The sequence below is a fragment of the Campylobacter sp. RM19073 genome (assembly GCF_024723495.1).
GTDB classification, from domain to species: domain Bacteria; phylum Campylobacterota; class Campylobacteria; order Campylobacterales; family Campylobacteraceae; genus Campylobacter; species Campylobacter porcelli.
This window is the reverse complement of sequence record NZ_JANQCT010000001.1, coordinates 1-57,362: the sequence shown is the minus strand read 5'-3', so window position 1 is coordinate 57,362 and position 57,362 is coordinate 1. Positions and strand designations below refer to the sequence as shown.

Genomic DNA, 57,362 nt, shown 5'->3' with positions numbered 1-57,362 from the left:
GCGATATGGAACTGGCCAAATTTGATAAGCTTTATAAATCTCAAAAGCCACTTACCAAAATACCAGCCCCACCAAATGGACTATATCTAAAAAAGATATTTTTTAGATAAATTTATATATTTGGATTGCCATTATATTTTATATCTTTAGGATCCATTTCGTCTATTTTACGGACAATCTCGCCTATATCATTTGAATTGGCTTTAGAGATGTCGCTATCTAAATCTTGATAGCTATATATCATTGCTACACTGCTTACCCCATCTATACTCTCTAAAGCTCTAAACGCAGCTAACTCACTATCTAAATTATCACTCTCTATCAAAGCTACTATCTTATCGCCCTCTTTAACAGCTATTTCGCAATTTGAAATTTTAGCCACCTTACTAACTACTTTATCGCAAATTTCAGCACTCATCAAATTTATAACCACACTTGAGATATTATTCATTCCACACTCCAAAAATATATCTTATTATCATAGCTTGAGCCTATTAAATACTCACTACTAAATATTAGATTATTTAGTGAAGCACCATTATACTCAATATCCTTTACTATCTTACCGCTTTTATCTATAATTTTTATCATATTTTCTGTGCTAAATGCGGCATTATTGCTATTTACACCTACGCAATATACTAAAAATTTAGCATCATAATAAAACTCTTTTGAGCCATTATTAAAATATGCTTTTTTATCTGCTGAGCCACTTATTAATAGCTTTTCATTTAATCCTACGCTATAAATCGTATCTTTTTGAGCGTTTATCTGCTTTATAAGTTTTTTAAGCTTAGTATCAAAATAAAAAATCACACCACCTTCAATCCCAGTAGCTAAAATTCCACTTTTTCTATCATAAGCTGCGTCCCCTGTGCTAGATGTGCTAAGCTTGGTATTAAAAACAACCTTACCATCTTTAAAATCATAATACTCCACTTCGCTACTTAAAGTTACAAATATTATATGATTACTATCTAGCAAAAATATCTTTTTTACCCCATCAGTTGGCATTTTAAAGCTTTTTAAATTTCCATTTTGTATAATCCCAAGGGATTTAGCACCATTATCACTCTCATATAAAATCGCTATAATATCGCCCAATTTATCAATACTAAAAATCTTTGGAGCGACATCATTATCAAAATAATTTGAGAATTTTGGTAGATCTATTATCTTATTTAACTCTTTGCTTTTTATATCATAATTATATAATTCGCCATTATCAAGTCCTATTAACAAGCTATTATTATCAAGCTTTATACTTACAGAATTTGCAGGTAACTTCAGCTCAAAATCAGCCCACAAAAATGCAATACTCATAAATAAAACTACAAAAAATCTCATAAATTTCCCTTTACAATAACAGAGTTATTTACACACACGCTTACGCACTCACTACACCCTACACACTTATCATTAATAGTAGGTCTAAACATACCTAGATACTCAATTGCCCTAAATTTACAAATATCCAAGCAGTTGTAGCATATAACCTCATTCCACGCTAGACAAGTAGCACTATTTATCTGCACATTAGCATTAACCACCGCAGGATTACTTAAATTTAAAACACTCTTACCAGCAGACTCACACGCCACAGCACACTCTTTACAAAAATCACAACCAAGCTTATCAGGGATAAATTTAATCCTACCACCATCAAACTCAAGAAGTTCTCTATGGCAACTACTAACACAAGGATAGTGGCAATCTACGCAGTCAAATTCACCACTAAAGTATGGTGGCGGGATTATTCTAGGCTCTCTTTGCCTAAATTTAGCAAAGAGATTTTGCCTATCTATCATTTAATACCTTGATTTAAAACATCAACAAGATTAGATGTTCTATTGCTCTCTGTGTTTCTAAAATCAGCCTTAAAGTTATTTTTCACTAGCGGTTCAGCATTTGCTTGAGGGACATGGCATTGGACGCAGTTAAATCTCTCTGTATTTATCTCTTTTGTCTTTTTGCCAGTTGATAGATACATATAGTGGCTTTGTGGAGCTGGGATAGTCCCCATCTCTTTAGCTACCTCTATAGTATGACAAGTCAAACACGCATTTGATTCTAAAGTAATAGGCAATAAACCATCTAAGCTATGTGGAATAAGCGGTGGAGCATTCTCATAGCTTCTTTCAAATACCTCATTACTACCTGGCAAATCACCCTTCCAAGTAATCAATGGATTTTTTACATTTGCTTCATCTTTAAGCTCTACATTTCTAAGACCAATTTGTGTATCTTCTACTGCTGAGTTTTGTGCGGTGCTTAGATTACAAGCTGCTAAAACTAGTGCCGCAGTCGCACTAAGTAAAATATTTTGCAAACCCTTTTTCATTCTTCTCTCCTAAATTTTAATATGCTAAAATTAAGCGCATCATCATTGCAAGCCTCAACACAACGCCCACAACTTATACACTCGCTTCTTATATTTTTACTCTCTTTGCCTATTATGTCTAAAACTTGTATCTCAGGACAAACGGCTTTACACTTATTACAATGGGTGCAATTTTTGCTATTATGATATATGCGTATTAAGCTATATCTACTAATCAACGCCCAAAAAGCCCCCAAAGGACATATATGGCCACATATCAAACGCTTAGCGACAAAAGCCTCAATACAGATAATTATAATAGCTATACTAATTGCTGAACCACTAAGATATACAACACCTCTAGTAAATGCCCCAATATAGCTTACACTCTCAAAAGCCGCTATACTAAAAGCGAAGCTAAACACCAAGCTAAGCGCAAATAGATAATATCTTGAATTTGAACTTATATTAACTAGATTTTTGCCTATTTTTAGCTTAGTTCTTATATAAGCACCAAGATCTGTTAAGATATTAATAGGACAAACCCAAGAGCAAAACGCCCTAGGTGCTATAAGAGCGTAGAAAATAACCACAATCAAAGCTCCAACCACACTAGCACTACCTATACTAAATCCAGCCAAAAATAGCTGAAGCAATGCATATGGATCGCTAAGACCTATTACACCAAATAGCTCTGAGCTACTTAAATTTCCCTTTAGGATATTAACGCCATATATATTACCAGCTATAAATAATCCTAAAATGGCTAATTGAACTACTCTTCTAGCAATTGTGAATTTCATAGCTCATCTCCGTTTAGATATTTCATGCCCTTTTTGCTATCTAGATGCATTTTAGTATCTGCATCTTTTAGCTTTGCATCATCACCTTCTACCCAGCCTTTTACATAGTTATCGCCAACTTTACCAATAACCATATCTCTTGGAAGCACGGTTATAGCGGCTTTATCTGTTATACAAGCTATTTCACACTTACCACATCCAGTGCAGTAATCGCTATCTACTATTGGTAGTAAAAAAGCGTGTTTGCCTGTCCTTTCATTGCGTTTATAATCTATCAATAAAGCCTTATCTATTAACGGACACGCACGATAACACGCATCACACTGAATTCCAAAATACGCTACACAGTTTTTCTCATCGACAACTGCTACACCCATTTTAGCCATATTAATATCTAAAGCTCCATCTTTTGTAACTAGCTTTGGATCTAGCGCCTCAGTTGGGCACTCAACCACACAAGGAATATCCTCACACATAAAGCAAGGTATATCTCTTGGAGTAAAAAATGGAGTTCCAATTCCAACTCCGCTATCTTTAAATTCAGCTAATTTTAGCGTATCAAAAGGACACGCCTCAACGCACAGCCCGCATCTAATGCAACGAGTTAAAAACTCATCTTCATCTAAAGCTGCAGGCGGACGCAGTTTAAGCACAGGCTTAGCATTTGCATACTCTTTATACACAAAAGAGCTTGCAGCCAAAAGTCCAACTAAACTAAAACCCGTCTTTATAGCATCTCGCCTTTGCATTTTTACGCCTTATAAACTTTTACAGCACATTTTTTAAAGTCTGTCTGTTTAGACAATGGACAAGTAGCATCTAGGCAAACTTTATTAATATACACATTCTCATCAAACCATGGCACATATACCAGTCCTACTGGTGGTTTATTTCTACCACGGAAATCCACTCTAGCTTTTACTTTACCACGGCGACTCTCTACCCATACAACATCGTTTTGAGCTACGCCAATTTTTTTACCATCTTCTTCATTCATATAGCAAAGTGCCTCTGGAACAGCACGGTATAACTCAGGAACACGCATAGTCATAGTGCCACTATGCCAGTGCTCTAGCACTCTACCAGTACATAGCCATAGTGGATACTCTTTGCTTGGAGTTTCTGGTGCGTCCATAAATGGTCTAAAGAATATTTTTGCTCTATTTTTTATAGAACTTTTTTCAGGGTTAGTAACCTTAGTCAAATCCCCACTTGGTAGAGCAGCACCTGCGTTGCCATAGAATGCAAAGTCACTATTTGGAGCTGCTTTTTTAGCATATACATCATATTTGGTATTAAATCTCCATTGTGTCTCTTTGCCATCTACAACTGGCCATCTTAGCCCTCTTACTTTGTGATATGTATCAAAATCTGCCAGGTCGTGACCATGACCTACACCAAATTTACGATACTCTTCCCAAAGATATTTTTGAACAAAGAAGCCATAGCCTTTAAATACTTCACCATCGCTACCAACTACATTTCTGCTATCGCCAAATACTTCAGTGTTATCAAAGCCATCTATAATAGCATCATTAGCACTAAATGATTTAGCCTTAGCATTAGCAAATAATACATCATATAAAGTTGATTCTGGAGTATAGCCAAATTTAGTAGCCTCATCTAAAACGCTTGGTAGAGTTAGCTTATCATCTACTTTTTTCTCACCCCAAACCTCTTTTAGTTTAAAGCGTTTGCTAAATTCCATCATCTGCCATGTATCGCTCATAGCCTCGCCTACTGGAAGGACTTGTTGTCTCCAGTGTTGAGTTCTACGCTCAGCATTACCATAAGCTCCCCATTTTTCATAAATCATAGCTGTTGGCAAGATAAGATCAGCTACTTTAGCACTAATGCCAGGGTATGGGTCGCTTACTACTATGAAGTTATCCATATCACGCGCTGCTTTAATCCAGTGATTAGCATTTGCTGTATTATGCCATGGGTTATTTACTTGTACCCATATAAATTTAATCTTGCCATCTTCAAGATCACGCATAATTTTCATATATGGAGCGCCTGGTTTTGGATTTAGAGTTTTAGCTGGAAGTTTCCAAATTTTCTCTGTAATCTCTCTATGTTTAGGGTTTGCAACCACCATATCTGCTGGTAAGCGATGTGAGAATGTTCCAACCTCTCTAGCTGTACCACAAGCACTTGGCTGACCTGTTAGCGAGAATGCTCCACTACCTGGTTTAGCCTGTTTGCCTAGTAAGAAATGCACCATATAGCTTTGCTCATTTACCCATGTACCACGAGTATGTTGATTCATACCCATCGTCCAAAAGCTCACTACTTTGCGTTTTTTATCTATATAGTAGTTTGCTAGAGTTTGAAGTTTTGTTTTAAATTCTTCTAAATCTTCATTATCATCGCCCTTAGCTAATTTTGCGACAAAATCAAGCGTATAAGGAGCTAAGGCTTTTTTAAACTCATCAAATGAAATTTGCCAGTGAGCATCTGGAGCGGCTGTGTGTTTATGCTCCATTGTATCTCCAGCTTTCATTCCTAGATATGCCAGTGTTACGCCTTCAGCTTCGGTTAATACTTTTGATTTCTCTTTTGCAGCAGTATCTAGCTCACTTGGTAGATATTTAGGATGATTAATATTTGCTCTCATACCATAACCGATATCAGCTGGACCAGTTGTAAATACGCAGTGCTCTTTTACAAATTTTTCATCAATTGCTTCTGGATGATTATATACAATCTCTCTAGCAATATAGTTCCATATAGCTAAGTCTGTTTGAGGTCTAAAGACAATCTCCATATCAGCAATATTTGATGTTCTATTTGAGAATGTAGATAGATTAATAATTTTTACATTATTTGGATTTTGAAGTTTTCTATCACTTACTCTAGCCCATAAAACTGGGTGCATCTCTGCCATATTAGCACCCCAGCAAACCACTGTATCAGTTAGCTCTATATCATCATAGCATCCAGCTGGCTCATCTATACCAAAAGTTTGCATAAAGCCCACAACCGCACTAGCCATACAATGTCTAGCATTTGGGTCAATATTATTTGAGCGGAAACCACCTTTGATTAGCTTAACAGCCGAATAACCCTCTTGAATAGTATATTGACCTGAGCCAAATACACCAATACCAGTTGGTCCAAGCTCGTTATAAGCTTTTTTAAATTGTTTTTCCATCTCATCAAATGCACGCTTCCAGCTAACTTCGACAAATTTACCCTTTTTGTCAAATTCGCCTTTAGAATTAACCCTTAAAAGTGGCTTAGTAATCCTATCTTCACCATACATAATCTTAGCATTAAAATAGCCTTTAATGCAGTTTAGACCACGATTTACTGGAGCTAGCGGATCACCTTTTACAGCAACTATCTTGCCATCTTTAGTAGCAACAACAATACCACAACCAGTACCGCAAAATCTACACACTGATTTATCCCAACGCCAATTTTGATCTTTATTAGCAGCACCTAATGAGCTAGGCGCACTAAGACCAGCAGCCGAACAAGCAGCCGCAATGGCTGAGCTCTTAATAAAATCTCGTCTATCCATATCTAACCTTTCTGAAATAATGTAGAATTGGCGTTATTATATACATTTATTCATATTTTGCGACTTAAATTTATTTTATTTATATTATTATTTATATTATAGATTTTAGGGAAATTTAGAGTTTAATACTCTTAATATCTTTTTAATAGAATTTAAAATAATATGATAAAATCACTATTTAATCTATATAAATTTAAATTTAATAATTTTTATCCTAAAATATATTTGATATTTATTATCATATATATTGATTAAAATTAAAAAATTATATTTATTAAAATAAATAGTTTTTATATAGATATAAACAAAAATTGATTAATTTATAATATTTATAAAATGATTTTTTAAATTTAGTTTAATATTTCTTATTTATATAAGAATTATCCCAAATTCATTTCAAATTTAGGATAAATAGAGTTATACATTAAATCTAAAGTGGATTACATCGCCATCATTTACGATATAATCCTTACCTTCTAATCTCATCTTACCAGCTTCTTTAGCCTTAGCTTCGCCACCACAAGCGATATAATCATCATAGCTAATTATCTCAGCTCTGATAAATCCACGCTCAAAATCATTATGAATTACACTAGCTGCCTTTGGAGCTTTCCACCCTTTAGAGATTGTCCAAGCCCTTACTTCTACAACTCCAGCTGTAAAATAACTAATAAGCCCAAGCTTCGCAAATGCCGTTCGTATAATACTCTCTAGCCCACTCTCATTTACTCCTAAGCTCTCTAGCATCTCTTTGGCTTCATCATCATCAAGCCCTATTAGCTCCTCTTCTATCTTCGCACAAAGCTTGATAACTTCAGCTCCACGCTCTTTGGCATACTCTTTTACACTTTTTACATACTCATTATCGATTGAGATCTCATCTTCATTCACATTAGCACCATATATTACCTCTTTGGCTGAAAGAAGTCTAAGCTCTTTATTTAAAGCGGTAAAAACATCGCTATGAAACTCACTAAAAGTAGCCGCACTCTTACCGCTATCAAGATGAGTAGCTAAAGCTTTAGCGCACTCTAGACTCTCTTTAGCCCCTTTTACATTTGCCTTAGCTTCTTTGGTTAATCTATCTATCTTTTTAGCAAGTTGCTCTATATCAGCTAAAATAAGCTCTGTTTCTATAATCTCAATATCTCTAATTGGATCTACGCTATTTTCTACATGGGTAACATTAGAATCATCAAAGCACCTTACAATGTGTAAAATCACCTCAGTCTCTCTAATATTTGAAAGAAATTTATTCCCAAGACCTTCACCCTTACTAGCACCCTTTACAAGACCTGCTATATCGACAAATTCAATCACAGAGTGCTGAATTTTATTTGGTTTGACAATCTTAGCTAACTCATCAAGTCTAGGATCTGGGACTGGGACTATAGCTTTATTTGGCTCAATCGTGCAAAATGGATAGTTAGCGGCCTCAGCATTACTAGCCTTTGTAAGTGCGTTAAATGTAGTAGATTTACCTACATTTGGCAAACCTACAATACCTACTGATAAGCCCATTATTTCTCACCTTTTTGATAATTTCTAGCTAGTTTTTGTAAGTAGTATAAACACGCTCTAACTCCAGCGCCACTTGCCCCAGATGGATTGTAACCCCAAGCCTTATTCACATAAGCAGGTCCGGCAATATCAAGATGAAGCCACCTATGTTTATACTCATCTTTTATAAATTTATCTAAAAATATACCAGCCGTAATAGCCCCACCATATCTACTTGAAGAGGTGTTTGAAATATCAGCTATATCGCTTTTAATCAGCTCTTTTAGCTCTTCATTAAATTCCAAAATAGTCAAATACTCGCCACTTCTACTAGCATAATTTTTAAACTCACTTTGTAATTCATAGCTATTGCCCATAACTCCACTTGTATATTCTCCAAGACCTACAACACAAGCACCAGTAAGTGTCGCCATATCGATAAGAAGCTCTGGGTCAAGCTCACTTTGCGCCCAATCCAAGCAATCAGCTAAAACTAATCTACCCTCCGCATCTGTATTTTTAACCTCAACACTTACCCCACTTCTAGTAATTAGCACATCATCAGGCTTATAGGCATTTCCACCAATCATATTCTCAGTAGCCCCCAAAACTGCGTGAATTTCAAATGGCAACTCCATCTTAGCCGCACCCATTATAATACCCATCGCAGCCGCTGCGCCACTTTTATCGCTCTTCATAGTTAGCATATAATCAGCTGGTTTTAAGCTTAATCCACCACTATCATATGTAAGGCCTTTACCGACAAATACAACTCTTTTAATACTTTGTTGCTTTGGCGTATATTTTAGATGGATTAGGCGTGGCGGGTGGATAGAGGCTCTATTAACAGCTAAAAAGGCGTTCATATTTTGGCTTTTTAAGTAGTTTTCATCATGTATAACGCACTCTATATTAGCGTAGCTTAGGCTTAGATTTTTAGCATCTTCAGCCATCTTTTGCGGTGTGTAAATCTCTGGAATTTCATTTACAATATCTCTTGAGTAATTGACAGCTTCAGCTATGATATGAGCATGATCAATGCCAATTTGTGCTTCATCTATAGCGATTTTTTTGCTATTGTAATCCTCAGTTGAGATTAGAATTTTCTCTATTTTGCTATCTTTTTTTTCGCTTTTATAACGATCAAATTTATAATTAGCTAGTAAAAACCCTTCAGCAATAGCCTCAAAGCTCATCTTAACGCACTCACCACTATAACTAGCAATTTTTACGCTTTTAATATTTAACTCTTTAATAGCGTTAAATGCCTTAGCGCTTGCTAGCCTAAGAGAGTTTAAATCAAGATTTTTAACACCTACATAAATTCGTCTTTTATTAGGCAAATTTAAAACGCCATCACCCTTATAAGAGTAAAAATCAAACTCACCCAAATCACCTACAAATCTATGGCTTAAATTCTTATCAACAACAAAAATCACCTCATAATCAGCCTGAATATCGGCTAATTTTTTATCTACTAATTCAACAAACATTTCGTCTATTTTTCCTTTCATTTAATATTCTTTTTTCCATATATTTTAAACCAAAAAACAAAATGGCCAAAAACCCACCTATAATCGGCACGGCAAAATACCAATGAGACTCTGCCCACTCTATACCAGCCCATATAAGCTGACCAAAATGCCACGCCAAAAGTATGGTAATGGCCGCCCAAACCCAAGCACTAATTAAATTTATAAAAGCAAATTTTTTAGCACTATATCTAGTAATTCCTATACTCATTGGTATAATAGTGCGAAATCCATACATATATCTTTGAATAAAGATTATCGGCCAGCCAAATTTCTGAAGTAGTAGATGAGCCACTGCAAATTTACGCCTTTGTTTGACTAATTTTCTTTGGATATATTTTTTATTATAACGACCAATATAGAAGTAGATTTGATCCCCTACAAAGCCTCCTAGCCCAGCTACAAATATGATAAGAGCTAAATTCACATGCCCCTCATGAGCAAATATACCACCCAAAATAAGAGCCAACTCCCCTTCAGCAATACACCATAAAAATATTATAAGATATGCAAAATTTTTATACTCATATAGTAGATTTTTTAAAAACTCTTCCATACTCTAATCCTCTAATGCTACATAAATTGGCGCATAACCCTTAAGCTCTTTTAATCCACCAATCCCAATATCAATCACAAAAGCCATCTCAACTAAATTTGCCCCAAGCTTTAATATCAGCTCACAAGCTGCCTTAGCCGTGCCGCCGGTGGCGATTACATCATCTACTAATAACACATTTGCCCCTGGCTTAAAAGCATCAATATGCATCTCAAGCTTACTAGATCCATACTCTAGCAAATACTCTTGCGAAATAGTGGTATATGGGAGCTTACCTGATTTTCTAGCAGGGACAAATCCAACCCCAAGTCTATCAGCCAAAGCAGCACCAAAGATAAATCCACGGCTATCAATCCCTACAACATAATCCAAATTTCTATCTTTATATCTTTGATAGAGATGCTCCATCAAAAGATTAAACGCCTTTGAGTCCCTTAAAAGCGTAGTAATATCGCTAAATAACACTCCAGGCTTTGGAAAATCAGCGATCTTTCTAATGGTTGATTTTAAATACTCTTTTTGCTCTTGTGATAAACTATCCATACTTTTCCTTATTAAATTAATCTATAGTAGCGCTTCAATCTTGCCTTCAAGCTCTTTTATTCTAGCCCTTAATTTATCATTTTCAATTCTATATTGTGAATTTCTAGTCCTAAGACCAGTAACATCGCCTTTAATTTTATTTAATTCATCGGTTAATATATCTATATTTCCAAGACTTCTTTGGAGTTGAACTTGGAGTTTGCGAATGATTATCTCAGTATCATCTAAATTATTTTTGACAAAATCACGCATAGAACGCTCTTTTTTAAGCAAAGTTTTATAGTAAAATACCATAACAATCAAATATACACTACAACAGATAAAAAATGTATAAAAAATCCAATCTAAAAACATTGACACGCTCCTAGCTTTTCAACTCGTCTTTGATGCCTACCACCAATAAATTCAGTAGCAAAAAACACCTCCACCATATCTTTAATAACATCACTACCAACCACCCTAGCACCAAAGCATAATACATTTGCATCATTATGCTCTCTTGATAGCCTTGCTGTTGTGGCATTATGGCTTAATGCACATCGTATATGAGAAAAGCGATTTGCAGCTATGGAGATACCAATTCCACTACCACATATCAATACGCCAAACTCATCGCTACTTTTAATGCTACTAGCTACCAAGGTAGCAAAATCTGGATAATCAACGCTAATACTAGCACTATTGGTGCCTAGATCAACTACAGATAATCCCATATTTTCTAATATATTTTTTGTCTGCATTTTTGCTTCATATCCAGCGTGATCACTAGCTATATAAACCTTAGAAATATTCATCTAAACCTACTTTAATTAAAATTCCTTGATTATATCATATTAAATAATATAAATTTAACTATTTTGCCATATCCTCTAAGCTACTTGCTAAGCGACCTATGCGATCCCATCGGATTTTGTAGTTTTCATCATAGCTTAAATATACAAACCACGGCGTCCCAACTATATATTTATAAGGCACTGACCCCCAAAACCTACTATCACTGCTATTTTCTCTATTATCGCCTACCATAAAATACTCATTTTGTGGCACTCTAAAGTAGTATGCATTAAAATCTAACCCGCCAATTCTAGGTAGCTCTGGCACCATAATCTTACTCATAGCAAAATCCACCATACCAGCAATTGTGAATGTATCAGCTCTTAACCCACCATAATTATCTTTATCAGTGTTATTATCATAGTGAATTCCAGCCATCTTATATGGCTCTTTTATAAATTTCTTTCCGCTTAAAATCACGATATTAGCATCTTTAAATTCCCTTGCTATCTCATCATCTCCACCGCTTGGGCGCAGATACATAGCCCCAGGAGCGAATATCACCTCATCAAGCCCAGTGGCAAAATTACGCTTTACATAGTGAATTTTAGGATCTTTTGGATAGCGAAAAACCACTATATCTCCACGCTTTGGCCCATCACTAGCTATCAAATGGCCATCACCATCACTATCAGGAAGCACTGGAATTTCTATAAATGGAATATGTGGTGTTGGAATTCCATATGAGTATTTTTTAACAAAGAGATAATCTCCAACTAAAAGAGTATTTTTCATAGAGCCACTAGGTATTACAAAGGCTTGAGCTATAAAAAATATGATAAACAAAACTATAATTATAGTCCCCGTCCAACTACTACAAAAATCATAGAATTTAGAAAAAATTCTTCTCAAAGCTTAACCTTTTAATTTTCTATTTTTAGCAGATTTTAGCGTATTGCTAAGCAGCATTGCAATTGTCATAGGCCCCACTCCACCTGGCACAGGAGTTATCATAGAGGATTTTGTGGCTACGCTCTCATAATCACAATCACCAACTAACTTACCACTATCTAAGCGATTTATCCCCACATCAATGACTATAGCTCCATCTCTTATCATGTCAGCCTTTAAGAAATTTGGCTTGCCCACAGCCACCACTACTATATCAGCATCTTGGCAAACTTTTGCTAAATCTCTTGTCTTAGAGTGAGCTATAGTAACAGTAGCCCCAGCATTTAGTAGTAGTGCTGCCATTGGTTTGCCTACTATATTGCTCCTTCCTATAACCACAGCATTTTTACCACTTACTTCGATATTATAGGCTTTTAAAAGCTCCATTATCCCAAGTGGGGTACAAGGCACAAATCCATCAAGACCGCTATTTAGCTTGCCTACATTTATAGCATGAAATCCATCTACATCTTTATTTGGATCAATCGCTTCAAGAATTGAATTTGTATCTATATGCTTTGGAAGTGGTAATTGGACTAAAATTCCATCTATGCTATCATCAGCATTTAATAGCTCTATTAAAGCCAAAAGCTCACTTTGAGTAGTTGATGCAGGTAATTTATGAGCCACTGAACCCATATCACAAGCGATTGTTGCTTTCTCTTTACTAGCTACATATGTCTGACTAGCCTTATCATCGCCTACTAACACAACTGCTAAGGTTGGCGTAATTCCTTTGCTTTTTAAGGCTAAGGCTTCATCTTTTACCCTTTGCTTTACTCTATTGCTTATCTCTTTGCCATCAATTATCTGCATTTTTAGTCCTTTTATGTATTTTTTAATTACAAAAATTGTATCATACCTAAATTCAAATTAAATTCAAGTGAGATATATGAAATTTATTACTTTTTTTTTAATTTTTACTACTTTTGCATTTAGTAATGAGTTTATCACCAAAAATGAATACGCCAAAATGCTATACCAAAATCCAAGAGGCATAGGATGTAATAAATGCCACGGCGATAAAGGAGAGGGAGCATTAATCGTCAAATATAAAGCATTTAATAAAAAAAGTAATAAATATGAGGAGAGATCTTTAAAAGCACCAAGGATAAATAATCTTGATTTTGATAGATTTAAATCAGCCGTTACGGACTCTAAGGGCATTATGCCATCATATTTTCTTACTCAAAATGAGATTTTAAATTTGTTTGAATACATAACTTCATTTAATAAGGATAAAAAAGATGAGAAATAAAGATGAATTTCTAGAAGCACAAAGGTATATCCCAGGTGGGGTAAATTCTCCAGTGCGTGCCTTTGGCTCAGTTGGCTCTACTCCGTTAATAATCGATAGAGGTGAGCGTGAGTTTATCTATGATATTGAAAATAATGAGTATATTGATTATGTTTTAAGCTGGGGGCCACTCATCTTTGGTCACTGCGATAAGGATATAGAAGATGCGGTAATATCAACAGCTAAAAAGGGTTTAAGCTTTGGCGCACCATGCTTACTAGAGACTAAACTAGCTAAATTGGTTTTATCTAAATTTCCTCATCTTGATAAAATTCGCTTTGTTAGTAGTGGGACTGAGGCTACTATGAGTGCCATTAGACTAGCTCGTGGATATAGCAAAAAAGATGGAATTATCAAATTTGAAGGGTGCTATCACGGCCATAGCGATGGATTATTAGTCAAGGCTGGAAGCGGTGCTACGACCTTTGGATACTCAAGTAGTTTAGGCGTCCCAAATGATATAATAAAAAATACCCACCTAGCAAAATATAATGATTTAAATAGCGTTGAAGAGTGCTTTAAAAATGCCGATATTGGCGTTATAATCGTTGAGCCAATTGCTGGAAATATGGGTCTAGTCCCTGGTAGCGATGAGTTTTTAAATGGTCTTAGAAAAATTTGCGATGAAAAGGGTGCGGTGCTAATCTTTGATGAAGTTATGAGTGGATTTAGAGCTAGTGCCACTGGTAGCTATGGATTAAATAATATTAAGGCCGATATAGTTACATTTGGCAAGGTTATTGGCGGTGGTATGCCATGTGCAGCATATGCTGGTAAAAAGGAGATAATGGAGCTTATAAGCCCACTTGGTGGGGTGTATCAAGCTGGAACGCTAAGTGGAAATCCCGTTGCTATGGCCGCTGGACTGGCTGCGTTAAATAAAATTTATAATACGCCAAATTTATATGATGAGCTAGAGCAAAAAAGTAAATTTATCACAAATAGTATGCTACAAGCTGCTAAAGAGAGTGGGATTGGATTACAAGTTGAAGTGCGTGGATCCATGTGGGGATTTTTCTTTAGTGAAAATCCAGTTATCAACTACGCCCAAGCACTAAAAAGCGATACAGATAGATTTGCTAAATTCCACGCTCAAATGCTTAAAAGAGGCGTATATCTAGCACCAAGTCAGTTTGAGACTTGCTTTGTTTGTAAGCCACTAAGCCAAACAAGCTTAGATAAGACCGCACAAGCTATAAAAGAGAGTTTTAAAGAGTTATGAGCCAAAAAAGTAAAAAGATAAACACGGCCATAAAAGCCGCTGATAGCCTAAGCCTTGGTATATCAATTGTAGTTGCGGTGCTTATAGGATTTGGAATTGGCTGGGGGCTAAAAGAGCTAACTAGCTCAAATTGGGGGCTTGGAGTTGGTATTTTCATAGGCGTTGGTGCGGCGATAAATAATATCTACAAAGCCTATAAATCTCAAGTTAAAAGCTATGAAGAATTTAATAAAGAAAAAAGATGAAATTTAAAAATTTAGCTATTTTTTATCTAATTTTAGATGCTCTGCTAATCGCCATTACTTCAGCTTATGGTGCTGTGGAGCTTCTAAATTCGCAAATTGCCTTTATCTGTTCGAATTTAATACTATTTGCTAGTTATCTTGGCTATAAAAATAGGGTTAAAAATAGAAGTATAAACTATGAATTAAGCGATAAAGAGCTTGAAATTTTCGAAGATGAAGAAAATGAGAATAATCAAAATATCAAAGATGATAAAGATAGCATTAAATTTCGTAAAATCGATATTTTAGGTGCTTTTAAACCACTTAGATTAATTAGCTATCTTATATTGATTGTAGCATTTTTTGCCCTGCTTAGAGCTGGGATTTTTGAGCCTATATCATTTTTAATGGGACTTGCTTTAATGCCACTTGGGGTGTTTTGTGCGGGGGTATTTTATGCGAGGAAGTAAAAGAGCTATAATATCCCTAAGTGCCCTATTTATCGGCGTTAGCTTTATATTTATCGCTAGTGGCTTAGTAGTTAGCTCAGGCGGGGTTTTACTCAATGATATGGGTGCTTCAAAGACGCAAATTGGCTTTATTACATCTTTATTTTTCCTTGGCGCACTTACTTGTACCATAGTCTCTCATAGGCTTATCTCTAAGGTCGGTCATATGAGAGCTTATGCGATTTTTACGGCTCTTTTTGCTATTTGTGCGTTACTTCATGATATGAGTGATAATCTCATATTTTGGGCAATTTTAAGATTTATGCTTGGCTTTTGCTACTATAGCATTGTGCTAATTGTAGAGAGCTGGCTAAATGAGAAAACTCCAAATTCCATTAGATCAAGAGTTTTGGGGTTTTATGAGATTGTATTTTACACAGCTTTTGCTATTGGTGCGGTGATTATGAGTATGAATTTAAGCGTTACAAAGGTATTTATCATTGGAACTATATCAATTATAATTGGCTCAATTCCACTAAATTTTCTTAAAATCAAATCCCCCAAAATTCCAAAATCTATAAATATAAGCCTACCTAAAATCTATAATATCGCCCCATTAGCGTTAGCTACTAGTATAATTGCTGGTCTTAGTATGAATGGATTTTTCTCAATGGCATCGCTATTTATAATAACGCAAGGCTACACTACGGCTCAAGCTGGGATATTTATCATAGTTGGAATGTGCGGAGGCTTTATAGCTCACACTATTTTTGGAGTGATTTCAGATAAATTTGGTAGAAAATTAGCCATAATTTTAGCCTCTAGTATAGCATTTTTAGCCTCTAGCACTTTTGTGCTTATCAATCCTTCTATAATAATGCAGTATATTATAGTATTTTTTTTAGGGTTTGGTATATTTGTGTTATACGCTTTAGCTCTAGCTAGAGCAAATGATGTCCTAACTGACAAAAACGCCTATGTAGAGGTGGTAAGAGCCTTGCTATTTAGCTACTTGATTGGCTCATTCTTATCCACTATTATAATAGGATTTTTGATAAATCAATTTGGTTTTATAGCCTTTATTTTTTATTACATTGCCTTACTAGCTTTTTTGATAATCTTTGCTATTTTTCAAAAAAGTGTGCCAAAAGCTCAAGAGGTGGCATTTGCCCGTCATAGCGGTCATAGCATAATATTTGATGAGTTAAATAATGATAATAGTAAATAATACCCCAACCCAGCAACCATCTCAAAATAAAGATGAGAAAAAGACCACTTCTAAAGAAAATAGCTCAACAACAGCTCTAAATGATGGCAAAACCATCTTAAAAAAGCCAAATATAGCAATCGAACAAACCAAGCTTGATTTGGAGCTAAATAAATTTTCATCAAAGCTATTAAATGCTCTAAAATCAAATTTAGATGATGGCTCATATAAGCAAAATGCCCTATCGCAGATCAAATCCTCTCAAGTAGCTCCAAATTTAGCCAAAGATCTAACCGCCATATTAAAATCTATAAAATCCGACCCATCTCTAAATGAGCTAGGTGCTAAGCTTGAAAATTTCATTAAGCCAGTTGAACATATCAAAGCGACAAATATCGCTCAAACTATCAAAGATACAGGCGTTTTACTGGAGGCTAAACTAGCTCAAACCCTAAGCCCAGAGGTACTCCCAGCCAACATCAAATCACTACTATCACAGATGAAAAACACAGCAAATAAGGATCTATCCATAGCTTTTATGGCGCTAGCTAATACCCAAAGCGACCCAGAGCAGAGCCTTAATGCCCTTTTAGATATTTTGCAACAAAATAGATTAAAAAATAGCCAAATATTGAAAAATTCAAATTTCAAGCCCCTTTTAGACGCTAATACAAAGCTTGAATATACGGCTAAATTTTTAGACAAAATCGCCAATCAAATTCAAACCAACCCCAAAAATCCAATCTCAATAGAGCAAAACATTTCACGAGCTATAAATCAAATTCAAAACATAATAAAAAATATGGAGGCAAATCTATCGCAAATTAATTTTAATAATGCAAATTTAAAAAGCATAAAACCGCTAAATAATCAACTAAATCAGATAATTACAGATATTAAAGATACTCTATCAAATATAAAATCTCAGCTTACCACACCAATCAAAGCCACTCCAAGCAACAATCAAGCAATAGATATTATAAAAAATTTAGACCCAGCAATATCAGCAAAGCTAAGCCAAAATCTCCAAAATAGCAAATCCCAAATCAACCTACTAAATCAAGAGCCAAATAGCATATCTATACAGCAAACATCTCAAAGCATACCAGATATACAAAGCCTAACAAACGCTATAAATCCAAACCAAAATAGCATAAATTTAAATAATTTTATTCAATATATAAACACCGATGCTAATAATCTAAATTTACAAGATAAGCTATCAATGGCTGCTAGAAAGCTCTCAAATATTATTAACTTTTTTGATAAAAATAGCTTAGAAGCTAAAAAAAATTTAACAGAGCTAAAAAGCTTGATTAAAGCTACAAATTTAGCTAAGAGTGAAATATCAAATATAACTCCAAATGATAATAATATCTCAGCCCAATCACTACAAAACGATCTTAAAGCCACGCTTTTAGCCCTAAAAGACGCTACGGCTAACCAGCCAAACCAAGCTGCATTAAATCAAAATATAAATAGACTTCTAACTCAAATTGAGATGCACCAGCTAATTAGCTACGCACAAAACTCAATCCAAACCTACTTACCATACTCGTGGGACGCTTTAGAAAGTAGTAATATAGCCTTTAAACAAGGCAAAAAAAAGAGATTTTATGCTAAAATCGATCTAAATTTTACCCATTTTGGAAATGTAGATATAGTAATTGCTCTAAGTGATAATAAATATATAGATATTAGCATTGCTACTGGAACAGCGGAATTTAAAGATCTAATCTTAAGCTCTAGTAAGGAGCTAAAAACAGCGATTACATCTCTTGGGCTTATAGTAAGTAGCTTTACCCTAGCTCACAAACCTAAAAAAACTCCATATAGCCAAATAGATAGAGCATTTGATTTTGGCTTTAATAAAAAGGCGTAAATATGGCAAAAAAGATTAAAAAAGCCGTTGCTTTAGGATATAATAAAGATAGAGACAATGCTCCAAAAGTCCTAGCTAGTGGCAAAGGCGAAGTCGCTCAAAAGATAATAGAAGCTGCCAAAATATATAAAATACCAATCAAAGAAGATAGCGATTTAGTCGAGATCCTAAGCAAGGTAGATATAAACCAAGAGATCCCGCCAAATCTCTATAAGGCAGTTGCAGAGGTCTTTAGCTTCTTATATCGCACTACAAAGCTAAAGCACTAAATTCCAAGTAAAATAAGGCTTACAGCCATCACAGCCATACCGCCAACTAACCCATATAAACTATCGTGTGCTTTATCATAACTTCTAGCAGCAGGGAGCAACTCATCAAAGCTGATAAATACCATAATTCCAGCTACCACACCAAATATAATAGCCATTAATGTTTCATTTAAAAATGGCATTAAAATAATTGCTCCCACAATAGCCCCAATTGGTTCAGCAAGTCCAGACAGACATGAGTAGGCAAAGGCTCGTTTTTTATCATTAGTAGCGTGATATATAGGTAGTGATACAGCCAAGCCTTCAGGTATATTATGCAGTGCTACGGCTATAGCAATTGCTAGTCCAAAACTAAGAGAGTCAATACTACTAATAAATGTCGCAAAACCTTCTGGAAAATTGTGTAAAGTAATGGCAAAAGCGGTCATAATCCCTGTTCGCTTTAGGCGTTTTAGCCCTATATTGCTTATACCAGGGTGATAGGTGGGGCGAGGCTCATTATGGCTAGGCAAAGGGCAGAATTTAAGCTCATCAAGGCTATCTTTTGGCTCATGCGGATTTAAATCACTTGGTATAAACTTATCTATCAAAGCAGTAAATATAATCCCACCAAAAAATGCTAAAAGCCCTATAAATTCAGCATTTTTGCTATCATAAATTCTAGCAAATTCACTCATAGAATCAGGCAAAATCTCCATAAATGATATATAAATCATAACACCAGCACTAAATCCTAGCCCCACACTAAGTAGCCTAAAATCATCTTTTTTGCTAAAAAATGCAATAATCGCACCAATAGAAGTGGAAAATCCAGCAAAAAGCGTAAGCAAAAACGCATAAAATATCTGACTAAATTGAAATTCCATTTAAACACCTAAATAATAATTTTTATTATTAAACAATAAATTAGCTGAATTTTAGCTTTAAATAATAATTTTTATTATTTAATATGACATATTGATTAATATAGCAATAGAATTCCAAAGGCGAAACCACGCCTTTGAAATTTAAAAACTAAATTTATCCACAAGATCGCTATGATGGACTTTAGCCACATCTGGATGAGATCTTATCATTCTTTTAAAGTAATTTTGAGCCACATTTCTAAGAAGTGGATTTTTAGGATCTGTATCTACTCCTGTGCTCTCTTTTTTAAGATGCTCTGGAAGCTCTAAAATTGGTATATCCTTATCAAGCTGAACGCCTAAAAAATATGCTATAGAAAATCTCTCATTAGGGGTTAAATTTACTCTATGTATTGTAGCTTTTAGATAGCCATTTGTAGCAAGCTCTAAAAATTCGCCTATATTTACAACCACAGATCCATCCATTGGTGGCACATCTATCCACTCTGAGTTTAGCAAACCTTGTAATCCTGACTCCCTATCTTGAAAGACAAAAGTAATCAATCCACCATCTTTATGCGCCCCAACGCCTTGAGTATTTCCATCAAATGCCGCTAGATAACGAAGTAATTTAGCATGTGCGTATGAATTCTCCCCATAAAGCTTATCAAAAGAATCCTCAGGCAACTCAAGTGCCATAGCAAAGCCTTTAAGGAGTTTTAGCGTAGCTAGGCTAGTTTGGTCAAACCAAGCATTAAATTTATCTCTAAGCTGCGGGATCTGCTTTGGAAATAGATTTGGACCTTGAATTCTCATCCAAATAGGCGAGTTTTCATCCCAATCTAGAGCCTCTTTATCACTACCAGCGTCTATTTGCTCTCTATAATCCTTACCGCCGGCTGTATATTCGCCACCTTCTTGCGAGTAACCCCTAAATTGCGGTGATTTTAGCATTGAAATTTCTTCTTTTTCTTCTAAGCTTAGAGCAAAAAACTCCTTACTAAGCCTTTGTAGCTCCTTACAAAGCTCTAAATCAATGCCGTGATTTATCAAATAACAAGTCCCAAAAGTAGTAAATATAGATTTTAAATCAGATATAAATTTATCCCTATTACTATCAAGCTCATTTAGATCCAATATCGGAATTTGCATACCCATCTCCTTTTTGTAAATTTAATAATTAAAATAGCGTTGGCTCTACTAAGCCTTGATTTAATGCCATCTCCACATCTTGATAATCTTCTAAAATCAAAGCATATCTAAACTCATCTAGCTTCTTAATATCGCCAATATCACTATATATAAAATCAGCCATAAAAGCCACGCTACTACCGGCCTTAGCGCAGATAATTGCGTCGCTAAATTTCGCTCTTAGGCTGCTTGCTTCAATCTTAAAAAGCTCCTCATCGCTCTCGCAAATTATAGCCCTATGGCTTTGCCCAAATTCTTGAATATTAAAAAATCTATCCACAAAAATAGCCCTAAAATGGTTAAATTTATCAAAGCTATTAATCCTAAATCCCACGCCACATTTATCAAAAAAGCTCATTATATTGACTAGATCTTTGATAAAGATATTTGGGAATTTAAGCTCATTATAGTAGCTATCTTTAAACAAAATTGTAGTGTAAAATAGCGATCCATTATCTATCAAATTATAGTGTAAATCACTCAAACTATCATCATTTAAGCTAGAGTAAGAAAAGCTCAACTTATCTATCATTGTCTCATCAATACTCATAATATATGCGTTATTATCGGCTTCTATGATCTGCATAAAAGCTTGATTTAGATCGCAACTAAGCAAACATAGAGATCTAGGTAGATACAAACACTCTAAAATTGAGCCTTCTAGTCTTGTAAGATGGATAAATTTAAGCTCTTTTTGTGCTGAGAAAAACCTCATCAATCTTATCATAGCCATAACCACACTATCAACCCTAATTATAGCTATCTCATCATCTTTGCTATTTAAACTCAAATCAGTTATAATCGCATAAGCCCCACTCTTAATAGCAAGGAGAGCGTCATCTATCGTAGCATTTAAAGCTAGATATGCCATACCGACTTTTATTAAATTTGGATCTAGGCAAAATCCATTTATCATACTGATTTTAGGGTTGTTTTTTAGTTCGCCATTTACTAGCGTGGTTAGGTTTTCTATTCTCATTTATCCGACAATCGCTCCATTTTTTACATTAGCATGAGTGCCTAAAAGAGTTAAGCTTCCATCTTCTGCGCTCAGTATCATACCCTCGCTTAAATGCTTAAATATCTTAGCTGGTTTTAAATTAGCCAAGACGCAAACTTGCTTGCCTATTAAGCTTTTTGGCTCATAATATTTTGCTATACCGCTGATAATTTGCCTTGGATTTTCCTCGCCTAAATCAATTTTAAATTTAAGCAATTTATCGCTACCTTCGATATTATCACACTCTAAAATAGTGCCAACTTTGATAACGCACTTTTTAAAATCATCTATTTTAATCTCTTCATCTTTAGATTTAGCCTCACCAATCTTTGCCACTGGGGCTGGAGAGATTAATTCATGCTCTATTTTAGCAAATAAAGGAGTGGTAGAGTTAGCTTTAAAATTGCTTAAATTTGGGTTTATTATAAGCTCATTATAGCTATTAGTATCAATTTTAAACTCCAAAGTCTCAGCTATTTTTTGAGCTGTATTTGGCATTGCTGGACTTAGCAAAATAGCAACCTTAGCCAAAAGATTTGCCACCAAGGCCACCAAGGCATTTGCCTCATCAAATTTATTATTCTTAATCAAATTCCAAGGCTCATACTTAGCCACTAAAGCATTTGCCATATTTAAAACTTTCCAAAGCTCTTCTAAATATCTATTTGGAGCGATCTCATCTAGACTAGCAACTGCTTGATCTATATGTATTTTAGCCGCTTCAAGCTCACTTAAATAGAATTTCTTAACATCAGCTGAATTAATAATATTATTTGAGTATTTGGAGCTCATACCTACTATTCTACTTAATAAATTGCCTAAATCATTGCTTAATTCGCTATTTATGCGATCTATTAAAGCCTTTTGAGAAAAATCCCCATCTTGACCAAATGGTACCTCTCTTAATAGAAAATATCTAAACGCCTCTAGACCATACGCATCGGCTACCTCTTTTGGATTTACGACATTGCCAAGACTTTTACTCATCTTAACCCCATCTCTAGTCCACCAGCCATGTGCTGCTACGCTAACTGGCATAGGCAGATCAAGACTCATCAAAAACGCCGGCCAATAAACCGCATGAAAACGCAAAATATCCTTACCAACCATATGCAAGGTATTTCCCCAATACTCCATCTTCTCTTCATCCCTAGTATATCCTAAGGCTGAGAGATAATTAACTAGCGCATCTAGCCACACATACATCACATGCTTTGGCTCATTTAGCTCTTTTGGTAGCCCAATCCCCCACTCAAAGCTAGTCCTAGTAATAGATAAATCCTTAAGTCCGCCTTTGACAAAGCTTATTACCTCATTTTTTTTGCCTTTTGGAAGGACGCATTTATCATCTTCATACCATTTTAATAATCTATCTTGATATTTTGAAAGAGCAAAAAAGTAGCTCTCTTCTTTTACCAGCCTAGTCTTTTTACCACAATCAGGACAGCACTCATCATCTATTAGTTGATTAGTAGCAAAGAAACTCTCACAGCTTACGCAGTAGCTACCCTCATACTCCCCTTTATAAATATCCCCCTTTTTAAGCATTTTAGAAAAAACATTTTGGCTAGTTATCTTATGATAATCATCAGTAGTGCGGATAAAATAATCATAGCTAATGCCAAATTCATCCCATAAAGCCCTAAATTTAGCACTTACCTCATCTGCGTACTCTTTTGGGCTTTTGCCTCTAGCTTTAGCAGCCTCTTCTATCTTTTGGCCATGCTCATCTGTGCCTGTTAAAAAAAAGACATCATCGCCCCTTAAGCGATAAAATCTAGCTAAGGTATCGCAAATTATCGTAGTATAAGCGTGTCCGATATGCGGGACATCATTTACATAATATATTGGTGTGGTTATAAATTTCTTCATCATTTTCCTTTAAATTTACTAAAAATCAAACTGACCTCCACGGCCTTCATTCATCTTTTCATATGTAGATTTGACATAATTATCCCTTATATTACACTCAAAAATCATATCACAATCCATACAACTACTTAGATTGTTTGCTTTTTGACACTCTTTAAGCCTAGCTATGGCAATATCAAATTGCAAAACTACAAACTCCTTAATCATATCACAACCAAAGACTCTTTGGCATTTTGCACAGCTATCCCCAGATGAGTTTTGAGCTATACAGTTATTTAGTGCTATTTTTTTATTCTCAAGCTCATCAACGCCTTTAAATTCAGCAATCTTAGCCATTTTTTACTCTATCAATCTCAAATTTAGAACCAAAATAGCAAGGCGTAGTCTGATGAGTTTGCTCAATTTTAATATCCAATAAACTATCATTTACCCCATTAGTCGTAGCTCCACCAGCTTTTTCATATATATAGGCAAATGGCAAAACCTCAAAGGCAACTCTAAGCTTGCCATTTGGCGCGTCAGTCGTAGCTGGATAGCTAAATAATCCCCCACCTTTTAATAAAACTTGATGTAAATCACTTACCATAGCACCGCTATATCTAAGCCTATATCCATCATCAAACAGCGATTTTATCATAGCTCTATGAGAGTCGCTCCAACCTTTTTGAGTGCCACCTGTAGCGTTTATCTTGCCCTTTTGATTTAACTCTAAATTCTTAATAAATTTAAACTCATTATCTCTATTTAACCTAAATAATTTCACGCTATCATCGCACACTACTAGCTCCACTCTTGGCCCATAAACACTATATAAAGCAGCTACTAAATTCCTAGCCTCCAAAGAGCCTTTATAAACCCCAAATATCGATCCAACGGCGAAATTTACATCCACTAAGCTACTTCCATCAAGCGGATCATAAGCGATGATATACTCACCGCCATCATTTACGCTCAAAGGAGCATCTTTTTCTTCGCTAATTATAGCTTTTATGCTGCTAAGCTCTTTTAACCTATTTTCTATTATCTCATCACTTAAAATATCAAGCTTTAGCTGAGTATCGCCAGTAGCATTTGAGCTTGTCGCATAGCCTAAATCCCCATATTTTAATACTTCGCTAATCTTAATAGCTATATCTTGTACTGCTTTTATAATCTCTTGCATTTTATACCCTTTTTGCGTTTTTATCTATCCATTTTATAATATCATCTATATCATCAAGACCAAATTTATCCCCATCAGCACTAACATCAACATTAGTCGCAAATGCATCACTAAATGGAATAAAATCATCTATAACCTCATCTCTAAAAATCGTAATTTTAGGGAGTTTTAAGCTCTTTAACCCCTCAATTAATAAATAATCAAACTCACCAAAGTAAGCCGCCAAAATCTCTAACTCACTACCAAAATTATCTAAATTTGGCTCAAATTTCTCATTTTTATCTTTGTGTAATTGCGAATTTATCCTATCACTACCGCCAAAAAGCCCACTTTTTAAAAAAATCGATGTTCTATTTGGGCTTACTACTGCCACATCTGCACCAATACTGCTATAGATATAGCTATCCTTGCCAGGATAATCAAATTTCGCCTTATCGCCTGGATCGTGCTTGGTTATTGCTACTTTAAATCCACGAGATATAAGCTCCTTTGCCACCTTAGATATGAGCGTTGTCTTGCCACTTCCACTAGCCCCACTGAAGGCTACAGCTAATCTTTTAATGATATTTCCTTTTTGAATTTCCCATAATTTTAGCCAAAAAAATCTTAAAAAACGAAATCATTTAAAATGTAAAATCAAATCGCTAAAAATCTCATAAAGCTTCTTTATCTCACTTACGCTTACTCTCTCATCTACTGCGTGAATTCTATCATTTACGACTCCGCACTCCACCACAGGAATGCCAAAAGCAGCAAAATATCTAGCATCGCTTGTCCCACCAGTGGTGCTAAACTCAGGCGTAATCCCACAAACTCTCTCAATGCTATTTTTTAAATTTATAGCAATCTTAGAGTTATCATCAGTTAAAAATGGCTTTGAGCTCTCTTTTAGACTTAGCTCATACCTAAGCCCATTAAAGATTTCATCACAATACCCCTTTACATCTTCGTAGCTAGTTTGGTCTGAATTTCTGATATTAAACATTATTTTAAGCTCACTTGGAGTTACATTACACACCTCCATACCGCCTCTAATATCAGTGATTACTATCTTTGATGGGTCAAAATATCTGCTTCCAGCATCCATATCATATCCAGCAAATTTAGGCAAAATTTGGCTTACTTGATGGATTGGATTTACGCATTTAGATGGATAGGCTGCGTGGCCTTGGACGCCCTTAATAGTGATAACACCATTGATAGAGCCACGGCGACCTATCTTTATCATATCGCCAATCTCATTAGTAGATGTAGGCTCAGCCACTATAGCAAAATCTGGCAAAGCATTATTATCTTTTAAATATCTTAACGCCTCTTTAGTCCCATAAATTCCATCGCCCTCTTCATCGCTTGTTATAATCAAGCTTAAAGTTCCATTAAAATTCTTACTATCCTTACAAGCTTGTAGCATAGCTGCTACTCCGCTTTTCATATCTTGAGCGCCACGAGCGTAAATATATCCATCTTTATCAACTGGCTTAAATGGATCGCTACTCCACCCATCTCCTGGCGGAACTACATCGATATGCCCTCCAAAGCATAAATTTACCCCATCGCCAAATTTTTTAGTAAGAATGAGATTTTTTACCCCATTAATCTCTAAAAATTTAGCTTCAAACCCACTCATATATCGCTCAATATAGCTCATCGCACCATCATCATCTGGCGTGATACTCCTAAATTTAAGCAACTCTTTTAAAAGCTTTATAACTTCCATTTTAACCCTTTAAAAATGTATTAAATATAAGAATAATAGCAAATCCAGCCATCAAAATTGCTGAGATATAAGCAAATGCTATTTGAGCTTTTTGGCTTATAAATTTGCGTGAGCGACTAACTATAAAGGCTAAGAAAACCACCCAAACAAAAATAGCTACAAAAAGCCCAGCAATACCCATCATAGCACTAGGCAAAACCGCCACAACACCACTAACTGAAACCCAAAAGCCAATTATATATGGATTTACAATATTCATAAACGCACCTTTGATAAAACAGCTCCAAAAGGAGCCATCTAAACCCCGCTTTTGACTAATCAATCTTTTAGCCCCATTCAAGGTCAAATACGCAATATATAATAAAAAAATCGCCCCAAAAATAGCTAGAATTTGCGTTAGTAGCTCATTTTGACTAAATTTCAAAACGCCAAAGCTAATAGCAAACAAATATATAATATCCGCAGCCATCGCTCCAAGCCCCACTCCTAAACCAAGGCGAAATTTAACCAAAGCATAACTCATAATCAAAATACTCACAGGCCCAATAGGCACCGCCGCACCAAAGCCTAATATAGCCCCTTGTATAAATCCTTGGATATTTTCTGTCATAATTTTACTACCTTTGAGCCAAAGCCACCCTCACTTGGCGTCCCATCTCTAAAGGCTTTAACGCTTGGGTGGGATTTTAGAAATTCTTTTATAGCATAAGCTAATTTTCCTGTGCCAATGCCATGCTTTATTAAAACCTCATCAAATCCCGCTATTAACGCATCAGAGATAAATTTATCCAATCTATAAATAGCCTCATCGCTCCTAAGACCATGAAGGTCAATCATCACACTAGCTGATTTAGGGCTAGACAAGCTTATATTTACACTTTTTGGGTTATTAAGTGGTTGATTTGTAAGCTTTAAAAGCGATATTGGCACTCTAAAGCTAACCCCATTGCTATCTATAATTGCATGATTTTTACTAAGGCTTAAAACCACCCCTTTAATCTTATCATATTTTACCCTATCGCCTACTTTTAACTCTAAAGGCTGGCTTATAATCTCAGGCTTTTGGATAGCCTTTGCTATGGAATTTGCGCTATTTAAGCTTCTTTGTTTATCTTTTATATCTTTGAGATTTATGCCTCTTTTAGCTTCATTTATAGCCTTATAAAACTCATTTTCTAATGAGCTTAATCTAGCTCTTAGCGTCTCATCAGCTCTGATTTTAGCCTCTTTAGCCTCATTCAATAACTCATCTAATCTTAGCTCTTTTTCTTCTGTGCTTTTAAGCTTTAATTTTAACTCTAATTCTAAATTTATAGCCTTAGAAATCATCTCATTTAAATTCTCTTTATCATCGCCATAAGCACTCTTTGCACTAGCTACGATATTTGCTGGAATTCCATATCTACTAGCAGTCTCAAAAGCGTAAGATTTGCCTATAATGCCTTTTAAAAACTCATATTTTGGGCATGAGTTTGTCTCATCATAAAGTGCTGCTATTAGCTCAACTTCGCTATTTTTAGCTAGCAACATAGCAAGGCGTTTGTGGTGAGTGGTGATAACCATCTTTATATCATTTTTCATCATTGTCTGAAGCAGTACACTATATAGACTAGCAGCCTCTTCAAAGTCCGTTCCTAGCTCTATCTCATCAACTCCGATTAATATCTGTTTTTTAGATAAAACCTTAGCAAATCCAAGCATTCTACCAGCAAAAGTTGATATATCATTTTTAGAATTTTGCGGATCTTCGATTATTGCTTGAAATTCCTTAAAGCTACCAATGCTAGATTTAGCACTATTTATACTCATTGGAAGTAGGTATTTAGCTAGCATTGCAGCACTCATTATGCTCTTTAATAGCATACTTTTACCGCCAGCATTAACCCCAGTGATTAAGAGAATTTTCCCACGAAAATCCACGCTTACTCGCTTTGGATTTTTAAGCGCTGGATGGGCAAATTCGCTTAAAATTATATCTTTACTAGAGTTAGCTAAGATAAAGCTATAATCCCTACTCTTAGCAAAATTCACCCTAGCAATCAAGCTGTCTACATAATCAAAGGCTGAATTTATAAATTTTAAAAATGGCAAATTTTTATTAAAAATCGCACTAATTGCCTTAGCATATTCAAATAAAATTTCCTCTTTTTTATCTAATAAATCGCTCTGTTCGCTCTTTAATTTGCTTACAATATCAGGCAAAATATAGAAGTATCCACTACTACTTCTAGCTATTACCGCACCTTTTAAAGCGTGGTTAAATCCACCACGAACTAAAAGAGCCTCATTTGAATTTACATAGTGAATTTGCGTATCTACTAGATATGGGCTTATGCTTTTTGTATAAATTAGCCTTTTTAAACTCTCATCTATTTGCTGTTTTTTATTTTTGTAGGCCTCATTTATCGATATTAAACGCTCATCAATGCTCTCTTTAAATTCCCCATTTTCATCAAAATACTCACAAATTTTATCAATGCTAGATGGAATTTCAATCTTATCTAAATAACCACGCATTTTATCACCGAAATTTTGCGATTTTAGGTAGTTAAAATACTCTATAATCTTGCTAAATTCATATATCTCGCTAATGTGTAAAATAGCTTGTTTGGATATTCGCATTAGCGCTTCATCTAAATTTGCTACCTCTTTTGGACTCTTTAGATTAAGCTGGGAGATCTCCTCTATTTTCTCATAATTTGCCCTGCTATCGCCACTGATAAAAAGCGGCTTAGGTCTAGCTAAAAATCCATTATACGCACTCAAATACTCGCTTAAATCTAACTTTTCAAATAGCTCTTCCATAAATTCTCACAAAAATAATTTAAAGCTCAATTATACTAATTTTGCCTTAAATCTATCCATTTTAAGGGACTTTTAGTGGTAAATTTAAATTATATAAATTAAATTTAATTTATATAATTTAAATATATATTTAATTACTTTATATTGACAAATATCTAGTTTATTGATATAATTGCTATATTAAAAGATAAATATATCTTTTTACTATATTTTAAAATAAAGGAGACAAAATGGCAAATTGTGCTATAAATTCTTGCACTAGACTAGACCCAATTGACAAGGCTGGTTTAGAGGCTTTAATCAAAGCTGGAAAAGAGAATCCAGATGTTATAAAAACACTTAAATGTCGCACAGTCGCAGAGGGAAAATTCCGCCATGCAAACTATATAAGAAATCTACCTGCATATATCGTAGATGAGCCGCCAACACTTCTTGGAGAAGATACCGCACCAAATCCTAGCGAAGCTGTTTTAGCCGCTCTTGGAAGTTGTATAGCAGTAGGAATTCACGCAAATGCGATCGCTCAAAATATAGTTATCACAAAGCTTGAAGTTGAGCTTGAAGGTGATCTAAATATAACTGCTGTTTGGGGAACTGGCGATCTAAGCGAGAAGCCACTTGGATTTACAGATGTAAGAGTAAATGTGATATTAGAAAGCAACGCTGATAAGGCTAAACAAGACGCACTAATAGCTCACGCTTTAAAATACTCACCGGTTGCAAATACCTTGCTTAGAAATGTAAATTTAGAAGTTAAATAAAAGGATGCAAAATGGCACTACAACAATTAGAAAAATTAGCACACTCCATAGATAAAGATGGAATTTACCCAAAAGAGTTATTAAAGCAAATAGCTCAAAATGGCGATTTTGCCGTTTTGAAATCTAGAGCTGATATATATCAAGCTATTGAAAATATAGCTAAAATTTCAAATATTTGTGGGACAAGCGGATTTTGCATGTGGTGCCAATTTGCAATCATCTACTACTTGATAAATAGTGATAATCAAGAGCTAAAAAACGAGCTATTACCAAAGCTATATAGTGGTGAAATTTTAGGCGGTACTGCACTATCAAATCCTATGAAGGCCTTTGCTGGGATAGAGAAAAACCATCTAAGTGCTAAAAGAGTTGAAGGCGGATATATCATCAATGGCACCCTTCCTTGGGTCTCAAATATCACTGAAGATAGCGTATTTGGCGCTATAGCCATAGATGAAGATAATGATCCTGTAATGGGTGTGATAAGAGTTGGTAAAAACGCCACCTTAAAATCAAATATCAAATACGCCGCACTTGAGGGCTCAGCTACTAAAAGCGTGGTTATTAAAGATTATTTTTTAAGCCATAGCGATATTTTAGCCACAAATATATATGAGTATCTAATCAAAATAACGCCAGGATTTATACTCTTACAAACAGGCATAGCCGCTGGAATCATAAAAGCAGCCTTAGATGAGATAGAAAAATCAAACAAAACTCACGCCGATATAAACTCATATTTAAATATAAATTTAGATGAGCTAAAGGGCGAATTTAGCAATCTTTTAGATAAAATTAAGCTTATATCAAAAGATGTAAATGGTATAGAGCCAATTGAAATTTTAAAAGCAAGGCTTGAAGGCTCACTTCTAACTCAAAAGGTCACAAATGCGGCGGTCCTGTTTTGCGGGACTAAGGGGTATTTTGAGAAATCCCATGTAGCAAGACTTCAAAGAGAGGGCAACTTCGTTCTTATAGTAACGCCTAGCATAAAGCACCTTTTAAAAGAGATAGCTCAAATAAAAGCTGGTTTTGGCTGCATAAAATCATGGCGAGATAAATTATAAAAAGGATAAGATATGAATAGAAGATACGCACTTGGATTTTTAGCTGGTTTTTTGGCTCTTAGCACCACTAAGAGTGTGGCAAATTCTAAATTTAAAAAAGGTATTAAGATAGGATATCTGCCGATTTGCGACCACTTAATCATAATTGCTAAAGATATTTTTAGCAGTGATGAGTTTAGTATAACTCCTATTAAATTTGCTAGTTGGGCTGATTTAAGCGAGGCTTTAAGGGCTGGGGCGATTGATGCGGCCTTTTTACTAGCTCCACTTGGACTTATGCTAAAGGGTAGCGGTGTGGATATAAAAGCCATTATGGCCGCTCACAAAAACGGCTCATCTTTAGTGGTAAATAAGAGCATTAAAACAATTGATGATTTAAAAGGCAAAAATATAGCGATTCCATCGAGATTTTCTAGCCACTACTATATCTTACACAAGCTTTTAAGCAAGCACAATATAGAGGTAAATTTGGTAGATATGGCACCTACTGAAATGCCTTTTGCCTTGCTGACAAATAGAATTGATGGATATATCGTCGCTGAGCCTTTTGGACAGCTTGGTGTCCAAAGAGGAGCTAGAAATTTGATATTAAGCAAGGATATTACGCCAGATCATATTTGCTGCTTACTAAACTACTCTAGTGAGTTAGCAAATTCCAATATAGCAGACCAGCTAACTAAGGCATTTAAATTAGCTGCGAATTTCATAGAAAAAAACCAAAAAAAAGCTGCCATAATAGGCTCAAAAATCCTAGCCCAAGATGCTAATATCATCAGCAAAATTGTAGAAGAAAATATAGTATCTTATAATGATTTAAGGGTTAAAAAAGAGGATTTAATAGCCTTAAAAGAGTTTTTAATATCACAAAATTTAGCTAATGATGGGCTAAAAAATCTAGATATAGATAGCTATTTGGTGGAGCAAATATGAGATATATCTATCAAATATTAGTTTTGATTATAGTGATATTGTTGTGGCATTTTTTAAGCTCAGATCTTGTCGCATCACCAGCTCAGACTATAGAGGCATTTAGGCTAATAATAGCTAATAATAGCCTTCCAATAGGGATAATCGACTCTTTATATAGATATGTTTTGGGGCTAATATTTGGTGTGGGTTTTGGTATTTTAATTGGCTTTATATTTGGGTTTAATCCCAAATTCGCTAAGGCATTTGATCCATTATTTAACCTTTTGCGTCCCATTTCTCCTATAGCGTGGGTTCCTATGATATTAATCATCTTTGGGATTGGAGATTTGCCAACTATATTTATCATAGCCTACTCTGTCTTTTTCCCTATGGTTTTGCTCTCTACAAAAGCCATTAAAGATGTTCCTAGTGAGCTTATTATAGTGGCTAAAAACTTTGGTGCATCAAGGTGGCAAATTTTAAAAAGCGTGATATTTCCATCTAGCTTTTTATCCCTTATATCTAGCCTTAGATTAGCAGCAGCTCTAGCGTGGATAAATTTAGTCGTTGGCGAAATGCTAGGGGCTCAAACTGGGCTTGGATATATCATCATAGATAGTAGAAATCAGCTTAGAATTGATATTTTAATAGCTACTATCATCACAATTGGCGTTATAGGAATGGCGATAAATGCTATATTTGGCTATATAGAAAAAGTAGTATCAAGGAAGTATGGCTATGATAGAAATTAGTAATTTAAAAAAATCTTTTAAAGATATTTGCGTTCTTCATGATATAAATTTGCGTGTTGATGATGGTGAGTTTTGCGTTCTTTTAGGGGCTAGTGGAAGTGGCAAAAGCACAATTTTAAAGATATTAAGCTCACTTGAGAGTTTTGATAGTGGGAGTATTAAATTTGATAATTCTGAGTTTAAAAATCAAATCCCAAGCTCTAAAGATAGACAAATCATAATGCAACACTACTCGCTAATGCCGTGGCTAAACGCAGAAGACAATATCAAATTTGCTCTAAAATGCTCTGGGATAAAGGATAAAAATAAACTAGAAAATATATCTAAAAAGTATCTTAGCCTAGTTGGGTTGGGAAATATATCTAAAAAATATCCCCACTCACTAAGTGGCGGTCAATGCCAAAGAGTAGCTATAGCTAGGGCTTTAGCATTAGATCCGCAAGTGCTATTTTTAGATGAGCCATTTAGTGCTTTAGATCCAGTAGTTAGAGCAAATTTACAAAATGAGCTTAAGGATCTAACTAAAAACAAGCAAGTAATATTTGTAACTCACGATATAGATGAGGCTATACTTTTGGGTGATAAGATTGTCGTTTTACATAATGGCAAGATAATAAAAGAGATTAAAAATCCCAAATTTACCCCAAATACTCCAAAATATTTTGAGCTAAAATCTGTAATATATAAGCTAATTAATGGTGAAATAGAAAATATAGAATATATGATATAAGATAGCCAAAATGGCTATCTTGCTTATCTTAGTAGCGATGAAACTTGTTGAGCTAATAAACTCATATTGTGAGCAGCCGCCAAAGTCGTGCTATTGAGCTGTAAATTTGCGTTATTTAAATCACTTAAATTTTTTACTATATCGTTATTTTGTAGCTGTGATTCACTAGCTTTGGCTGAATTTGCTGCTGTGATAGAAGAGTTGATATTGCTTAAAAGCCCTTGTTGAGTGCTACCGATATCAGCTCTCATAGCATTAACGCTATCTCTAAAAGCAGCTATGCTATCTTGAGAATTAATATCGATTGAGCTGATATTTGGAGCGTTTAACGAAATTCTAGTCTCAGAGTTTCCAGTTTGAAAATTTAAAGTTGAACCAAAGATATTATTACCATTAAAGCTAGTTGAATTTAAGGTATCTTGCATAGATGTTTTTAGTGCTTCAGCCTCACTTGTGATGGCTGATCTTGCATTGCTATCCATTGCTAGACTAGTTGAGCGAATTGAAAGCTCGTTTAATCTATCAGCACCACTTGTTAAATTTTGCAACGCACCATCAGCAATCTGCAATACCCCAATTGCGTCATTTGCATTGCTAACGCCTTGAGAGATGGCATTTGCATTGCTTAAAAGTGCATTTGCTATAACCATATTAGCACTATCACTACCGCTTATAGCACGATTTGCAGAGATATTATCTAAAGCTTTATTAGCACTATTTTGAGCGTTGTTTAGATAGTAATTTTGCATACTATTTGAGTAGTCATTTATCTTCATCTCATACTCCTTTATTTTGTTATTTAACGAATTCTACTACTAAAGTATTAAAATTTGCCTTAATTAAAAATCAGCTCTAACATTTAGCCAGAAATTTCTACCAGGAATTATTCTTTGATATTGATTTGTGTATGATAGTCCTCTACCGCTAGTATATGTAACATAATCTACAAAATTCTCATCAAGCAAGTTATTAATAACCGCACCAATGGTAATTCCATTGCTAAATTTATAATTTACCCCCAAATCAACCACATGCATATCTTTATAATAATCCCCCACGCCAGAGTTAGCGATATTTGCGTTATCTGTTGGAGTTTTTAGCTTTGCACTCCATCTAAGGTATGTATCCCAACTTTTGGCTTTATAAGATAGCTTAGTAGATAGATTGTGAAGTGGGATATCATTTAGAGCTTTGCCCTTATCTTGTCCGCTTTTTTTCTCTGTTTTAGTATATCCATATGAGAAATCAGCGTAAATTCCCCTTGGAATGATATTTTCAAAAAGCGCCTTAGACTGGATACCTAGCTCAAAGCCTTTTGATATAGCTTTATCAACATTTTCATATATTGAGCAAGCAGTCCCACCATAGGCGCCACAATCTCCATATCCATTTGGCAATTGCTGACCGCTCTGATAAGTTTGAGTTGAGATAGCATCGCTAAATTGCGTATAAAACGCAGTTGCGCTGATATCAGCCCATATCCACTCATATATGGTGCTTATCTCATAGCTTAGGGTTCTTTCTACATCTAATCCATTATTGCCGTATTGATCTGCGGTGTCACGAGAGCTATAATATCCATCATATCTACTACCTAAATCTGGCGCTTTAAGACCACTACTAATACCAAATTTAAATGTCAAATCTTGAGTTGGATATAAATTTAGATAAAATCTTGGGTTAAAAAATGTCCCATAAGTCTCTATGTGATTTACCCTACCGCCTAAAGTAGAGCTAATATACTCGTTAAATAGATATTCACCCTCAGCATATCCGGCAATTGTGTATTGATTGGCACTATAATTTGTTTGGTGATTATTTAAGCTTTCAAATGATAGATATGGACCAAAATTCAAAATCAATGAGCCATAAGAGCCATAATCAAAATCTAGCATATTTTGATTACTAAAAATTAGATTATCATATTTTACCCTATTTGCTCTGTTTTTATTGCCCTTTTCATCGCCGACATTTGCTATTATGTGTGGTATTCTTTCTGTTAGGGCGTATTGGATATATGAGTTTGTCTTACCCCATGAGTATTCACCGCTATGCCCAATTGAGTTATCGTATTTGTGATACTCTCTTACTGCTGTTACTTGAGAGCTACTAGTATTTAGCGTCCCTAAGCGTTGAAATCCATATTCGCTATCTAAATATATCGAATTTGCCCCATCAATATCATAATTGATCTTACCACCTAATGAGTAATTTACATACGCAGTTGGGCTGTGAGAGGTATATGGATTGTTACTTGGGCGAGCTTCGGTATATCCTGGGATATCTTTTTTAAGGAATTCATTTTTATCACTATCATAATACTTCCCACGCAAACTAAGAGTAACGCCATTGCCAAGCGGAGCAAATACATTACCATTTAATCCATACATATTACCCCAAGTATCGTGGTGCTCTTGGAGTCTTGACTCTAAAGAGATTGTCGCTGATGCTTTATCGGCGCTTTTTTTAGTAATTATATTGATAACCCCACCCATCGCATCTGAACCATATATGAGCGATGCTGGGCCACGGATTATCTCAACTTTTTCTATCATAGAAACCGGAGGTAAAAATCCACTAGTAGAGTCAAATCCATTGCCATCAAAAGCCGCATCCATATTGATGCGTTTGCCATCTACTAATATCAGGGTATATTTACTAGCCATACCACGCATTTTTATAGCTGAAGAGCCGGTTTTGCTAATCTCGGTGCTAACGCCTGGGATATCTTGGACGATATCACCTAGGTCTCTTATGGGGCGATTTTGAATTTCATCGCCACCTATAATGCTAATTGTAGCTGGGGCGTCTTTGATGCTTTGAGCAAATCCGCTATCTGAAACTACAGATTTATCCAGCACTGCCACATCATTAGCTTGTAGTGCTACCCCCCCCCTAAAGCAGTAGCTACAGCTACAAAAAAAGTCTGTTAAACATAAGTTTATCCTTAATAATAATTATTAAAAGCAAAATAATAACAAAAGAAATATTAATTTATTATAAATTTTGATAATCATTACTAATATTATCAAAACTAGAAATTTACTACATTTAATATCACTTAAATTTACAATAAAATATAGCAAAAAATAGTCAATTAATGCGTAAGAATTCTAAATTTAACCGATTTTAGCTATAATTCAACAAAAATTTAAGGCAAAATGTGGATAAAAGCAAAATCGCTTTAGCAATTGGAGCTGGTAGTGAGAGTTTAATAGCTATAAGATATGCCAAAAAACTTGGTCTAAAGGTCATAGCATTTGATGGAGATGCGTCTGCTTTGGGGCTTAGAGAAGCTGATATTTCCTATATAGTTGATATATCACAGCCAAAACTTATAATCTCTAAGCTAAATAGCGATGGATTTATCCCAAATTTAATCTTGCCAACGCTAATTGGTCGCTGTCTAATTAGCATTGGAGCGTTAAATGATTACTATAATTTAAGTGGCTTTAGCTACGATATAGCCGATATATGCACTGATAAACTCAAATTTGCTCACGCCCTTAACTCGCCTAAAAATTGGGGGGGGTAAGCTTAAATATGAGAAATTTAAGAGAGATTAATTTCTCCCTATTTAAGCCTGATTTAAATCTAAATGAGTTTAAATTTCCCCTTATTATAAAACCAAGATTTGGTAGCGGTAGTAGAGATACCTTGGTTATTTCTACAAAAAATCAACTTAAAAATATTTTAAAAAATGAGAAATTCAAACAAGAGGATTTTTTGATAGAGGAGTTTATAGATGGCGTAGAGTATGGTATCGACGCAGCCGTAATGGATGGTAAATTTAATCACATTTTACTAAGAGAAAAGCTCATAACGCCTATACCATATAGACAAGCTATAGCCTATATCAGCACAGATGAGATCCCTAGCGTAAGTGAGTATATGCAAGAGATTATAGATAAATTAAATATAGATAGTGCCTTGATACACGCTGACATTATCATCACTAAAGATGGTAAGCCATTTATAATTGAGATAGCTACTCGTCCAAGCGGACACTATCTAAGCAAATTTATAGAGATTACAACTGGGATAAATCCTACTAAAGAGTGGATAAATCATAGCTTAAATCTACCATATAGCCTTAAACCAAAATTTAGGAAAAATACAATAATACGATATTTTGATTTTGAAGGGGATTGGATAGAGGCTGATTTTGCCTTGCTTAAAGATAGCTTAGGAATTATAGAGTATGAGTGTAATATCAGCTCTACTCTTACTAAGGTCGTAGATGGTGCTAGTATAATGAGTAGAGGCTATGCTATAATAGAATCAAACTCAAAAGAGCAATGTCTAATAAACGCTCAAAAATTAATATCAAATTTTAAAAGGAAAATCAATGAATGAGATACAAAAAGCTCAAGAGCACTCCTATAAACTATGGGAAAAACACATATCAAACTCAATGCTACTATATCCTAATGAGTATCTAACTAGATATATCTATGCTAATAGAAGTAAATTTAATAGCATACTGGATTTTGGCTGTGGCGATGGTAGGCATTTAGAGATGATAGCTAGGGCTGGGATTAAGGAGATAATCGGCGTAGATTGTAACGCCTCAGCACTAAAAATAGCTAATCAAAGATGCGAAAAATATAATATAACCTTACACCAAAATAATCAAAATATAAATTTAAAAGAGCTAATTAAAAGAGATGATCTAGACTGCGTAGTCTGCTGGGGGATAACTCTAATAAATGCTAATTATGTAACAAGTAGTATATTTAAGCAATTTGCAGATATATTAAAAAGCGGTGGCAAAATTATAGCTAACTGGAGAGCACAAGATGACTCCTTATATGGCGATGGCAAAGAGATACAAAAAGATACATTCATAATACAAAGAGATAGCCACAAAGGAATGCTATACTATATCCCAAATTTAGATGATATAAAGGCAATTTATAAGAGTGCGAATTTAGAGATTATAAGCATAGATAGTGAGAGATTTACTACTGATAATGGCAAGATTATAAACTCATGGCATATTATAGAAGCTAAGAAAGTATAAAGGAAATTTAATGATAAATAGCGTAAATGACTATAAAGAGCACTTTGAATTATGGGAGGATTTGGTATTAAGCGGGGATAGAATTTACCCTAGTGAGTTTGTTGTTCGTTTTGCCTTTAAGAATAAATTTAAAAGTGTGCTAGATTTTGGCTGTGCTAATGGTAGGCATTTAGAGTGCTTTAGCAAGGCTGGGGCTACTAAATTAATAGGAGTTGATCTTAACCAAAAGCCACTTGATTTAGCCAAATCAAGATTAGAGCATATCATAAATAGTCGAGGTGGCACACTAGAACTATATAGCAATAAAAATAGAGATATTAATGAAATTTTAAAAGATACTAAAGTTGATGCGATCTTAGCTTGGGAGATAGCCTATTTATATACCCCAAATGTTGCTTTAAATCTATTAAAATCACTAAAATCCCATCTAAATCCAAATGGCAAAATATTAATAAATTTCATATCCACAGATGATAGCCTAAAGAGCGACGCAAAGCTAATTGGCGAGAATTTATATGAGATTACAGAGCATACCCATAAGGGGTTGATTTTTACATTTTATAATCTAGATATGATTAAAGAGCTTATGCAAAAAGCTGGTCTAAAGATACTAGCCATAGAGAAAAATCACTACTGGCTAGATGGCGGAGCTATCAAGCATGACTATATCAATATCCAAGCCACGCATGATAGATAAAATCAAATTCTAAACTCAACTGAAAGCTTATGAGCCTCTAGCCCCTCAGCATCAGCTAGAGCCATACAAGCCTTGCTAAGCTCACTAATAGCACATTTATTCATAGAGATTATAGAGCTTTTTTTGATAAAATTACTCACGCTTAAAGGGGAGAAAAATCTAGCACTACCCCCAGTTGGTAGCGTGTGGTTTGGACCAGCTAAATAATCCCCTATAGCCTCAGGAGTATAATGACCTAAAAATATCGCCCCAGCGTGTCTAATGTGTGGTAAATAATCATACGCATTATCACAAGCTATCTCTAAATGCTCCACAGCTAGCTCATTCATCAGCTCCACGCACTCATTCATATCACGAGCTACGATTATGGCGGCCTTATTTTCTATACTTGCTTTTGCTATTTCATATCTTTTTAAATTTGGCAATAATCTTTGAATTTCACTATTAACCTTAGTAGCAAACTCATCGCTAAAAGCGATTAAAAAGCTACTTGCTATCTCATCATGCTCAGCTTGACTTAGCAAATCAATGGCTATGTGAGTAGGATTAGCACTATCATCGGCTATTACGCCTATTTCGCTTGGTCCTGCTATCATATCTATATTTACATCGCCATAAACCATCTTTTTAGCCGTTGCTACATAGATATTTCCTGGCCCAGTAATTACATCTACTTTTTTAATGCTATTAGTCCCATACGCCATAGTAGCAATCGCACTAGCACCGCCTACTTTATAAGCCTCTTTAATACCTAAAAGATGCATAGCCCCAAGTAGTAGTGAATTTACCACCCCGCCAACAGCTGGAGTACAAACTACTATATCTTTAACTCCAGCTACTATTGCTGGGACTGCGTTCATTATTAAAGAGCTAGGATAGGCTGCTTTGCCACCTGGGATATATAGCCCTGCTCTATCTACTGGGGTGACCTTTTGACCAAGTAGTGCGCCACTAGGCTCAAAATCTATCCAAGATTTTTCTACTTGCTTTTGGTGATAGCTCTTAACTCTTTTATACGCTATTTCTAAAGCACTTTTTAACTCACTATCTAAAGCCTCATAAGCACTTTTCATCTCATCAGTAGTTATAGCTAGATTATTATTTACTTCCCACCTATCAAATTTAGCGATTTGCTCTTTTAAAGCCTCATCTCCATGCTTTTTAATATCATCAATAATACCATTTACAATAGGCATTACGCCTTGTATATCCATATTTGAGCGATTTACTAATGCGTCAAATTCATCTTTAAAATTTGCTTGATTACTATATAAAATTTTCATAAATATCTCCTTAAACTAAAATTATACCCTATTTTGAATAATTTTGATCTAATCGCTATTAATTTCAAAGATTAATTCACTTTTTAATTTAGTTTTTATAATGCTAACTAAGCTTAGATTTGGGAATTTAATCTGCATCAAATCATTAAAGCTACCAGCCCCATTTAGTGCCAAATGACGCAAAACAAGCCCCCTATAATACTTAGCAAAATGGCTAACAACTCTACCACTTTTTAGAAATTTCATAGTCATATATGGAGATTTAATAGTGTAAAATTTATCATAATATCCAGCCCTAAGATCCACTATATCATCACCATCTAAAAACTCATCTAAAGCCCTATCAAGGCGACCTTTATAATATTTTATGCTATCTATATTAGCAACCATCTGACCTTGCTTTAGCTTATAAAACCTAGCATAATCCCCAGCTCTTAAAACACCATATAAATTAGAAAATATCAATAAATTCTCATCTATATATTTAGCTGATTTTTCATCTAAATTTAGATAATCCAAAGCATCATATGCCACGCCATCATACATTTGTATAGCTTTGTGATAGAGTTTTTTACTAGATAGATCTACTATATTAGCAATATCTTTGCTGCTTTTTACCCCAAATATCTTGCTTAAAGTAGTCTCATCACCACTATTTAATATATCATAATAACTCTTTAAAATCTCATCTCTATCGCAATTTATCGATAATGAAGCAAGATCAAGTGGATTTGGGGTTGGCTTTTTACTCTCACTTGGAGAAAATAGAATTTTCACTACTTAGCCTTTTAAATTCATCTCTTAAACTCTCAAATTGCTCCATAAATGGAACGCCATGAACTCTAGTATATCCTATGGTTGTTATGAAATTTGTATCCCTCTCCCACCTTGGCACAAGATGATAATGTATATGCTCAGCTATACCAGCACCAGCGGCTGCTCCTAAATTCATACCGATATTAACGCCACTAGCATTTAAAACTCTTTTTAAAACCGCTACGCCGATTTGGACTATTTGGCTCATCTCTAGCCAAATTTGAGTATCTAAGCTCTCGATATTATCTATATGCTTATAAGGAATTACCATAAACTCACCCAAAGTATATGGGTATCTATTCATCACACCAAAACAGTTTTTAGCCCTAAATAGCACAAAATTCTCACTATCTCTATTCTCACTAGCAATCTTGCAAAATACGCACTGGCTATCTTTTGGACGGGCAAAATACTGCGCCCTCCAAGGGGCAAATTCATCTCTCATCTAGCGCCCCTTATATCCATTACAGCTTGATAAATATCATCTTGACGCATAAAATGCTCACCAATTAAAAAGCCTTTAATGCCATTTTGATTTAAATTTAAAATTTGCTCATATGAGTATAATCCACTCTCAGCCACCACAATCCTATCATCTTTAATCTGCTCTTTTAGCCTTAAGCTAAGCTCCATATCCATCTTAAATGTCTCTAAATTTCTATGATTTATCCCTATTAGCTTAGCATTAGTTTGTAGAGCTTTTTCTAAATCTTCTTCGTCATGAATCTCCATCAATACTGTTAAATTTAGCTCATTAGCATAATCTGATAGCTCTTTTAAACTCTTTATATCCAAAGCCTTAGCGATTAATAAAATCATATCAGCACCATAAATTCTAGCTTGAGCGATCTGATATTTATCTATGATAAAATCTTTTCTAAGCAAAGGTAAATTCACAAATCTACGCACCAATCCCAAATACTCAATACTTCCTAAAAAATAGTATGGCTCAGTTAAAACGCTTATCGCCCACGCTCCGGCTCTTTCATACTCTAAGGCTATTTTTAACGGATCAAAATCATCTCTTATAACCCCTTTGCTAGGGCTTGCCTTTTTAACCTCAGCTATGATATTTATCCCATCTTTAAGCATTTTAAATGGATCTAGCGGAGTGCGTGAGTAACTTATGGCTCTTTGTAAAATATCAAAAGGGAGCTTTTGTTTTTGGTTTTGAAGCTCAAATTTGGTTTTATCTATAATTTGCTTTAATATCATCTTTTGCCTTTTATACACTTTTTAATCTTATCATAATGAATTTTAAACTCCCCTTGCTCTAAATCTTTAGCGCCGATTTTCTCTATCCACTCCATAGCCATATCGCAATTCCCAAGCTTATAATACCCCCACGCCACAGAGTCTATAATATAAGCAGATTTAAAATCAAGAAAATGAGCCTTTAAAACTAGCTCTAATCCCTTTTTCACATCAATATTATGATCTATTAGCAAGTAGCCATAATAGTTATAATACACGGGATTTTCAAGCTTATAAACGGACTCTTCAAAGAGATTAATTATAAGCTTTAGCTCTTTTGTTTTGCTTAATTCATACTTATATATTGCCATTTTGGCTTTATATTCAACACTATTTGTAAGCTCAAATAGCCTTTTAGCAACCTCATAAGCCTCATTATACTCACCAAGTTGAGCGTAAATTTGAGATAGCAAATCATCGTTAAATTCATACTTTTTAAGCAATCTCTTAGCCCCTTGATAATCCCCTTGATAAAGATGCACTTCAAGGGCATTTACTAAATATTGAGTAGATTCATTTTCTAAATACAACTTCTCATATATTCGCACAATATTATCAAAATCAGATGAATTTGAGTATAAATCTAATAAAATATAACAAGCCCTACTAGAACAGCCATTTTGCCTAACCCAATCATCAGCTATCCTTATAGCACTCTTGCTATCGCCTAAAAAATCATTAAAAATAGTGATAACTCGTATCATATTATCTTCGCTTTTATCGATTTCATAAGCTTTTTTGTATAACTCAATTGATTTATTTATATCATCTTCAAAAGCATATATATTGGCTAATAATATATAATTTTGGCTACTTTTATCCATTTTTATGAGCTTTAAAGCTAATTTTTTAGCCTCATCTAGCTCATAAATTAATATAGCATAGCTAATCTTTAGCCTTAAAGTTTGAGCGTCATTTCCATTTAATTCACCCATTATCTGATATAATAAATTTGATCTAGCACTCAAAGCCAATCTAGCTGCTTCTTTTAAAAATAGCTCATTACCGCTATTTTTATAAAGAGTATAAAATATCTCACTAGCTTTGCTTGTATCGCCATTTTCTATCATAAAATAAGCATTCATTATATCCAAATCACCATTTGGCTTAGCTTGATAAATAGGACCAAAATTTGGCTCTATACCGCCACAACCATACAATACAAATGCTAAAGCTACAATCGCTTTACGCCAATACATTCCATCTCCAGCTCTTTAAAATTACTCTTAAAATGCTCCCAAAATGGGAAGCTCCTACACTGCTTTGGCCGATACTCATATATGGAGCAATTTTTGTTTTTTTCATCAAAAAACATACAAGCAAAGCCATTTTGGTATGGCTTTTCTTTAATGCTATATCTATTGCCAAATTTCTCTAAAAATATCTCTTTAACCAGCTCTGATTTATACCCTAAATATCTGCTAAGCTCATCTATCTCGCCCTCATCAATCCATATATATCCACTCTCTCCAGTACAGCACCTGCCACCACACTCATCGCACTTGCTAGGATTAAACTCATAATCAAACCCATCTTGCTTTATCACTCATAAACCTTGCTTATAGTATTTGCTTTTTTAAAAATCTCTTTTGCCCCTATGCTAAACTCATCTTTATCAAAAACAACCAAAGGTGGCACCACCTCGCACATAGAGCGGCTACTTTTTTTACTCTCAATTAGCACTAATTTGGCACTTTGATTATGCTTAGAATGGATAAATTTAAGCTTAGTAGCATTCATCTTAAATTTATCAAATAGAGCAAAAATCTCTCTAATCTGCTTAGCATCATAACAAAAATATAAAACCCCTTTTGGCTTTAAATTGCGATTACAACTAGCCAAAAATTGCTCCAAGTTAAGAGAATTTGAGTATCTAGATCTTGCTATATGGCTATTTTGACTCTTAATCACATTTGCGTGATAAAATGGGGGATTAGATATGATAAAATCAAATTTAACCTCACTTCTAAACTCGGCAAAATCGCCAACTATAAAATTTGCTTTAATACCATTTATCCTAGAGTTATGCCTACTAATCTCAATATTTAAAGGCTCAATATCAATCCCACTTAAGCTTATTTTATTATCACGAGCAACCAAAAACCCTAAGATACCACATCCACAACCAACATCTAAGATCTCGCCCTTTAGTTTATTACCTATAAAATCATATAAAAATAGAGTATCGCTATTATATCTATACCCATCTTTAAGCTGATAAAGCTCAAGCTGATCCATTGCTATCTCTATTTATCTCTTGGGTTTTGATATTTTTTATCATCTCTTCATAATATTTTTTTTGGTTTTCTAACTCTTTTATGTATGTTTGTTTAGTTGATTCTAAGCCCTCTTTGGCACTTTGGATTATGGCAAATATTTTGGAATTTAACTGGCTATTTTGAACTTCTAATTCTGTGATTTTGGAATTTAATAGCTCATAATTTGCCAACTTTTTGCTATTATTCATATCGCTTTTTAGAGTTAAAATTTGATCTTTTAACTCCTTTATCTCTTTATCTTTAATAGCCCCATCTCTTTGTAGATTGCTGATTTTTTGCATACTTTTATTTGCGTCAATAGCACTAAATTCAACCATTTTTCTTAAATCCAAAATAGAGTCTTTATACTCTTTTTCTCTATTTTTTAACTCTTTTTTATAATTTATCTCTTGATTTATTAATTTAGCATTAAGCCCAGCTATAGTCATATTTTGCTCTTTTAGGCTGTTTTCATACCTATCTTTAAGCTGTTTATCCCTATTTTCTTGACTCTTTTTATAGTTGTTTAATATCTGATTTTCGATATTTTTTATCTCTTTATCTCTTTGATTATTTAAATTTTGAATAGTTAAATTTAGCTTTTTTATCTGATCATTTTTGCTATTTATTTCGGCAAAATACTCATTTCTTTGTCTATCAATCTCTGATTTTAGCTCATCTACATTCTTAGCACTCTTGTTTTGCAACTCTATTAATGCTAAGGTTTGAGAGTGCATTAATTTGCTTAGCTCATCATTTTTACTATTTATTTGAGATTTTAAGCTCTCTATCTCCTTATCTTTAGCATTTAAATTACTACTAAATTCAGCATTAAATTTAGAGTTTTGAGCCTTTAAAGCATTTAATTCATCGCTTAATTTTTTATTGATATTTTGTAGATTTATACTCTCTTGAGTAGCTTTATTAGCACTATTTTTAACCCTCTCATCAGCTATAGTTTTGGTTTTTTCTAACTCCAATTTTAGCTTATCGATATTGTTTTCTAAATCTACTATCTTTTGCTCATATCTCTTAATGCTCTCAACACTATCAACTTCAAGCTCATTAATTCTCTTTGTTAGCTCAGCTATATTATCATAGTGCTGAGCTTGAGATGACTTAATCGCCTCATTATAGGCATTTTTAGAGCTCTCATTGGCATTTGATATAGCTATTTTTTGGCTCTCTATCTCTTTGGCTAATTCCAAATTTTGCCTAACTAACTGAGCATTATCACTAAGCAAGACTCTATTATCCGTTATGGCGACTTCTAAATTCTTTTTAAGGGTATCTATATCATTTGGTATCTCTAGCATATCACTTTGAATATTAAAATCACGAAGCTCCAACCACGAAAAATAATCAGAAAGTGCCTCATATTTAGATTTTAAAATATATTTATCTTGCTCGCTAGAGTTTAAATCACTAAAGCTAATTGCCCTTTCATCACCACATCCAACCAGCAACGCACCAACTAGAAAATACCAAATTTTACTCACTACTACGCCTTATTATTTACTATATAATTGATAATTTTATGCGCATTATTTAGTGCTGAGACGATACTAGCACCATTTTTACTAGCTATATCGCCACCTACATACAGTCCTTTGACATTTGTTTGTAAATTCTCATCTACAACTGGTTTGGTATCGTTATCTAACTCTATGCCGCATTTTTGTAAGAAATCAACCGGAGTTGAGCCACCAATTGCATATATAATCCTATCATAAACCACGACACTTCCATCACTATAGCTTACTGACACCTTACCATTATCATTTTCTATTCCAGTAATATCTACGCCTAATTTTAAGGTCAATTTGCCATCTCTAGCACTATCTTCTACTGCGGCTAAATTTATATCGTTTAATCTTGTAAAAGTCGGGCGTCTATAATTTAGAGTTACATCATTACAGCCGCTTAAATCCACAGCATACTCAGCTGCTGAGTTTCCCCCACCTACTACGATAATCTTTTCGCCGCAATTACAGCTATTTAGATTATAATTTACAACTTGGATTAGTGATGGTGGAATTTTATAATCTGGCTTATTTGGCTTACCCATTCTACCTATACCTATCATCACATTTTTAGCCTTAAATACGCCTTTTGCCGTAGTAACTGCCAAATTTTCACCATCTCTTTTAACCCCTTCAACCTCAGCGTTAAATATAGCTTCAATCTCACCTTCATCTAAGAGTTTATCAAAATAGTTTAGCGTGCTCTCCTTAGTCCCATCAAAGAACTCCACACTACCCTTTGTCTCACTATCAAGACCTTTATAGACCTTATCTACCCGTTTGCCATCTTTGTAGAATTTGCGAATTGTTTGAGAGTGGTTATCCCCTTTTTCTAGTAATAAAACATTAGCAAATCCTGCTCTTTTAGCCTCAACTACTGAAGCTATACCAAATGGCCCACCACCGATGACTACTACATCATATAAATTTTCCATATTTTTCTCCATATTATTATATTTTTAAGACATAAATATTTTAGATAAAAAATATATCTAAATTCAACTTAAATTATTATTGATTTTTAAAAGTAAATTTTTAGATAAATTCAAAATATATTTTAGTAAAATATATATAATACAATTTAAAGATTAAAAATATAAATGGTATAATTTAATAAAAAGGCAAAATATGATTAAAAATTTATCTCTAATTTTTATAGCTTTAGTTTTTGCTGGGTGCTGGGGCAAGAGCTCTTTACACTCACAAGCAAATCTTAAAAATGAGCTTTTAGCCTACACGCAAAAGTATGATAAAGATGGAATTTTGCTAGTAGTTACATACCTAAATCCTATATATCAAGGCGAGTTTGTAAGTGATTTTGAAGGGAGTGAGGTGTTTATCCTCTCTATCTACCCAACCAATATATCGCCAAATTATATAAATATCAATGCGGTAAATTCAAAATTCCAAAAATTAAACGCAGATGATAACCTAACTAATCTAACATCTATAAATTTACCTTGGAGCAATCACTATAAAATCACAACCCCATCTCAAAATATAGATATTTTAAATCTAGAAATATCCCTAGATGACAACTCTACAGCTAGGCTCAAATTTCAAAAAATAGCTAGATCGCTTTATTGGAATACCAAATAAGGCAAGTTTAAAAGCTTAGCTTATCCCTAAATCCATCGCTTAACTCTGGAATCAAAGTAGCGTCAAAAAAGTGCGATATTTTAGTGCTTTTACCTAAGGCTGCTAGGTAGATTATATAGTTTGCTAAGACCTTCTTGCCATATATTCTACTCTCAGCATATGGGACTAAATCCATAGATAAAAACGGCTCATATTTGCTATACTCACCCTTGCGATTAAATAGATCTCCACGAAGCAACATACGCTTAGTAAAGCCAATCCCGCCATTATAAGCATATGCTATAAATAGCGGATTGTATAGATATTTCTCTAGGTAATCTAAGTGGAAATTAGCAAATTTATAGGCAATTTGCGGCTTAAACATATCATCTATATCAAATCCGCTCATACCAAGCTTAGCTGCAATGTCTATAGCCAAAAATGGCATAAACTGCATCATACCAAGTGCATATGAGGTAGATATAGCACTAGGGACAAATCTACTCTCTTGCCTAGCAAGAGCCAAAATCAACGCTTGACGCTTTACATCATCAGTGCCGATATACTCCATAAATGGCATTGGATAGAAGTGAATTTTATGATTATGTGCTCGCTCCATTATATAGCTATACTCTCCAAGGGTGCTTTGAGTATAAAATCTTGAAGCATATGAGATCAGCTCTGAGCTAGGCATATTTGCCACTTTTTCTCTAGTCCTTTGCCATGTAAATGGATCTGTGTAATCATATTTTAATAGCTCTTTAGTGGATGGTTTTGGCACTGCGATTTTGATCTTTTCATCGCTACTAAATTCCCTAGCAAAAAGGCTATAAATATTTATATCAGCACTATTTGCTATGCTTTTTAATAGCTCCTTATCTTTTGTGATTAAATATATCCAAAAATTAGCATTATCTTTATTACTAGCAAATTTTGATCTCTTAGCTGCCACTTCAAAAAATTTAACCGCCTTCTCATCTTCATAAAGTAATATAGCATTTAATCCAAACAAAAACGCCATATCCCCACTAAGAGAATTTGGATTAGCCTCTAGTAATACTCTTCTAAATTTTTCATTTTTCTTGCCAATTATAGATTCTTGAACTATTGATTTAAACTGCCAATGATTTATGCTATTTGCGATTAATTTTTGGCTCAATTTATATCTATTTAGAAATTCATCTTTATCCTTGGCGTTAAAATAGTATTTAAAATATCCAGTAGTATCACCAATCTTAATATAGTATGCTAGTGGGTCATCCTTGCTAAATCCTTGGACGAAATTTAAAAATTTCGAATTTGCCATCTTTAATCTTTCAAATAAATCAGCTCTTTGTGTAGGATTTAGGGATTTGACAAAATTAATACTAAGGAGCATATTTTGGCACATTTCATCGGCTTTATCGATATTTGATAGATTATATTTAGAGCAGTTATTTATACTTTTTTGTATAGCACCTAATTTATTATCAAATAGTGTCTTAATGCTACCTTGATAGCGGTAAATTTGTGTTCTAAGCTTTTTTAGCTCAGCCTTACTAGCCTTACTCTCTTTAGCAAATCTATATATATAATAGTCTTTTGCTAATCCTTTTGGAGAGGATTTTAACTTCTCATAGCTTGGCACTCCAGCCCAAAGTGGCATAGCCAAAAAGAGTAAAAATAGACTAAATTTGATAAGCAACAACACGAATATATCCTAATACAAATCTACTTATAAACTCCAAACTAAGCAAGATAATAATTGGTGCTATATCGATTCCACCAAAAGCCGTTGGAATTTTAAGCTTTCTAATAAGCCCATAAGCTGGAGCGCTAAGGCGATATAGTAGCTGGACAATTGGATTAAAAGGATCAGGTCTAACCCAGCTTATAAGGGCTGCTGCGATAATGACAAACATATAGGCCTTAATAACTATATCTAAAATATCAACTACAGAGATAATAAAATATGTTAAAACATTCATTTGGCTACAATCTCCTTAATATCTGATTTGATTAATGGGTATAGATCTTTAAGCTCAGGACCGTGCTGAGCGCCTGTTAAAAGTAGCCTAAGAGGCATAAATAGCGATTTGCCTTTTAAATTTGTCTCATCAGAGATAACAATTTTAAACTCATCAAAGCTATTTGGAATTTGCATATTTAATATAACTTTGCGTATCTCATCTGCCTCTTTTTGCCACTGCGGTGGGATTATCTTTGCTAAATTCATAGCGTCAATTTTAGCCATTATTTCAGGGATTAGGCTACTTTCTTGAGTATAAAATCTAGCCAAATCAGGCGAGCTAAATCCAAGCTCAACTAGCCTATCATCACTAGCAAGTTTGATATGTTCTCTATTTATTTGAGCTAGTTTCTCTTCGCTAAATTTAGCTGGCGAGTGTGAAATATTAGTTATATCAAACCAGCTAGCTGCTTGCTCTAAAGTGAAAATTTCACACGGAGTTTTATTGCCTATTAATATAAGATAATTGGCTATCGCCTCAGGCATATAACCCTTCTTTAAAAGGTAATTAACAGAAGAGCTATTATCCCTTTTACTCATCTTTTTGCCTTCGCTATTTAATATTATAGGTAAGTGGGCGTAGCTTATCTCTTGAGTATATCCTAATGCTTCTCTAATCAAATTTTGCTTTGGAGTATTGCTTACATGATCTTCGCCTCTAATAATCATCGTTACACCCTCAAGCATATCATCAATCGCACAAGCAAAGTTATATGTTGGCGTCTTATCTGCTCTTAAAAGCACGAAACTATCGATATTTTCAGGCTCAAATACTATCTCGCCTTTAATCTTATCAACAAATTTTTGTGTAGTTTTAGGCGATTTTAGCCTTATGGCCGCTGGGCGTGGATTATTTAAAATCTCTTCATCGCTTAAGTTTTCACAACTCCCATCATATCTATATGCCACCCCATTTTCTACTGCTTCTTGCCTTTTTTTATCCAATGTCTCATCATCGCAAAAGCATAAAAAAGCTTTCTTATCTATCAAAAGCTTAGAGGCAAATTCTTGATGAAATTTGAGATTTTTACTTTGATAATAAAGAGTATCCCACTTAATTCCAAATTTCTTTAAAAGCTCCATTATCTCTTTATCTTTACCATCTATATTTCTTTGTTTATCAGTATCTTCTATACGAAGTATAAAGCCACTTTTATCTTGAAGTGAAGATATATAGTTTAATATCGCAACTCTTAAATTCCCAATATGCATATCTCCAGTTGGCGATGGTGCAAAACGATACATATTTTAATCCTTAAATGTAATTTTTTTATACTCTATAGGGTCGTTTAAATTACTCTCTTTAAATCCCTTAAGCCTTAGCAGACAGCTATCACACTCTCCACAAGCCAAATCGCCACTCTCATAGCAACTCCAAGTATTAGATAGATCAACGCCTAATTTATAAGCCTTAACCACAATCTGTGCTTTTGATAAGCCAATTAGCGGCGCTTTAAAAATAAATTCGCAATTAGTGCCCAAATTCACCGCTTTATTCATCGCTTCTAAAAACTCAAGCTTGCAATCAGGATAACCACTCCCATCAACTTCAACTAATCCTATATATATAGCCTCGCATTTTTGCACTTGAGCCACGCTAGCTGCGATAGATAAAAATACTCCATTTCTAAAAGGCACATAAGTAACTGGCATATCAGTAGAATTTAGCGAATTTTTTGGTATTTCAACGCTTCTATCAGTTAAAGCATTGCCACCTACATCAGCTATAAAATCCGCATTAATCACAAATCTATCAATAACCCCCAAATCATCGCAAATTTTCTCAAAGCACTCACGCTCTTTTTGCATTGTCCTTTGAGAGTAATCAAAATGCAACCCTACGATCTCATACCCATCGCTCTTAGCAGTAGCAGCCGCCACCGCACTATCCATGCCACCGCTAATGATACACAAGGCCTTAGGCATTACAATCTACCATAATTTTATTTACCAAAGCGATCACGCCATCTTGAATTTCTTGCATATTTTTTAGCGAATTTGCCTCAAATCTAGTTACAATAACTGGAGTTGTATTAGACGCCCTTACTAGTCCCCAGCCATTTTGAAATTTAATCCTAACTCCATCTATATCTATAATATCAATAATCTTTGGAAGTCCATTACCATCTCTATTTAGCTCAACTTTTAAAGCCTCTATAATCTTAAATTTACTACTATCATCTGTTTTTATCTTCATCTCATCAGTTGAGTATAATTTAGGCAATCTATCTAGCTCAGCATCTAGATCAAATCCATTTGCTATTAGCTCAAGCACCCTTATCATAGCATACACAGCATCATCAAAACCAAAAAATCTCTCTTTAAAAAATATATGTCCGCTAACCTCAGCTGCCATATCGATATTTAGCTCTTTCATCGCTTTTTTGATATTGCTATGACCAGTTTTTCCCATAAAGCTTTTGCCGATTTTATCTATCTCATCATACATATTTTGGCTACATTTGACCTCGCCTAAGACTCTAGGATTTTTCATATTTTTAGCATATAAATATGCTAACTCATCGCCTTTTATAGTGCGTTTTGGAGTTAAAACTGCGATCCTATCAGCGTCCCCATCAAAGCCAAATCCAATATCATAGCCATTTTTTAAAGCCTGTTTTAGCTCTTTTATATTCTCCTCTTCGCTTGGATCTGGATGATGATTTGGAAACTCCCCATTAGGCTCTGGATATAGTAGATTAAATTCCAAGCCAAGTGCTTTAGCAATCGGCTTTAGAGTTATACCAGCCACGCCATTTCCAGCATCGCAAATAATCTTTGTCTTTAGTCCTTTAAGGTGGGAAAATTCCTTAGCATAAAAATCCACATATGAGCTTAAAATATCAAATTTAGTAGCCTTAAAATTATCTTCAACCACCTCGCCACTAGCTATAAATTTATTCACTTCATTTTTTAAAGATTGTAAATCATCGCCAAAATAGCTATCTTTTTTAATTGTGATCTTAAATCCATTATACTCTTTTGGATTATGACTACCTGTAATCATCACATTAGCATCAAATTTATCTGTAAAAACGCTAAAATACCCAACTGGCGTAGGCAACATTCCTATATCATAAACTTCTATTTTAGCCGCGTTAAATCCACTTACTAAATGGCCAAACAACGCATTAGCCGAAACCCTAGCATCATATCCAACGCTTACGCTCTTTACCCCGCGACTTTTCATCACTCGCCCAAGGCATATACCAATAGCTTTTACGCTTTTTTCATTCAAATCTTTTGGATAGATCCCTCGTATATCATACTCTCTAAATATCGTATCAAACATATTTTTAGCCTTAAATCCATATAAGGCTGAAATTTTAGCCAAATTTTTATAATCATTAGTTTAAATTTTACAAAATTTTAATACGCATTTAATAGCTATTTTGCCTTTTTAGGCTATAATCACGCTTATGAAAAAGATAAAAGTAAATTCAATCATAAAAGATGTAAATTCAAACACCCTTTCTAAACTACGCACCGAGCTTGGCTTTGATGATAGCGTAATAACCATATATAAAGGCTTTGCTACTAATGATGATTTAGAGCTAAATGATGGCGATAGTGTAGTCTTTATAAACAAAGGTGAATTCCCATCAAAAGAGTGTTTAAAAGAGATGATGGCAGCTAGAAATAGCCCTGAGGTAAATATAGCATTGCAAAATGCCAAAGTAGGAGTAGCTGGGCTTGGGGGGCTTGGCAGTAGCGTGGCTATAGCTTTAGCTAGGGTTGGGGTAAGCTCTTTAAAATTAGTTGATTTTGATACCATTGATCCATCAAATTTAAATCGCCAACAATATTTCATTGATGATATTGGTAAATACAAAACCACAGCCCTAGCAGATATAATCGCTAAGATTAATCCATTTGTTAGCGTAGAGATAGAGACTATAAGGCTAGATGAAAATAATGTAAATTTGGTATTTCAAAACTATGATATAGTAGCTGAATGCTTCGATAATCCAAAATCCAAAGCCATGCTAATAAATAATCTTAAAAACAAAACAATAGTAGCAGCAAGCGGTATGGCAGGATATGGCAGAAGTGATGAGATAAAGACAATTCAAATGGCAAAAAATCTCTATATTTGCGGAGATCTAAAAAGCGCTGCTAGTATAGGTAATGGGCTAATGGCACCTAGAGTTGGAATTTGCGCTATGCAACAAGCAAATCAAATTTTGGATATTTTAATAAAGAGAGTAGTAGATAATGGATAAGTTAAATTTAGGTGGAAGGCTATTTGATTCTAGATTTATTATGGGTAGTGGGAAGTTTGACCCAGAGCTAATTACCGCTTGTATAGAAGAAGCAGACGCTCAAATCATCACCCTAGCAATTCGTAGAGTAAATAAAGATAGCGATATAAGCATAACTAAATTTATCCCCAAAAATATCACCCTACTACCAAATACAAGCGGTGCAAGGGACGCTAGTGAAGCCCTAAGAATCGCCCGTCTAGGTAGAGAGCTTGGGTGTGGGGATATGATAAAAATAGAAGTAATTAAAGATAGCAAATTTCTACTACCAGATAACTATCAAACACTAAAAGCCATAGAGCTTTTGGCACATGATGGATTTATCCCGCTTGCTTATATGATGCCAGATCTTGTCGTTGCTCGTGATATGGCAAATGCCGGAGCGGCCGCCATTATGCCGCTAGCTGCACCAATTGGGTCAAATAAGGGTCTAAGCAATAAAGATATGATTCAAATTTTAATAGATGAAATAGACCTACCTATAATCGTAGATGCGGGGATTGGTCGCCCTAGTCAAGCGTGTGAGGCTATGGAGATGGGGTGTGCTGCTGTGATGGTAAATACCGCTATTGCCACTGCTAAGGATATAAGATCTATGGCAAGAGCGTTTAAAAATGCCGTAAAAGCCGGTAGAGATGCCTATTTAGCCGGATTTGGAAGAGTTTTAAATACCGCTCAAGCTAGCTCGCCACTGACTGGATTTTTGGGATAATAGATGAAATTTATACAAAAAACAGACCCAATGGAGTATCTACCATCGCAAGAGCAAATTGATAGCGATATAATGCTAAAAGTTTTAAATGCGCACAAAAATGTAAATTTCGATGAATTTAACGCTTTTGATGTCCAAAAAGCCCTAGATAAAGATAATCTAAATTTAAGAGATCTCCAAGCTCTATTAAGCCCTGTAGCTGCGAATTTCCTTGAAGAGATGGTAGCAAAATCCAAGGCTATAAAAGAGCGATATTTTGGTAAAAATATATACCTTTTTACCCCACAATACATAGCCAATCACTGCGATAATAACTGCGTTTATTGCGGTTTTAAGGTGGGTAATGATATCAAAAGGGCTCAATTAGATGAGAATGACATCATTAAAGAGCTAAAAAATATCGCCAAAACTGGATTAAAAGAGATACTTATATTAACTGGCGAATCCCAAACCAAAACACCGCTAAATTATATCGCAAACGCTTGTAGATTAGCCAAAGAGTATTTTGATATAGTTGGGGTTGAAATTTACCCATTAAATAGTGATGAATACGCAATTTTACACGATAACGGCGTGGATTTTGTCACAGTTTTCCAAGAGACTTATAATCCTATAAAATATGGCAAAATTCATCTTTACGGCAATAAAAGGGTCTTTCCATATAGATTTAACGCTCAAGAAAGAGCATTAATAGGCGGTATGCGTGGAGTGGCATTTGCAGCACTTCTTGGGATTGATGATTGGCGTAAAGATGCTATGGCAACTGCCCTTCACGCCTCATTAATCCAATCCAAATACCCACACGCAGAGATCTCTATCTCCGTCCCACGCCTAAGACCGATTATAAATAATAACAAAATCAATCCAAAAGATGTAACCGAGCGCGCCTTGCTCCAAGTAATCGCTGCTTATAGACTATTTTTGCCATATGCTAATATCACGCTTAGTAGTCGTGAGAGTGCGTATTTTAGGGATAATGCTATGGCTCTTGGCATTACTAAAGTATCAGCTGGAGTAAGTGTCGGTATCGGCGAACACGGCGGCAAAGATGATGAAGATAAAGGCGATGGTCAGTTTGAAATCAGCGATAATAGAGATGTAAATCAGATGAAAACAGCCATTAAAAATGCTGGTTTAACGCCGGTTATGAGTGATTATATTTATACTGGAATTTGATATTAAATTTCACGATAAATATTTATAAATCATTATAAGAATTAACCAAGATTCTAATAATAACCCTTCTTGCTTAAATATTTACTTCGCTAGAGCTAAGCCCAGTTTTTTAACTTCGCACGGCAACAAGTCGCCGTTTGCGACTTAAAAATAAAAATGCCAAACTGGGAAGGGGTTGGGATCTTAAGGGATAGGGGAACCCATTTTTACCTACTTTTAACGCACGAACAAAGTCCGTGCTAAAGTAGCAAATACTAAAGTCCCCATAAATGGGGTACCCCACTCGTGGAGACTTTAGTTTGATTAAACTTTTCTAAAGTTTATCGCAAAGGTCGGCTCTGCTGACCTGCGAAGTTAAAAATAGTTTCCCCTGTCCCTTAAAGAAAGAATTTAAAAAAATTTGAAATTTTAAATATTTTTTGGTTTTTATACTAAGTGAAATAATCTATATTATTTTTCTTTTTAAGTGGGAAGGGGGACGCTTTTTTGGCAGTTGAGTAGTGCAATAGTCAAACGATACTAACTATCGTTTGATGGCACTACGAAACATAAGAGCGAAGCTACTTTACCCTTCCCCCTTAACAACCCCTAACCCCTTGAAAAAGCCTTTCAAGGTTGCTGAGCTAAAGCTCAGATTTTTATAAAACAAATTTGAAGCAAATAGAGGTACCCCACTTGTGGGGGCTTTAGGTGGGTCAAGGGTTATACTCCAAATTTTCGCCGTAAAATAACCATTTAGGTTATTTTACTTTTGCGAAAATTTTATAAAATAAAAATGCCAAACTGGGAAGGGGTTGGGATTTTTAAGGGATAGGGGAAACTGTTTTGGCTTTCAAATTATAGTTTCCCCTATCCCTTAAAGAAAAGAATTTAAAAAAAGTTTGTCGTGTAAGCCCTATTTGC

At 34.7% G+C, this 57,362-nt stretch carries 62 protein-coding genes (1 of these 62 running past the window's edge); 21 read left to right on the top strand and 41 right to left on the bottom strand.

Annotated features, from left to right (window positions below; all coding sequences use genetic code 11):
* Nucleotides 1-110, top strand: the 3' portion of a protein-coding gene (gene truA / locus CSUIS19073_RS00310) for a tRNA pseudouridine(38-40) synthase TruA (protein ID WP_086236578.1). The gene continues 652 nt to the left of window position 1, outside the view; 110 of the gene's 762 nt are visible here — the last part of the coding sequence; its start codon lies beyond the left edge, outside the window; its stop codon occupies nt 108-110.
* A 2-nt stretch (nt 111-112) separates the two neighbouring features.
* Here the strand turns inward: truA and CSUIS19073_RS00305 are convergent, their stop codons facing one another.
* The 15 genes from CSUIS19073_RS00305 to folD form a co-directional block, all read right to left on the bottom strand.
* Nucleotides 113-451, bottom strand: coding sequence for a chaperone NapD (locus tag CSUIS19073_RS00305; protein WP_086236577.1), 339 nt, complete (start codon nt 449-451; stop codon nt 113-115).
* Nucleotides 448-1,347, bottom strand: coding sequence for a hypothetical protein (locus CSUIS19073_RS00300; protein ID WP_086236576.1), 900 nt, complete (start codon nt 1,345-1,347; stop codon nt 448-450). Before CSUIS19073_RS00300 ends, CSUIS19073_RS00305 begins: the two co-directional genes overlap by 4 nt.
* Complete coding sequence (locus CSUIS19073_RS00295; protein WP_086236575.1) at nt 1,344-1,808, bottom strand: 4Fe-4S ferredoxin; 465 nt, start codon at nt 1,806-1,808, stop codon at nt 1,344-1,346. The genes CSUIS19073_RS00300 and CSUIS19073_RS00295 overlap by 4 nt, the downstream gene beginning before the upstream one ends.
* Nucleotides 1,805-2,341, bottom strand: a complete 537-nt coding sequence (locus CSUIS19073_RS00290; protein WP_180379352.1) for a nitrate reductase cytochrome c-type subunit — start codon at nt 2,339-2,341, stop codon at nt 1,805-1,807. The genes CSUIS19073_RS00295 and CSUIS19073_RS00290 overlap by 4 nt, the downstream gene beginning before the upstream one ends.
* Nucleotides 2,338-3,123, bottom strand: coding sequence for a quinol dehydrogenase ferredoxin subunit NapH (gene napH / locus CSUIS19073_RS00285; protein WP_086236574.1), 786 nt, complete (start codon nt 3,121-3,123; stop codon nt 2,338-2,340). The genes CSUIS19073_RS00290 and napH overlap by 4 nt, the downstream gene beginning before the upstream one ends.
* Entirely contained in the window at nt 3,120-3,872 is a 753-nt protein-coding gene (gene napG / locus CSUIS19073_RS00280) for a ferredoxin-type protein NapG (RefSeq protein WP_086236573.1), read from the bottom strand. Before napG ends, napH begins: the two co-directional genes overlap by 4 nt.
* 2 nt (nt 3,873-3,874) lie before the next feature.
* Nucleotides 3,875-6,652, bottom strand: a complete 2,778-nt coding sequence (gene napA, locus CSUIS19073_RS00275; protein ID WP_086242063.1) for a periplasmic nitrate reductase subunit alpha — start codon at nt 6,650-6,652, stop codon at nt 3,875-3,877.
* Nucleotides 6,653-7,069: 417 nt separating this feature from the next.
* On the bottom strand, nt 7,070-8,173 hold the full coding sequence (gene ychF, locus CSUIS19073_RS00270) for a redox-regulated ATPase YchF (protein WP_086242062.1): 1,104 nt from the start codon (nt 8,171-8,173) through the stop codon (nt 7,070-7,072).
* Nucleotides 8,173-9,645 carry a leucyl aminopeptidase gene (locus CSUIS19073_RS00265; RefSeq protein WP_086242061.1) on the bottom strand — a complete coding sequence of 491 codons (1,473 nt, stop codon included), beginning with the start codon at nt 9,643-9,645 and terminating at the stop codon, nt 8,173-8,175. Before CSUIS19073_RS00265 ends, ychF begins: the two co-directional genes overlap by 1 nt.
* The gene (locus CSUIS19073_RS00260; RefSeq protein WP_086242060.1) at nt 9,635-10,240 is read right to left on the bottom strand and encodes a DedA family protein; all 606 of its coding nucleotides are present in this window, start codon (nt 10,238-10,240) and stop codon (nt 9,635-9,637) included. Before CSUIS19073_RS00260 ends, CSUIS19073_RS00265 begins: the two co-directional genes overlap by 11 nt.
* A gap of 3 nt (nt 10,241-10,243) precedes the next feature.
* Nucleotides 10,244-10,783, bottom strand: a complete 540-nt coding sequence (locus CSUIS19073_RS00255) for an adenine phosphoribosyltransferase (RefSeq protein ID WP_086236568.1) — start codon at nt 10,781-10,783, stop codon at nt 10,244-10,246.
* A gap of 21 nt (nt 10,784-10,804) precedes the next feature.
* Entirely contained in the window at nt 10,805-11,137 is a 333-nt protein-coding gene (locus CSUIS19073_RS00250; protein ID WP_086236567.1) for a hypothetical protein, read from the bottom strand.
* Complete coding sequence (gene rpiB, locus CSUIS19073_RS00245; protein WP_086236566.1) at nt 11,128-11,577, bottom strand: ribose 5-phosphate isomerase B; 450 nt, start codon at nt 11,575-11,577, stop codon at nt 11,128-11,130. The genes CSUIS19073_RS00250 and rpiB overlap by 10 nt, the downstream gene beginning before the upstream one ends.
* Before the next feature lie 58 nt (nt 11,578-11,635).
* Complete coding sequence (gene lepB / locus CSUIS19073_RS00240) at nt 11,636-12,469, bottom strand: signal peptidase I (protein WP_086242059.1); 834 nt, start codon at nt 12,467-12,469, stop codon at nt 11,636-11,638.
* Between the two features lie 3 nt (nt 12,470-12,472).
* On the bottom strand, nt 12,473-13,324 hold the full coding sequence (gene folD / locus CSUIS19073_RS00235; RefSeq protein ID WP_086236564.1) for a bifunctional methylenetetrahydrofolate dehydrogenase/methenyltetrahydrofolate cyclohydrolase FolD: 852 nt from the start codon (nt 13,322-13,324) through the stop codon (nt 12,473-12,475).
* Between the two features lie 76 nt (nt 13,325-13,400).
* Between folD and CSUIS19073_RS00230 the strand changes: the two genes are divergently transcribed.
* The 7 genes from CSUIS19073_RS00230 to CSUIS19073_RS00200 are packed head-to-tail and all read left to right on the top strand — an operon-like array spanning nt 13,401 to nt 19,058.
* Nucleotides 13,401-13,766, top strand: a complete 366-nt coding sequence (locus tag CSUIS19073_RS00230; protein WP_086236563.1) for a c-type cytochrome — start codon at nt 13,401-13,403, stop codon at nt 13,764-13,766.
* Nucleotides 13,756-15,027 carry a glutamate-1-semialdehyde 2,1-aminomutase gene (hemL, locus tag CSUIS19073_RS00225; protein WP_086236562.1) on the top strand — a complete coding sequence of 424 codons (1,272 nt, stop codon included), beginning with the start codon at nt 13,756-13,758 and terminating at the stop codon, nt 15,025-15,027. Before CSUIS19073_RS00230 ends, hemL begins: the two co-directional genes overlap by 11 nt.
* Nucleotides 15,024-15,272, top strand: coding sequence for an AtpZ/AtpI family protein (locus tag CSUIS19073_RS00220; RefSeq protein ID WP_086236561.1), 249 nt, complete (start codon nt 15,024-15,026; stop codon nt 15,270-15,272). Before hemL ends, CSUIS19073_RS00220 begins: the two co-directional genes overlap by 4 nt.
* Nucleotides 15,269-15,721 carry a hypothetical protein gene (locus CSUIS19073_RS00215; protein ID WP_086236560.1) on the top strand — a complete coding sequence of 151 codons (453 nt, stop codon included), beginning with the start codon at nt 15,269-15,271 and terminating at the stop codon, nt 15,719-15,721. Before CSUIS19073_RS00220 ends, CSUIS19073_RS00215 begins: the two co-directional genes overlap by 4 nt.
* Nucleotides 15,708-16,928, top strand: coding sequence for an MFS transporter (locus CSUIS19073_RS00210; RefSeq protein ID WP_086236559.1), 1,221 nt, complete (start codon nt 15,708-15,710; stop codon nt 16,926-16,928). The genes CSUIS19073_RS00215 and CSUIS19073_RS00210 overlap by 14 nt, the downstream gene beginning before the upstream one ends.
* Nucleotides 16,912-18,789, top strand: coding sequence for a flagellar hook-length control protein FliK (gene fliK / locus CSUIS19073_RS00205; protein WP_086236558.1), 1,878 nt, complete (start codon nt 16,912-16,914; stop codon nt 18,787-18,789). The genes CSUIS19073_RS00210 and fliK overlap by 17 nt, the downstream gene beginning before the upstream one ends.
* A gap of 2 nt (nt 18,790-18,791) precedes the next feature.
* Nucleotides 18,792-19,058, top strand: a complete 267-nt coding sequence (locus tag CSUIS19073_RS00200; protein ID WP_086236557.1) for a FlhB-like flagellar biosynthesis protein — start codon at nt 18,792-18,794, stop codon at nt 19,056-19,058.
* Here the strand turns inward: CSUIS19073_RS00200 and zupT are convergent.
* The 10 genes from zupT to CSUIS19073_RS00150 form a co-directional block, all read right to left on the bottom strand.
* A complete protein-coding gene (zupT, locus tag CSUIS19073_RS00195; RefSeq protein ID WP_086236556.1) occupies nt 19,055-19,924 on the bottom strand; it encodes a zinc transporter ZupT in 870 nt (289 codons plus the stop codon). The two genes, CSUIS19073_RS00200 and zupT, sit on opposite strands and share 4 nt — an antisense overlap.
* Nucleotides 19,925-20,065: 141 nt before the next feature.
* Nucleotides 20,066-21,055, bottom strand: a complete 990-nt coding sequence (locus CSUIS19073_RS00190) for an isopenicillin N synthase family dioxygenase (RefSeq protein WP_086242058.1) — start codon at nt 21,053-21,055, stop codon at nt 20,066-20,068.
* A gap of 28 nt (nt 21,056-21,083) precedes the next feature.
* A complete protein-coding gene (locus CSUIS19073_RS00185; protein WP_086242057.1) occupies nt 21,084-22,073 on the bottom strand; it encodes a hypothetical protein in 990 nt (329 codons plus the stop codon).
* Complete coding sequence (metG, locus tag CSUIS19073_RS00180) at nt 22,074-23,966, bottom strand: methionine--tRNA ligase (RefSeq protein WP_086242056.1); 1,893 nt, start codon at nt 23,964-23,966, stop codon at nt 22,074-22,076.
* Between the two features lie 18 nt (nt 23,967-23,984).
* Nucleotides 23,985-24,302: a hypothetical protein gene (locus CSUIS19073_RS00175; protein WP_236845247.1), complete on the bottom strand. Its 318-nt coding sequence runs from the start codon at nt 24,300-24,302 to the stop codon at nt 23,985-23,987.
* On the bottom strand, nt 24,295-25,128 hold the full coding sequence (locus CSUIS19073_RS00170) for a class 1 fructose-bisphosphatase (RefSeq protein WP_086236552.1): 834 nt from the start codon (nt 25,126-25,128) through the stop codon (nt 24,295-24,297). Before CSUIS19073_RS00170 ends, CSUIS19073_RS00175 begins: the two co-directional genes overlap by 8 nt.
* A 1-nt stretch (nt 25,129) precedes the next feature.
* Nucleotides 25,130-25,690, bottom strand: coding sequence for a molybdopterin-guanine dinucleotide biosynthesis protein B (locus CSUIS19073_RS00165; protein WP_086242055.1), 561 nt, complete (start codon nt 25,688-25,690; stop codon nt 25,130-25,132).
* A gap of 57 nt (nt 25,691-25,747) precedes the next feature.
* A complete protein-coding gene (dapE, locus tag CSUIS19073_RS00160) occupies nt 25,748-26,845 on the bottom strand; it encodes a succinyl-diaminopimelate desuccinylase (protein WP_086236550.1) in 1,098 nt (365 codons plus the stop codon).
* Nucleotide 26,846: 1 nt separating this feature from the next.
* Nucleotides 26,847-27,455: a LysE family translocator gene (locus CSUIS19073_RS00155; protein ID WP_086242054.1), complete on the bottom strand. Its 609-nt coding sequence runs from the start codon at nt 27,453-27,455 to the stop codon at nt 26,847-26,849.
* Nucleotides 27,452-29,650 (bottom strand): endonuclease MutS2, encoded by a 2,199-nt coding sequence (locus CSUIS19073_RS00150; protein ID WP_086242053.1) that lies wholly within the window; start codon nt 29,648-29,650, stop codon nt 27,452-27,454. Before CSUIS19073_RS00150 ends, CSUIS19073_RS00155 begins: the two co-directional genes overlap by 4 nt.
* A 230-nt stretch (nt 29,651-29,880) precedes the next feature.
* Between CSUIS19073_RS00150 and CSUIS19073_RS00145 the strand changes: the two genes are divergently transcribed.
* The 5 genes from CSUIS19073_RS00145 to CSUIS19073_RS00125 are packed head-to-tail and all read left to right on the top strand — an operon-like array spanning nt 29,881 to nt 33,869.
* The gene (locus CSUIS19073_RS00145) at nt 29,881-30,411 is read left to right on the top strand and encodes an OsmC family protein (protein WP_086235236.1); all 531 of its coding nucleotides are present in this window, start codon (nt 29,881-29,883) and stop codon (nt 30,409-30,411) included.
* A gap of 11 nt (nt 30,412-30,422) precedes the next feature.
* A complete protein-coding gene (locus CSUIS19073_RS00140) occupies nt 30,423-31,478 on the top strand; it encodes an acyl-CoA dehydrogenase family protein (protein WP_086242052.1) in 1,056 nt (351 codons plus the stop codon).
* A gap of 12 nt (nt 31,479-31,490) precedes the next feature.
* On the top strand, nt 31,491-32,408 hold the full coding sequence (locus CSUIS19073_RS00135) for an ABC transporter substrate-binding protein (protein ID WP_086236545.1): 918 nt from the start codon (nt 31,491-31,493) through the stop codon (nt 32,406-32,408).
* Complete coding sequence (locus CSUIS19073_RS00130) at nt 32,405-33,139, top strand: ABC transporter permease (RefSeq protein ID WP_086236544.1); 735 nt, start codon at nt 32,405-32,407, stop codon at nt 33,137-33,139. Before CSUIS19073_RS00135 ends, CSUIS19073_RS00130 begins: the two co-directional genes overlap by 4 nt.
* Entirely contained in the window at nt 33,126-33,869 is a 744-nt protein-coding gene (locus CSUIS19073_RS00125; protein ID WP_086242051.1) for an ABC transporter ATP-binding protein, read from the top strand. The genes CSUIS19073_RS00130 and CSUIS19073_RS00125 overlap by 14 nt, the downstream gene beginning before the upstream one ends.
* A gap of 23 nt (nt 33,870-33,892) precedes the next feature.
* On the opposite strand, the gene CSUIS19073_RS00120 is transcribed toward CSUIS19073_RS00125, so the two are convergent.
* Together CSUIS19073_RS00120 and CSUIS19073_RS00115 are read right to left on the bottom strand one after the other, a co-directional pair.
* Nucleotides 33,893-34,645 carry a flagellin gene (locus CSUIS19073_RS00120; protein ID WP_086242050.1) on the bottom strand — a complete coding sequence of 251 codons (753 nt, stop codon included), beginning with the start codon at nt 34,643-34,645 and terminating at the stop codon, nt 33,893-33,895.
* Nucleotides 34,646-34,708: 63 nt separating this feature from the next.
* Nucleotides 34,709-36,736, bottom strand: a complete 2,028-nt coding sequence (locus CSUIS19073_RS00115; RefSeq protein ID WP_086242049.1) for a TonB-dependent receptor domain-containing protein — start codon at nt 36,734-36,736, stop codon at nt 34,709-34,711.
* Between the two features lie 296 nt (nt 36,737-37,032).
* Here CSUIS19073_RS00115 and CSUIS19073_RS00110 point away from each other — a divergent pair, with 296 nt between their 5' ends.
* The 4 genes from CSUIS19073_RS00110 to CSUIS19073_RS00095 are packed head-to-tail and all read left to right on the top strand — an operon-like array spanning nt 37,033 to nt 39,589.
* Entirely contained in the window at nt 37,033-37,404 is a 372-nt protein-coding gene (locus CSUIS19073_RS00110) for a hypothetical protein (protein WP_086242048.1), read from the top strand.
* Nucleotides 37,405-37,412: 8 nt separating this feature from the next.
* Nucleotides 37,413-38,225, top strand: a complete 813-nt coding sequence (locus tag CSUIS19073_RS00105; RefSeq protein WP_086236935.1) for an ATP-grasp domain-containing protein — start codon at nt 37,413-37,415, stop codon at nt 38,223-38,225.
* On the top strand, nt 38,218-38,892 hold the full coding sequence (locus CSUIS19073_RS00100) for a class I SAM-dependent methyltransferase (RefSeq protein WP_086236539.1): 675 nt from the start codon (nt 38,218-38,220) through the stop codon (nt 38,890-38,892). Before CSUIS19073_RS00105 ends, CSUIS19073_RS00100 begins: the two co-directional genes overlap by 8 nt.
* 10 nt (nt 38,893-38,902) lie before the next feature.
* A complete protein-coding gene (locus CSUIS19073_RS00095; RefSeq protein ID WP_086236538.1) occupies nt 38,903-39,589 on the top strand; it encodes a class I SAM-dependent methyltransferase in 687 nt (228 codons plus the stop codon).
* 2 nt (nt 39,590-39,591) lie between these two features.
* On the opposite strand, the gene hisD is transcribed toward CSUIS19073_RS00095, so the two are convergent.
* The 9 genes from hisD to CSUIS19073_RS00050 are packed head-to-tail and all read right to left on the bottom strand — an operon-like array spanning nt 39,592 to nt 47,658.
* The gene (gene hisD / locus CSUIS19073_RS00090) at nt 39,592-40,872 is read right to left on the bottom strand and encodes a histidinol dehydrogenase (RefSeq protein WP_086236537.1); all 1,281 of its coding nucleotides are present in this window, start codon (nt 40,870-40,872) and stop codon (nt 39,592-39,594) included.
* Between the two features lie 48 nt (nt 40,873-40,920).
* A complete protein-coding gene (locus tag CSUIS19073_RS00085) occupies nt 40,921-41,649 on the bottom strand; it encodes a YaaA family protein (protein WP_086236536.1) in 729 nt (242 codons plus the stop codon).
* Nucleotides 41,624-42,133, bottom strand: coding sequence for an HIT family protein (locus CSUIS19073_RS00080; RefSeq protein WP_086236535.1), 510 nt, complete (start codon nt 42,131-42,133; stop codon nt 41,624-41,626). Before CSUIS19073_RS00080 ends, CSUIS19073_RS00085 begins: the two co-directional genes overlap by 26 nt.
* Nucleotides 42,130-42,903 carry an indole-3-glycerol phosphate synthase TrpC gene (gene trpC, locus CSUIS19073_RS00075; RefSeq protein ID WP_086236534.1) on the bottom strand — a complete coding sequence of 258 codons (774 nt, stop codon included), beginning with the start codon at nt 42,901-42,903 and terminating at the stop codon, nt 42,130-42,132. Before trpC ends, CSUIS19073_RS00080 begins: the two co-directional genes overlap by 4 nt.
* Entirely contained in the window at nt 42,900-44,141 is a 1,242-nt protein-coding gene (locus CSUIS19073_RS00070; RefSeq protein ID WP_086236533.1) for a tetratricopeptide repeat protein, read from the bottom strand. The genes trpC and CSUIS19073_RS00070 overlap by 4 nt, the downstream gene beginning before the upstream one ends.
* On the bottom strand, nt 44,117-44,485 hold the full coding sequence (locus CSUIS19073_RS00065) for a YkgJ family cysteine cluster protein (protein ID WP_086242222.1): 369 nt from the start codon (nt 44,483-44,485) through the stop codon (nt 44,117-44,119). Before CSUIS19073_RS00065 ends, CSUIS19073_RS00070 begins: the two co-directional genes overlap by 25 nt.
* Nucleotides 44,485-45,180 carry a tRNA1(Val) (adenine(37)-N6)-methyltransferase gene (locus CSUIS19073_RS00060; RefSeq protein WP_086236532.1) on the bottom strand — a complete coding sequence of 232 codons (696 nt, stop codon included), beginning with the start codon at nt 45,178-45,180 and terminating at the stop codon, nt 44,485-44,487. The genes CSUIS19073_RS00065 and CSUIS19073_RS00060 overlap by 1 nt, the downstream gene beginning before the upstream one ends.
* Nucleotides 45,167-46,699 (bottom strand): hypothetical protein, encoded by a 1,533-nt coding sequence (locus CSUIS19073_RS00055; RefSeq protein WP_086242047.1) that lies wholly within the window; start codon nt 46,697-46,699, stop codon nt 45,167-45,169. The genes CSUIS19073_RS00060 and CSUIS19073_RS00055 overlap by 14 nt, the downstream gene beginning before the upstream one ends.
* Before the next feature lie 2 nt (nt 46,700-46,701).
* Entirely contained in the window at nt 46,702-47,658 is a 957-nt protein-coding gene (locus CSUIS19073_RS00050; protein ID WP_086242046.1) for an NAD(P)-binding domain-containing protein, read from the bottom strand.
* 193 nt (nt 47,659-47,851) lie between these two features.
* Between CSUIS19073_RS00050 and CSUIS19073_RS00045 the strand changes: the two genes are divergently transcribed.
* Nucleotides 47,852-48,322: a hypothetical protein gene (locus tag CSUIS19073_RS00045; protein ID WP_086242045.1), complete on the top strand. Its 471-nt coding sequence runs from the start codon at nt 47,852-47,854 to the stop codon at nt 48,320-48,322.
* Between the two features lie 7 nt (nt 48,323-48,329).
* On the opposite strand, the gene CSUIS19073_RS00040 is transcribed toward CSUIS19073_RS00045, so the two are convergent.
* The 5 genes from CSUIS19073_RS00040 to CSUIS19073_RS00020 are packed head-to-tail and all read right to left on the bottom strand — an operon-like array spanning nt 48,330 to nt 53,601.
* Nucleotides 48,330-49,985, bottom strand: coding sequence for a transglycosylase SLT domain-containing protein (locus tag CSUIS19073_RS00040; RefSeq protein ID WP_180379351.1), 1,656 nt, complete (start codon nt 49,983-49,985; stop codon nt 48,330-48,332).
* Nucleotides 49,969-50,268, bottom strand: a complete 300-nt coding sequence (locus CSUIS19073_RS00035; RefSeq protein ID WP_086236528.1) for a YggT family protein — start codon at nt 50,266-50,268, stop codon at nt 49,969-49,971. Before CSUIS19073_RS00035 ends, CSUIS19073_RS00040 begins: the two co-directional genes overlap by 17 nt.
* Nucleotides 50,265-51,554: a glutamate--tRNA ligase gene (gene gltX, locus CSUIS19073_RS00030; RefSeq protein ID WP_086242044.1), complete on the bottom strand. Its 1,290-nt coding sequence runs from the start codon at nt 51,552-51,554 to the stop codon at nt 50,265-50,267. The genes CSUIS19073_RS00035 and gltX overlap by 4 nt, the downstream gene beginning before the upstream one ends.
* Nucleotides 51,555-51,557: 3 nt before the next feature.
* Nucleotides 51,558-52,235, bottom strand: a complete 678-nt coding sequence (gene queC / locus CSUIS19073_RS00025; protein ID WP_086236526.1) for a 7-cyano-7-deazaguanine synthase QueC — start codon at nt 52,233-52,235, stop codon at nt 51,558-51,560.
* Nucleotides 52,228-53,601 (bottom strand): phosphomannomutase/phosphoglucomutase, encoded by a 1,374-nt coding sequence (locus tag CSUIS19073_RS00020; RefSeq protein WP_086242043.1) that lies wholly within the window; start codon nt 53,599-53,601, stop codon nt 52,228-52,230. Before CSUIS19073_RS00020 ends, queC begins: the two co-directional genes overlap by 8 nt.
* 127 nt (nt 53,602-53,728) lie before the next feature.
* Between CSUIS19073_RS00020 and thiF the strand changes: the two genes are divergently transcribed.
* Genes thiF through thiH form a run of 3 tightly spaced genes read left to right on the top strand, consistent with a single transcriptional unit; the run spans nt 53,729 to nt 56,459 of the window.
* Entirely contained in the window at nt 53,729-54,532 is an 804-nt protein-coding gene (thiF, locus tag CSUIS19073_RS00015; protein WP_086242042.1) for a sulfur carrier protein ThiS adenylyltransferase ThiF, read from the top strand.
* On the top strand, nt 54,525-55,283 hold the full coding sequence (locus CSUIS19073_RS00010) for a thiazole synthase (RefSeq protein WP_086236523.1): 759 nt from the start codon (nt 54,525-54,527) through the stop codon (nt 55,281-55,283). The genes thiF and CSUIS19073_RS00010 overlap by 8 nt, the downstream gene beginning before the upstream one ends.
* Nucleotides 55,284-55,286: 3 nt before the next feature.
* Entirely contained in the window at nt 55,287-56,459 is a 1,173-nt protein-coding gene (thiH, locus tag CSUIS19073_RS00005) for a 2-iminoacetate synthase ThiH (protein WP_086236522.1), read from the top strand.
* Nucleotides 56,460-57,362 lie beyond the last annotated feature (903 nt).

What these genes read in the sequence shown, in the direction of transcription:
- CSUIS19073_RS00135 (WP_086236545.1), top strand. Translation starts at nt 31,491, where the DNA reads ATGAATAGAAGATACGCACTTGGATTTTTAGCTGGTTTTTTGGCTCTT.
- CSUIS19073_RS00130 (WP_086236544.1), top strand. Translation starts at nt 32,405, where the DNA reads ATGAGATATATCTATCAAATATTAGTTTTGATTATAGTGATATTGTTG.
- CSUIS19073_RS00210 (WP_086236559.1), top strand. Translation starts at nt 15,708, where the DNA reads ATGCGAGGAAGTAAAAGAGCTATAATATCCCTAAGTGCCCTATTTATC.
- CSUIS19073_RS00295 (WP_086236575.1), bottom strand. Translation starts at nt 1,808, where the DNA reads ATGATAGATAGGCAAAATCTCTTTGCTAAATTTAGGCAAAGAGAGCCT.
- CSUIS19073_RS00105 (WP_086236935.1), top strand. Translation starts at nt 37,413, where the DNA reads ATGAGAAATTTAAGAGAGATTAATTTCTCCCTATTTAAGCCTGATTTA.
- rpiB (WP_086236566.1), bottom strand. Translation starts at nt 11,577, where the DNA reads ATGAATATTTCTAAGGTTTATATAGCTAGTGATCACGCTGGATATGAA.
- trpC (WP_086236534.1), bottom strand. Translation starts at nt 42,903, where the DNA reads ATGATATTAAAGCAAATTATAGATAAAACCAAATTTGAGCTTCAAAAC.
- metG (WP_086242056.1), bottom strand. Translation starts at nt 23,966, where the DNA reads ATGAAGAAATTTATAACCACACCAATATATTATGTAAATGATGTCCCG.
- CSUIS19073_RS00175 (WP_236845247.1), bottom strand. Translation starts at nt 24,302, where the DNA reads ATGGCTAAGATTGCTGAATTTAAAGGCGTTGATGAGCTTGAGAATAAA.
- CSUIS19073_RS00035 (WP_086236528.1), bottom strand. Translation starts at nt 50,268, where the DNA reads ATGAATGTTTTAACATATTTTATTATCTCTGTAGTTGATATTTTAGAT.
- zupT (WP_086236556.1), bottom strand. Translation starts at nt 19,924, where the DNA reads ATGGAATTTCAATTTAGTCAGATATTTTATGCGTTTTTGCTTACGCTT.
- folD (WP_086236564.1), bottom strand. Translation starts at nt 13,324, where the DNA reads ATGCAGATAATTGATGGCAAAGAGATAAGCAATAGAGTAAAGCAAAGG.
- CSUIS19073_RS00150 (WP_086242053.1), bottom strand. Translation starts at nt 29,650, where the DNA reads ATGGAAGAGCTATTTGAAAAGTTAGATTTAAGCGAGTATTTGAGTGCG.
- queC (WP_086236526.1), bottom strand. Translation starts at nt 52,235, where the DNA reads ATGCCTAAGGCCTTGTGTATCATTAGCGGTGGCATGGATAGTGCGGTG.
- napG (WP_086236573.1), bottom strand. Translation starts at nt 3,872, where the DNA reads ATGCAAAGGCGAGATGCTATAAAGACGGGTTTTAGTTTAGTTGGACTT.
- CSUIS19073_RS00255 (WP_086236568.1), bottom strand. Translation starts at nt 10,783, where the DNA reads ATGGATAGTTTATCACAAGAGCAAAAAGAGTATTTAAAATCAACCATT.
- CSUIS19073_RS00120 (WP_086242050.1), bottom strand. Translation starts at nt 34,645, where the DNA reads ATGAAGATAAATGACTACTCAAATAGTATGCAAAATTACTATCTAAAC.
- CSUIS19073_RS00155 (WP_086242054.1), bottom strand. Translation starts at nt 27,455, where the DNA reads ATGACAGAAAATATCCAAGGATTTATACAAGGGGCTATATTAGGCTTT.
- CSUIS19073_RS00100 (WP_086236539.1), top strand. Translation starts at nt 38,218, where the DNA reads ATGAATGAGATACAAAAAGCTCAAGAGCACTCCTATAAACTATGGGAA.
- CSUIS19073_RS00060 (WP_086236532.1), bottom strand. Translation starts at nt 45,180, where the DNA reads ATGGATCAGCTTGAGCTTTATCAGCTTAAAGATGGGTATAGATATAAT.
- hisD (WP_086236537.1), bottom strand. Translation starts at nt 40,872, where the DNA reads ATGAAAATTTTATATAGTAATCAAGCAAATTTTAAAGATGAATTTGAC.
- CSUIS19073_RS00200 (WP_086236557.1), top strand. Translation starts at nt 18,792, where the DNA reads ATGGCAAAAAAGATTAAAAAAGCCGTTGCTTTAGGATATAATAAAGAT.
- CSUIS19073_RS00170 (WP_086236552.1), bottom strand. Translation starts at nt 25,128, where the DNA reads ATGCAAGAGATTATAAAAGCAGTACAAGATATAGCTATTAAGATTAGC.
- CSUIS19073_RS00220 (WP_086236561.1), top strand. Translation starts at nt 15,024, where the DNA reads ATGAGCCAAAAAAGTAAAAAGATAAACACGGCCATAAAAGCCGCTGAT.
- CSUIS19073_RS00260 (WP_086242060.1), bottom strand. Translation starts at nt 10,240, where the DNA reads ATGGAAGAGTTTTTAAAAAATCTACTATATGAGTATAAAAATTTTGCA.
- CSUIS19073_RS00095 (WP_086236538.1), top strand. Translation starts at nt 38,903, where the DNA reads ATGATAAATAGCGTAAATGACTATAAAGAGCACTTTGAATTATGGGAG.
- gltX (WP_086242044.1), bottom strand. Translation starts at nt 51,554, where the DNA reads ATGTATCGTTTTGCACCATCGCCAACTGGAGATATGCATATTGGGAAT.
- CSUIS19073_RS00020 (WP_086242043.1), bottom strand. Translation starts at nt 53,601, where the DNA reads ATGTTTGATACGATATTTAGAGAGTATGATATACGAGGGATCTATCCA.
- CSUIS19073_RS00300 (WP_086236576.1), bottom strand. Translation starts at nt 1,347, where the DNA reads ATGAGATTTTTTGTAGTTTTATTTATGAGTATTGCATTTTTGTGGGCT.
- hemL (WP_086236562.1), top strand. Translation starts at nt 13,756, where the DNA reads ATGAGAAATAAAGATGAATTTCTAGAAGCACAAAGGTATATCCCAGGT.
- CSUIS19073_RS00080 (WP_086236535.1), bottom strand. Translation starts at nt 42,133, where the DNA reads ATGAGAGATGAATTTGCCCCTTGGAGGGCGCAGTATTTTGCCCGTCCA.
- CSUIS19073_RS00305 (WP_086236577.1), bottom strand. Translation starts at nt 451, where the DNA reads ATGAATAATATCTCAAGTGTGGTTATAAATTTGATGAGTGCTGAAATT.
- ychF (WP_086242062.1), bottom strand. Translation starts at nt 8,173, where the DNA reads ATGGGCTTATCAGTAGGTATTGTAGGTTTGCCAAATGTAGGTAAATCT.
- CSUIS19073_RS00050 (WP_086242046.1), bottom strand. Translation starts at nt 47,658, where the DNA reads ATGGAAAATTTATATGATGTAGTAGTCATCGGTGGTGGGCCATTTGGT.
- CSUIS19073_RS00125 (WP_086242051.1), top strand. Translation starts at nt 33,126, where the DNA reads ATGATAGAAATTAGTAATTTAAAAAAATCTTTTAAAGATATTTGCGTT.
- fliK (WP_086236558.1), top strand. Translation starts at nt 16,912, where the DNA reads ATGATAATAGTAAATAATACCCCAACCCAGCAACCATCTCAAAATAAA.
- CSUIS19073_RS00190 (WP_086242058.1), bottom strand. Translation starts at nt 21,055, where the DNA reads ATGCAAATTCCGATATTGGATCTAAATGAGCTTGATAGTAATAGGGAT.
- dapE (WP_086236550.1), bottom strand. Translation starts at nt 26,845, where the DNA reads ATGGAAGTTATAAAGCTTTTAAAAGAGTTGCTTAAATTTAGGAGTATC.
- CSUIS19073_RS00070 (WP_086236533.1), bottom strand. Translation starts at nt 44,141, where the DNA reads ATGTATTGGCGTAAAGCGATTGTAGCTTTAGCATTTGTATTGTATGGT.
- CSUIS19073_RS00265 (WP_086242061.1), bottom strand. Translation starts at nt 9,645, where the DNA reads ATGTTTGTTGAATTAGTAGATAAAAAATTAGCCGATATTCAGGCTGAT.
- CSUIS19073_RS00215 (WP_086236560.1), top strand. Translation starts at nt 15,269, where the DNA reads ATGAAATTTAAAAATTTAGCTATTTTTTATCTAATTTTAGATGCTCTG.
- napH (WP_086236574.1), bottom strand. Translation starts at nt 3,123, where the DNA reads ATGAAATTCACAATTGCTAGAAGAGTAGTTCAATTAGCCATTTTAGGA.
- CSUIS19073_RS00010 (WP_086236523.1), top strand. Translation starts at nt 54,525, where the DNA reads ATGGATAAGTTAAATTTAGGTGGAAGGCTATTTGATTCTAGATTTATT.
- CSUIS19073_RS00250 (WP_086236567.1), bottom strand. Translation starts at nt 11,137, where the DNA reads ATGTTTTTAGATTGGATTTTTTATACATTTTTTATCTGTTGTAGTGTA.
- thiF (WP_086242042.1), top strand. Translation starts at nt 53,729, where the DNA reads ATGAAAAAGATAAAAGTAAATTCAATCATAAAAGATGTAAATTCAAAC.
- CSUIS19073_RS00145 (WP_086235236.1), top strand. Translation starts at nt 29,881, where the DNA reads ATGGCAAATTGTGCTATAAATTCTTGCACTAGACTAGACCCAATTGAC.
- CSUIS19073_RS00290 (WP_180379352.1), bottom strand. Translation starts at nt 2,341, where the DNA reads ATGAAAAAGGGTTTGCAAAATATTTTACTTAGTGCGACTGCGGCACTA.
- CSUIS19073_RS00185 (WP_086242057.1), bottom strand. Translation starts at nt 22,073, where the DNA reads ATGAGAATAGAAAACCTAACCACGCTAGTAAATGGCGAACTAAAAAAC.
- CSUIS19073_RS00140 (WP_086242052.1), top strand. Translation starts at nt 30,423, where the DNA reads ATGGCACTACAACAATTAGAAAAATTAGCACACTCCATAGATAAAGAT.
- napA (WP_086242063.1), bottom strand. Translation starts at nt 6,652, where the DNA reads ATGGATAGACGAGATTTTATTAAGAGCTCAGCCATTGCGGCTGCTTGT.
- CSUIS19073_RS00230 (WP_086236563.1), top strand. Translation starts at nt 13,401, where the DNA reads ATGAAATTTATTACTTTTTTTTTAATTTTTACTACTTTTGCATTTAGT.
- CSUIS19073_RS00045 (WP_086242045.1), top strand. Translation starts at nt 47,852, where the DNA reads ATGATTAAAAATTTATCTCTAATTTTTATAGCTTTAGTTTTTGCTGGG.
- thiH (WP_086236522.1), top strand. Translation starts at nt 55,287, where the DNA reads ATGAAATTTATACAAAAAACAGACCCAATGGAGTATCTACCATCGCAA.